General features: G+C 39.8%; 61 protein-coding genes, 1 tRNA gene and 1 riboswitch (2 of these 63 cut by a window edge). Of the genes, 43 read left to right on the top strand and 19 right to left on the bottom strand.

Annotation, left to right across the window (positions count from 1 at the left end; translation table 11 throughout):
* The 4 genes from F3D68_RS03615 to F3D68_RS03600 all read right to left on the bottom strand — a co-directional run.
* On the bottom strand, positions 1 to 1009 hold the 5' portion of the coding sequence (locus F3D68_RS03615) for an NAD-dependent malic enzyme (protein ID WP_151193104.1). Its footprint begins 704 nt before the window's first position; the window shows 1009 of its 1713 coding nt (coding positions 1-1009); it begins with the start codon at positions 1007 to 1009; its stop codon lies beyond the left edge, outside the window.
* Positions 1010 to 1124: 115 nt separating this feature from the next.
* The gene (locus F3D68_RS03610; RefSeq protein WP_157968224.1) at positions 1125 to 1574 is read right to left on the bottom strand and encodes a DUF494 family protein; all 450 of its coding nucleotides are present in this window, start codon (positions 1572 to 1574) and stop codon (positions 1125 to 1127) included.
* Positions 1575 to 1616: 42 nt separating this feature from the next.
* Positions 1617 to 2690 (bottom strand): DNA-processing protein DprA, encoded by a 1074-nt coding sequence (dprA, locus tag F3D68_RS03605; RefSeq protein ID WP_224728223.1) that lies wholly within the window; start codon positions 2688 to 2690, stop codon positions 1617 to 1619.
* A complete protein-coding gene (locus F3D68_RS03600) occupies positions 2680 to 3474 on the bottom strand; it encodes a hypothetical protein (RefSeq protein ID WP_151193102.1) in 795 nt (264 codons plus the stop codon). Before F3D68_RS03600 ends, dprA begins: the two co-directional genes overlap by 11 nt.
* A gap of 102 nt (positions 3475 to 3576) precedes the next feature.
* On the opposite strand from F3D68_RS03600, the gene fkpB reads away from it, so the two are divergent.
* Genes fkpB through pssA form a run of 3 tightly spaced genes read left to right on the top strand, consistent with a single transcriptional unit; the run spans position 3577 to position 5769 of the window.
* Complete coding sequence (gene fkpB, locus F3D68_RS03595; protein ID WP_151193101.1) at positions 3577 to 4020, top strand: FKBP-type peptidyl-prolyl cis-trans isomerase; 444 nt, start codon at positions 3577 to 3579, stop codon at positions 4018 to 4020.
* Entirely contained in the window at positions 4020 to 4994 is a 975-nt protein-coding gene (gene ispH / locus F3D68_RS03590; RefSeq protein WP_151193100.1) for a 4-hydroxy-3-methylbut-2-enyl diphosphate reductase, read from the top strand. The genes fkpB and ispH overlap by 1 nt, the downstream gene beginning before the upstream one ends.
* Before the next feature lie 10 nt (positions 4995 to 5004).
* Positions 5005 to 5769: a CDP-diacylglycerol--serine O-phosphatidyltransferase gene (gene pssA / locus F3D68_RS03585; protein WP_151193099.1), complete on the top strand. Its 765-nt coding sequence runs from the start codon at positions 5005 to 5007 to the stop codon at positions 5767 to 5769.
* 5 nt (positions 5770 to 5774) lie between these two features.
* Here pssA and F3D68_RS03580 read toward each other — a convergent pair whose 3' ends face one another.
* From F3D68_RS03580 to F3D68_RS03550, 7 genes are all read right to left on the bottom strand, one after another.
* Positions 5775 to 6518 (bottom strand): ThiF family adenylyltransferase, encoded by a 744-nt coding sequence (locus F3D68_RS03580; RefSeq protein WP_151193098.1) that lies wholly within the window; start codon positions 6516 to 6518, stop codon positions 5775 to 5777.
* Between the two features lie 56 nt (positions 6519 to 6574).
* On the bottom strand, positions 6575 to 7792 hold the full coding sequence (gene ftsY / locus F3D68_RS03575) for a signal recognition particle-docking protein FtsY (RefSeq protein ID WP_151193097.1): 1218 nt from the start codon (positions 7790 to 7792) through the stop codon (positions 6575 to 6577).
* A gap of 73 nt (positions 7793 to 7865) precedes the next feature.
* Positions 7866 to 8285, bottom strand: coding sequence for a GFA family protein (locus tag F3D68_RS03570; protein WP_151193096.1), 420 nt, complete (start codon positions 8283 to 8285; stop codon positions 7866 to 7868).
* Position 8286: 1 nt separating this feature from the next.
* The gene (locus F3D68_RS03565; RefSeq protein WP_151193095.1) at positions 8287 to 9252 is read right to left on the bottom strand and encodes a beta-ketoacyl-ACP synthase III; all 966 of its coding nucleotides are present in this window, start codon (positions 9250 to 9252) and stop codon (positions 8287 to 8289) included.
* 10 nt (positions 9253 to 9262) lie between these two features.
* Entirely contained in the window at positions 9263 to 10297 is a 1035-nt protein-coding gene (gene plsX, locus F3D68_RS03560; RefSeq protein ID WP_151193137.1) for a phosphate acyltransferase PlsX, read from the bottom strand.
* Between the two features lie 48 nt (positions 10298 to 10345).
* Positions 10346 to 10531 carry a 50S ribosomal protein L32 gene (rpmF, locus tag F3D68_RS03555; protein ID WP_117002212.1) on the bottom strand — a complete coding sequence of 62 codons (186 nt, stop codon included), beginning with the start codon at positions 10529 to 10531 and terminating at the stop codon, positions 10346 to 10348.
* A gap of 30 nt (positions 10532 to 10561) precedes the next feature.
* On the bottom strand, positions 10562 to 11095 hold the full coding sequence (locus F3D68_RS03550; RefSeq protein WP_151193094.1) for a YceD family protein: 534 nt from the start codon (positions 11093 to 11095) through the stop codon (positions 10562 to 10564).
* A 71-nt stretch (positions 11096 to 11166) separates the two neighbouring features.
* On the opposite strand from F3D68_RS03550, the gene F3D68_RS03545 reads away from it, so the two are divergent.
* Together F3D68_RS03545 and F3D68_RS03540 are read left to right on the top strand one after the other, a co-directional pair.
* Positions 11167 to 11634, top strand: coding sequence for a peroxiredoxin (locus tag F3D68_RS03545; protein ID WP_224728222.1), 468 nt, complete (start codon positions 11167 to 11169; stop codon positions 11632 to 11634).
* Between the two features lie 29 nt (positions 11635 to 11663).
* Complete coding sequence (locus F3D68_RS03540; RefSeq protein WP_151193093.1) at positions 11664 to 12146, top strand: WbuC family cupin fold metalloprotein; 483 nt, start codon at positions 11664 to 11666, stop codon at positions 12144 to 12146.
* On the opposite strand, the gene purD is transcribed toward F3D68_RS03540, so the two are convergent.
* Complete coding sequence (purD, locus tag F3D68_RS03535; RefSeq protein WP_151193092.1) at positions 12143 to 13432, bottom strand: phosphoribosylamine--glycine ligase; 1290 nt, start codon at positions 13430 to 13432, stop codon at positions 12143 to 12145. The two genes, F3D68_RS03540 and purD, sit on opposite strands and share 4 nt — an antisense overlap.
* Before the next feature lie 194 nt (positions 13433 to 13626).
* Between purD and murG the strand changes: the two genes are divergently transcribed.
* Complete coding sequence (gene murG, locus F3D68_RS03530; RefSeq protein WP_151193091.1) at positions 13627 to 14730, top strand: undecaprenyldiphospho-muramoylpentapeptide beta-N-acetylglucosaminyltransferase; 1104 nt, start codon at positions 13627 to 13629, stop codon at positions 14728 to 14730.
* 158 nt (positions 14731 to 14888) lie between these two features.
* Here the strand turns inward: murG and F3D68_RS03525 are convergent, their stop codons facing one another.
* Positions 14889 to 15389, bottom strand: a complete 501-nt coding sequence (locus tag F3D68_RS03525; protein WP_151193090.1) for a GNAT family N-acetyltransferase — start codon at positions 15387 to 15389, stop codon at positions 14889 to 14891.
* Between the two features lie 27 nt (positions 15390 to 15416).
* The gene (trpR, locus tag F3D68_RS03520; RefSeq protein WP_151193089.1) at positions 15417 to 15692 is read right to left on the bottom strand and encodes a trp operon repressor; all 276 of its coding nucleotides are present in this window, start codon (positions 15690 to 15692) and stop codon (positions 15417 to 15419) included.
* Between the two features lie 295 nt (positions 15693 to 15987).
* Here trpR and F3D68_RS03515 point away from each other — a divergent pair, with 295 nt between their 5' ends.
* The 15 genes from F3D68_RS03515 (at position 15988) to ybgF (ending at position 29007) form a co-directional block, all read left to right on the top strand.
* Complete coding sequence (locus tag F3D68_RS03515) at positions 15988 to 16656, top strand: protein-L-isoaspartate O-methyltransferase family protein (RefSeq protein ID WP_151193088.1); 669 nt, start codon at positions 15988 to 15990, stop codon at positions 16654 to 16656.
* 29 nt (positions 16657 to 16685) lie between these two features.
* A complete protein-coding gene (locus tag F3D68_RS03510) occupies positions 16686 to 18107 on the top strand; it encodes a TolC family outer membrane protein (RefSeq protein WP_151193087.1) in 1422 nt (473 codons plus the stop codon).
* 23 nt (positions 18108 to 18130) lie between these two features.
* Positions 18131 to 18664 carry a TIGR00645 family protein gene (locus tag F3D68_RS03505; protein WP_151193086.1) on the top strand — a complete coding sequence of 178 codons (534 nt, stop codon included), beginning with the start codon at positions 18131 to 18133 and terminating at the stop codon, positions 18662 to 18664.
* 58 nt (positions 18665 to 18722) lie between these two features.
* Positions 18723 to 19145 carry a SufE family protein gene (locus F3D68_RS03500; protein ID WP_151193135.1) on the top strand — a complete coding sequence of 141 codons (423 nt, stop codon included), beginning with the start codon at positions 18723 to 18725 and terminating at the stop codon, positions 19143 to 19145.
* Complete coding sequence (locus F3D68_RS03495; protein WP_151193085.1) at positions 19126 to 19866, top strand: uroporphyrinogen-III synthase; 741 nt, start codon at positions 19126 to 19128, stop codon at positions 19864 to 19866. The genes F3D68_RS03500 and F3D68_RS03495 overlap by 20 nt, the downstream gene beginning before the upstream one ends.
* A 14-nt stretch (positions 19867 to 19880) precedes the next feature.
* Positions 19881 to 21140 carry a hypothetical protein gene (locus F3D68_RS03490; RefSeq protein ID WP_151193084.1) on the top strand — a complete coding sequence of 420 codons (1260 nt, stop codon included), beginning with the start codon at positions 19881 to 19883 and terminating at the stop codon, positions 21138 to 21140.
* Positions 21137 to 22309, top strand: coding sequence for a hypothetical protein (locus F3D68_RS03485; RefSeq protein ID WP_151193083.1), 1173 nt, complete (start codon positions 21137 to 21139; stop codon positions 22307 to 22309). Before F3D68_RS03490 ends, F3D68_RS03485 begins: the two co-directional genes overlap by 4 nt.
* A complete protein-coding gene (gene gloB, locus F3D68_RS03480) occupies positions 22306 to 23082 on the top strand; it encodes a hydroxyacylglutathione hydrolase (protein WP_151193082.1) in 777 nt (258 codons plus the stop codon). The genes F3D68_RS03485 and gloB overlap by 4 nt, the downstream gene beginning before the upstream one ends.
* Complete coding sequence (mazG, locus tag F3D68_RS03475) at positions 23072 to 23860, top strand: nucleoside triphosphate pyrophosphohydrolase (RefSeq protein WP_151193081.1); 789 nt, start codon at positions 23072 to 23074, stop codon at positions 23858 to 23860. The genes gloB and mazG overlap by 11 nt, the downstream gene beginning before the upstream one ends.
* Positions 23861 to 23995: 135 nt before the next feature.
* Positions 23996 to 24691, top strand: coding sequence for a protein TolQ (gene tolQ, locus F3D68_RS03470; RefSeq protein WP_117002196.1), 696 nt, complete (start codon positions 23996 to 23998; stop codon positions 24689 to 24691).
* Positions 24691 to 25122: a protein TolR gene (gene tolR / locus F3D68_RS03465; protein ID WP_191092689.1), complete on the top strand. Its 432-nt coding sequence runs from the start codon at positions 24691 to 24693 to the stop codon at positions 25120 to 25122. The genes tolQ and tolR overlap by 1 nt, the downstream gene beginning before the upstream one ends.
* An 11-nt stretch (positions 25123 to 25133) precedes the next feature.
* The gene (tolA, locus tag F3D68_RS03460) at positions 25134 to 26237 is read left to right on the top strand and encodes a cell envelope integrity protein TolA (protein ID WP_151193080.1); all 1104 of its coding nucleotides are present in this window, start codon (positions 25134 to 25136) and stop codon (positions 26235 to 26237) included.
* A gap of 5 nt (positions 26238 to 26242) precedes the next feature.
* Positions 26243 to 27565, top strand: coding sequence for a Tol-Pal system beta propeller repeat protein TolB (tolB, locus tag F3D68_RS03455; protein WP_151193079.1), 1323 nt, complete (start codon positions 26243 to 26245; stop codon positions 27563 to 27565).
* 60 nt (positions 27566 to 27625) lie between these two features.
* Positions 27626 to 28282, top strand: a complete 657-nt coding sequence (locus F3D68_RS03450; RefSeq protein ID WP_151193078.1) for an OmpA family protein — start codon at positions 27626 to 27628, stop codon at positions 28280 to 28282.
* On the top strand, positions 28282 to 29007 hold the full coding sequence (gene ybgF, locus F3D68_RS03445) for a tol-pal system protein YbgF (protein ID WP_151193077.1): 726 nt from the start codon (positions 28282 to 28284) through the stop codon (positions 29005 to 29007). The genes F3D68_RS03450 and ybgF overlap by 1 nt, the downstream gene beginning before the upstream one ends.
* Before the next feature lie 32 nt (positions 29008 to 29039).
* Here the strand turns inward: ybgF and mnmA are convergent, their stop codons facing one another.
* From mnmA to grxD, 3 genes are all read right to left on the bottom strand, one after another.
* Positions 29040 to 30113 carry a tRNA 2-thiouridine(34) synthase MnmA gene (gene mnmA, locus F3D68_RS03440; RefSeq protein WP_151193076.1) on the bottom strand — a complete coding sequence of 358 codons (1074 nt, stop codon included), beginning with the start codon at positions 30111 to 30113 and terminating at the stop codon, positions 29040 to 29042.
* A gap of 156 nt (positions 30114 to 30269) precedes the next feature.
* The gene (gene metK / locus F3D68_RS03435; protein WP_151193075.1) at positions 30270 to 31427 is read right to left on the bottom strand and encodes a methionine adenosyltransferase; all 1158 of its coding nucleotides are present in this window, start codon (positions 31425 to 31427) and stop codon (positions 30270 to 30272) included.
* Between the two features lie 168 nt (positions 31428 to 31595).
* A complete protein-coding gene (grxD, locus tag F3D68_RS03430; RefSeq protein ID WP_151193074.1) occupies positions 31596 to 31934 on the bottom strand; it encodes a Grx4 family monothiol glutaredoxin in 339 nt (112 codons plus the stop codon).
* Positions 31935 to 32044: 110 nt separating this feature from the next.
* Here grxD and F3D68_RS03425 point away from each other — a divergent pair, with 110 nt between their 5' ends.
* The 18 genes from F3D68_RS03425 (at position 32045) to argH (ending at position 52453) form a co-directional block, all read left to right on the top strand.
* Positions 32045 to 32632, top strand: coding sequence for a superoxide dismutase (locus F3D68_RS03425; protein WP_151193073.1), 588 nt, complete (start codon positions 32045 to 32047; stop codon positions 32630 to 32632).
* A gap of 43 nt (positions 32633 to 32675) precedes the next feature.
* The gene (locus F3D68_RS03420; RefSeq protein ID WP_151193072.1) at positions 32676 to 33197 is read left to right on the top strand and encodes a hypothetical protein; all 522 of its coding nucleotides are present in this window, start codon (positions 32676 to 32678) and stop codon (positions 33195 to 33197) included.
* Positions 33198 to 33273: 76 nt separating this feature from the next.
* Positions 33274 to 33486, top strand: a complete 213-nt coding sequence (rpoZ, locus tag F3D68_RS03415; RefSeq protein ID WP_117002188.1) for a DNA-directed RNA polymerase subunit omega — start codon at positions 33274 to 33276, stop codon at positions 33484 to 33486.
* Between the two features lie 79 nt (positions 33487 to 33565).
* Positions 33566 to 33641, top strand: a tRNA-Val gene (locus tag F3D68_RS03410).
* A 171-nt stretch (positions 33642 to 33812) separates the two neighbouring features.
* Positions 33813 to 34172 (top strand): 30S ribosomal protein S6, encoded by a 360-nt coding sequence (gene rpsF / locus F3D68_RS03405; protein WP_117002187.1) that lies wholly within the window; start codon positions 33813 to 33815, stop codon positions 34170 to 34172.
* A gap of 11 nt (positions 34173 to 34183) precedes the next feature.
* Complete coding sequence (gene rpsR, locus F3D68_RS03400) at positions 34184 to 34411, top strand: 30S ribosomal protein S18 (RefSeq protein ID WP_117002186.1); 228 nt, start codon at positions 34184 to 34186, stop codon at positions 34409 to 34411.
* Positions 34412 to 34436: 25 nt separating this feature from the next.
* Positions 34437 to 34883, top strand: coding sequence for a 50S ribosomal protein L9 (gene rplI, locus F3D68_RS03395; RefSeq protein WP_151193071.1), 447 nt, complete (start codon positions 34437 to 34439; stop codon positions 34881 to 34883).
* Between the two features lie 228 nt (positions 34884 to 35111).
* Positions 35112 to 38330, top strand: a complete 3219-nt coding sequence (carB, locus tag F3D68_RS03390) for a carbamoyl-phosphate synthase (glutamine-hydrolyzing) large subunit (RefSeq protein ID WP_151193070.1) — start codon at positions 35112 to 35114, stop codon at positions 38328 to 38330.
* Positions 38327 to 40273, top strand: a complete 1947-nt coding sequence (gene abc-f / locus F3D68_RS03385) for a ribosomal protection-like ABC-F family protein (protein WP_151193069.1) — start codon at positions 38327 to 38329, stop codon at positions 40271 to 40273. The genes carB and abc-f overlap by 4 nt, the downstream gene beginning before the upstream one ends.
* Before the next feature lie 207 nt (positions 40274 to 40480).
* Positions 40481 to 41818: an OmpP1/FadL family transporter gene (locus F3D68_RS03380; RefSeq protein WP_151193068.1), complete on the top strand. Its 1338-nt coding sequence runs from the start codon at positions 40481 to 40483 to the stop codon at positions 41816 to 41818.
* Positions 41819 to 41831: 13 nt separating this feature from the next.
* On the top strand, positions 41832 to 43514 hold the full coding sequence (locus tag F3D68_RS03375) for an SGNH/GDSL hydrolase family protein (protein WP_151193067.1): 1683 nt from the start codon (positions 41832 to 41834) through the stop codon (positions 43512 to 43514).
* A gap of 124 nt (positions 43515 to 43638) precedes the next feature.
* Entirely contained in the window at positions 43639 to 45522 is a 1884-nt protein-coding gene (gene argG, locus F3D68_RS03370; protein WP_151193066.1) for an argininosuccinate synthase, read from the top strand.
* Between the two features lie 6 nt (positions 45523 to 45528).
* Positions 45529 to 46509, top strand: a complete 981-nt coding sequence (argC, locus tag F3D68_RS03365; RefSeq protein ID WP_151193065.1) for an N-acetyl-gamma-glutamyl-phosphate reductase — start codon at positions 45529 to 45531, stop codon at positions 46507 to 46509.
* 9 nt (positions 46510 to 46518) lie between these two features.
* The gene (locus F3D68_RS03360; RefSeq protein WP_151193064.1) at positions 46519 to 47694 is read left to right on the top strand and encodes an aspartate aminotransferase family protein; all 1176 of its coding nucleotides are present in this window, start codon (positions 46519 to 46521) and stop codon (positions 47692 to 47694) included.
* Positions 47695 to 47840: 146 nt separating this feature from the next.
* Positions 47841 to 48914, top strand: coding sequence for an acetylornithine carbamoyltransferase (locus F3D68_RS03355; RefSeq protein ID WP_224728220.1), 1074 nt, complete (start codon positions 47841 to 47843; stop codon positions 48912 to 48914).
* Complete coding sequence (argB, locus tag F3D68_RS03350; RefSeq protein WP_191092688.1) at positions 48901 to 49773, top strand: acetylglutamate kinase; 873 nt, start codon at positions 48901 to 48903, stop codon at positions 49771 to 49773. Before F3D68_RS03355 ends, argB begins: the two co-directional genes overlap by 14 nt.
* A gap of 155 nt (positions 49774 to 49928) precedes the next feature.
* Positions 49929 to 51047, top strand: coding sequence for a M20/M25/M40 family metallo-hydrolase (locus tag F3D68_RS03345; RefSeq protein WP_224728219.1), 1119 nt, complete (start codon positions 49929 to 49931; stop codon positions 51045 to 51047).
* Positions 51035 to 52453 carry an argininosuccinate lyase gene (argH, locus tag F3D68_RS03340; protein ID WP_151193062.1) on the top strand — a complete coding sequence of 473 codons (1419 nt, stop codon included), beginning with the start codon at positions 51035 to 51037 and terminating at the stop codon, positions 52451 to 52453. Before F3D68_RS03345 ends, argH begins: the two co-directional genes overlap by 13 nt.
* Positions 52454 to 52497: 44 nt before the next feature.
* On the opposite strand, the gene F3D68_RS03335 is transcribed toward argH, so the two are convergent.
* Both F3D68_RS03335 and F3D68_RS03330 read right to left on the bottom strand, forming a co-directional pair.
* The gene (locus tag F3D68_RS03335; RefSeq protein ID WP_117002174.1) at positions 52498 to 52815 is read right to left on the bottom strand and encodes an addiction module antidote protein; all 318 of its coding nucleotides are present in this window, start codon (positions 52813 to 52815) and stop codon (positions 52498 to 52500) included.
* A gap of 40 nt (positions 52816 to 52855) precedes the next feature.
* The gene (locus F3D68_RS03330) at positions 52856 to 53137 is read right to left on the bottom strand and encodes a type II toxin-antitoxin system RelE/ParE family toxin (RefSeq protein WP_224728218.1); all 282 of its coding nucleotides are present in this window, start codon (positions 53135 to 53137) and stop codon (positions 52856 to 52858) included.
* Between the two features lie 181 nt (positions 53138 to 53318).
* Here F3D68_RS03330 and F3D68_RS03325 point away from each other — a divergent pair, with 181 nt between their 5' ends.
* From F3D68_RS03325 to ribB, 4 genes are all read left to right on the top strand, one after another.
* Positions 53319 to 54959 carry a CTP synthase gene (locus F3D68_RS03325; RefSeq protein WP_151193061.1) on the top strand — a complete coding sequence of 547 codons (1641 nt, stop codon included), beginning with the start codon at positions 53319 to 53321 and terminating at the stop codon, positions 54957 to 54959.
* Positions 54960 to 55030: 71 nt separating this feature from the next.
* Positions 55031 to 55183, top strand: a riboswitch (FMN riboswitch).
* Positions 55184 to 55369: 186 nt separating this feature from the next.
* Positions 55370 to 56431, top strand: coding sequence for a bifunctional diaminohydroxyphosphoribosylaminopyrimidine deaminase/5-amino-6-(5-phosphoribosylamino)uracil reductase RibD (ribD, locus tag F3D68_RS03320; protein ID WP_151193060.1), 1062 nt, complete (start codon positions 55370 to 55372; stop codon positions 56429 to 56431).
* A 9-nt stretch (positions 56432 to 56440) separates the two neighbouring features.
* Positions 56441 to 57049 carry a riboflavin synthase gene (locus F3D68_RS03315; protein ID WP_151193059.1) on the top strand — a complete coding sequence of 203 codons (609 nt, stop codon included), beginning with the start codon at positions 56441 to 56443 and terminating at the stop codon, positions 57047 to 57049.
* Positions 57033 to 57671, top strand: the 5' portion of a protein-coding gene (ribB, locus tag F3D68_RS03310; RefSeq protein WP_151193058.1) for a 3,4-dihydroxy-2-butanone-4-phosphate synthase. Its footprint extends 570 nt past the window's final position; only the first 639 of its 1209 coding nucleotides appear in the window; it begins with the start codon at positions 57033 to 57035; the stop codon falls past the right edge of the window. The genes F3D68_RS03315 and ribB overlap by 17 nt, the downstream gene beginning before the upstream one ends.

Below are 57671 nucleotides of genomic sequence, written 5' to 3'. Positions count from 1 at the left end.
AGCGATCCAAAGCTTGCTTTTTTGTCATGCCACTGGCAATAAAGGCATCAAGAATCTGATCCATAATGCCGCAGCCTGCGGTGCCGGCACCAAACATTACAACTTTATGATCCGTAAATTTAGTTTGGGTGGCTCTGATGGCTGAAATCACATTAGCTGTAGCGACAATCCCTGTGCCTTGCATATCATCATTGAATGTACAAAGCTGGTCGCGATAAGTCTCTAAAATCGCGCGCGCATGACCTCGACCGAAGTCCTCCCAGTGCAAATAGACATTGGGGAAGTGCTTTTTTACACTTATGACAAATTTTTCGATAAATTGATCATATTTTTTGCCGGTGATACGTGGATGGCGCGCGCCAAGATACATCGGGTCATCTAGTAGCTTTTGGTTGTTGGTGCCAACGTCAAGTTGTACAGGAAGCACATTGGCAGGATTGATGCCCGCACAAATAATATAAACCATCAGTTTGCCAATGCTAATATCCATGCCGCCAATGCCCCAGTCGCCAATACCAAGGACAGCCTCGCCATCGGTAACAATAATAAAATCAATCTGTTGCTTTTTGGCGATATTGCTGAGGATCTTATCCATTTGTTTTTGTTCATCATAGGCAAGATAAACGCCAGCAGGGCGTCTGAATTCGCTAGAGTATTGCTCAACGGCATCACCAACCGTTGGTGTATAAACAATCGGCAATACCTCGTCGATATGTTGTGAGCAAAATTTATAAAAAAGCGTTGTATTGCTATCATGCAGGGTATTTAGAAAAATATTTTTCTGGATATTGTCATTTTTCTCTTGAAATTGACGATAGACACGCATCAATTGTGAAGATAGGCTTTCAACTTGAATTGGCAATTTACCGTGTAAATCAAACGCATCACGCTCTTCTTTGCTAAAGGCGGTGCCTTTATTTAACAGTGGATTGTCCATCAGTTCATGGGCAGAAAGGGAAGTTTGAATTTCTTGTGTTTGCCCGTCTTTATTGGTAATAACTTTAAACATATAAGCTCCTTGCTGTTTGGTGTAACAGTTATGAGTATAGGTTTATAAATGCTAAGCGCAACGTTAGACAGCTAAAATAAAGCAATAAAAAATGTTAAGGAAAACAGGGTAATGATTAGTGAATACGAAAAGATCTTGTTAATACTTCTTCAATAGGGATGAATCCACCAAAAAGCTCATCTTCTTGGTTGGCAATGGTCATTTCAAATATCCATAGGAATTGTTCTTCAGTAATGGTGTGCGTGCCAAGGGATATGATTTGTTCAATAATAAACTCAAGCTCATGCGATTGAATGTCACCTGCTAAGTAGGCTTCAAGCAAGAATCGCAGGCTTTCTGTTGGAATAATTGCCTTTTCTTGTGGTGTAAAGACACGCACGGTTTCAGGGTGATAGTCTGCTCTTGGCTCGTCATTGAATTTGCTGAAACGTTCAAGCCAAGCAATTGCCTGCTCAATCGCCTGTGGTGCAAGACCTGCTTTTTGCAATTCATGTAATATCTCTTGTGAGTTTGTCAATTTGACCATATCACCATCGAAGTAGGGCAAATCGCTAAACAGCGACATGAGAACTTGTAGTATAGGGGCTTTGTTGTTCATGTTACCTTATTAGATTCGTTTATATCCGCCAGGAACTGCGCTAACAAGCGCTTCCATCTCAAGCTCAAACAGTATGCCAGTTATTTTTGCGTATGTTAAGTTGGTCGTGTCGATAATTTTGTCAATCGTGGTACAACTTGAGCCAATGCTGTCAAAAACAAGCTGTTGCTCGTTGGTGAGTAATAATGATTGTTGAAAGGGTGTTTGCGAAGTATTGAGCGTTTGTGTGAGATTTAGCTCATCAATGATATCTTCTGCTGAACAAACAAGTTTTGCACCCATTTGAATGAGCTTATGGCAGCCATGACTTTGGCTGTGAAATATATTGCCTGGAATAGCGAAAACATCGCGGTTTTGCTCAAGAGCATGCATTGCCGTGATCAATGAGCCACTTTTGTGCGCTGCTTCTATGACAACAACACCAAGGCTTAAGCCACTAATCAATCGGTTTCTTTTAGGAAAGTGAAAGCGCTTAGGTGCTTGTCCTAATAAAAACTCAGAAATAACCAAACCCTGTGCTTGAATTTGAGCATAAAGGTGACGGTTCTGTGCCGGATAACAGATGTTGACGCCAGTGCCAAGTACGGCAATGGTCTTGCCATTTTGATTAAGTGTTTCTTGGTGTGCCAACGTATCAATGCCAAGCGCCATACCACTATTGATGGTAAGTTTGGCTTGTAACAGATTAGGGATCAGTGCCTTGATACATTCACTGCCGTAAAGACTGGCTTGGCGCGTGCCAACAATAGCAAGTTGCAGTGTGTTTAAAAGGGCAATATCGCCAATGGCATAGAGGCTTAATGGTGGATCGCTGATTTGTTTTAATTGTGGCGGGAATACTAGATCAGTAAGATGAATCAAATGATGTTTATCAGAAGATTGAAGCCAAGTTTCAAGTTTTTTGAGATAAGGCGTGAATTTCTGCTCTTGAATAAAAGTAATCGTTTCATGATTTAAATTTAAAGCGTGTTGATAATTATGTGGTTTGGCAAGAAAGTCATCAATGCTAACTTCAAGGCTCACAAGTTTTTGATAGTGCTTAAAAGAAAATCCAGGGATAGTGTGTAAAACACTAAAGCTCATGTTTTGCATGGTGTTTGGGGAGTTGAGTTAATACTGTGCTGCCAATCATAACTTCTTGTTGAGCGTCAGTTACGAGTGCTATAGCATGATGGTTAGCAAGTCGATAGACAAATCCTTGCCCTAAAAACTGTCCAGGGATGGCATAACCATCAACTTTTTTAGCAGGTGATTCAAAATAAACGCGCATACCCATTTTAAGTCCGGCGCTTTGTCCTGTATTGATTAAAACAGATTGATAGGTCCCGGCAAAATCAGCTTCACCCTCTAGTTGTGTGACTTCACCGCTGATATTGCTATCAGCGACAATTTCATCGTTAGGTAGTTTTGTTTGCACTAAATCAGAAGGTAGCGCATGATCACCGATATTAATCTCTTGGGTAATATTCATAATGCGCATGACTAGTGTGCCTTGGTAGTTGCTAATAAATTCAGCCTTGCCAAGGCGTTTGAAAATATAATCGTATTTATTCTCAGCATAAGGAATGCTATTGACATGTGAAAAAATGTAGTAAAAGGGTGTTTCATTGGTTTTGGAAACATAAACAGTGTCACCAGAGCTGACAAGAGTTTGCCCTTTTGATGAGGCAATGATTTTGGCTGCATCCCTCAAAGGAATGTCAGATAAATAAAAATTACTAAAAAAGGTATGATATCTTTCATATAAAGATTCAGCATTTACGGGTTTGCTTAACAGTGAGACTAATGAGAAAAAGACGATAGACAGTAGCAGTTTGTGTGAAATACTGCTAAGTGATGCTTGTCGTGCAAAGGAATATTTGTGCATTTTTTATAAATCTCGTAGAATGTGCGCGTTAGTAATCTGCTAAAACTCTAGCCTAGATGTTGGGGAAAAGCAAAAAAAGCACAACTAAAACGAAGGAATTCCATGAAAATACAAAGAGATAGCTTTGTAAAGATGCATTTTAAAATCCGTTTAAAAGATGGATCCATTGCTGAAGATACGAAAAACTATGATCACCCATATGTTTTTCAAATGGGCAAGGGCACGTTTTCAGAAAAAGTAGAAAATGAGTTACTTGGTTTAGAAATTGGTGCTAATCGTAAGATGATGTTGATGCCTGAAGATGCTTTTGGTCAAAAACATCCGGCGATGATTTATGAAGTGCCAAGAAAAAGATTCCCAGAAGATATGGAATTAGAGCAAGGTCTAATCGTTGCCTTCTCACAGAAAGATGGGACAGAATTACCTGGTGTGATCGTTGAGATTCATGAGCATGATGTGACGGTTGATTTCAATCATCCATTATCAGGGCAGGTGATTTTGTTTGATGTTGATATCTTAGAGGTTTCAGATAAGGAATTTGCCTAATGAAAATTATTTTAGCCAACCCACGGGGATTTTGCGCGGGTGTTTCACGCGCTGTTGATGTTGTTGAACGTGTGCTTGCATTGGAACCTCATCCTGTCTATGTGCGCCATGAAGTGGTGCATAATCGTGCGGTGGTTGAAAGCCTTAAAGAAAAAGGGGCAATTTTCGTTAAAGAATTACATGAAGTGCCAGATCATGCCGTGTGTATATTTAGTGCGCATGGTGTGTCGCAAGCGGTAGAGGAAGAAGCAAAGCGTAAAGCACTTAAAATTTATGATGCGACCTGCCCATTGGTGACAAAGGTGCATAAAGAGGTGCAAAAGGCCAGTAATATTGGTGTCGAATGTGTGCTTATAGGGCACAAAGGACACCCTGAGGTTGAGGGGACACTTGGACAATATAAAAATGACTACAGTCAGATCTATTTGGTTGAAAATGTTGATGATGTGGCAGACTTAGATGTTCAAGATCCAACAAGGCTTATTTTTGCAACCCAAACAACCTTATCGGTTGATGAAACAAAAGATATTATTGCTGCATTAAAGGCTAAATATCCTGAAGTCAGTTCACCAAAAAAAGAAGATATTTGCTACGCCACCCAGAATCGCCAGAATGCAGTAAGAGAATTGGCTAAAGAGGCTGATATTCTTTTGGTGGTAGGCTCTAAAAATAGCTCTAACTCAAACCGTCTGCGTGAGCTAGCTGAGAAAGAGGGGGTAGATGCATACCTGATTGATAATAAGGATGACATTAATCTTGAATGGTTTGCTCATAAGCATAATGCAGGTGTTACTGCTGGGGCTTCGGCGCCTGAGTATTTAGTGCAGCAAGTGGTAAGCTTCTTGCAAGCACACTTTGCCGATGCCTATGTTGTTGATTTTGAAGGCGTTAAGGAAGAGGTAACTTTTCCTTTACCAAAGTTATTAAAGCAAACTAAGCTTGGCGGTGTGAAAGCCAATAACAGTAACGTGTAAGGATAATGCGATGAAAGATGACCAATCGTTAGATAAACAAGTGACGCAGCGCATTAAAAGTATCTATATTCTGCCAAATTTATTCACTTCAGCGAGTTTGTTTGCAGGGTTTTATTCGATTATTGCTGCATTTAACAGTCATTTTGTGCTGGCGTCAGTGTGTATTTATATTGCCGCGATCATGGACTCATTAGATGGACGTGTTGCGCGTTTAACCAATACACAAAGCGCATTTGGTGCGGAATATGATTCACTGGCTGATATTGTGTCATTTGGTGTGGCGCCTGCTTTGATTATCTATTTCTGGGCAGTAAACCATTTAGGACAATTTGGCTGGGCAGTTGCATTTATTTATTTGGCGTGTGTTGGTTTACGCTTGGCGCGTTTTAACACACAGCTTGATGATAACAGCCCTGATAGTAAACGCTATTTTACAGGATTACCGTGTCCGGCATCCGCTGCAACGATTGCTGGATTTGTGTGGTTTTGCAATACCCTGGGACACACATCCGCTGAAGGATGGGTGACATTTTTCGCAACGATTATCACTCTTTATTTATCAGCGATGATGGTAAGCAATATTAAGTTTAGAAGCTTTAAAGATTATGACTTAAAGGGCAAGGTGGTCTTTACACAAACAGTATTTGTCGTCTTTATCATTGCGATTATCTTTATCGATCCATCGGTTACTTTGTTTGTGATATTTATGATTTACGCGCTATCAGGCAGTATTGCGCGAGTTTTTAAAGGTAAACAAACAGCACAGGTTAAATAGGGGTATTATTGCTTGGCGTGTAGATTGTCACCGACAAGGTGCTTTATGACCATGCCAGCAATCGTTAGCCCAAACAATGCCGGCATATAGCTAATCGTACCATTAACAGCACGGTCGCGACTATCGCCATCAACGGGCTCAGGTGGAAGCGGTGGTAATGAACTCTCTGTCGAGTATACGGCAAGAATGCCTTTTTTAACTTTGAGGCGACGCAAGCGAATACGCACGAATTTGGCGAGTTTACAAATGCTTGTTTGATAGATGTCAGCGACTTTAATTTGTGTCGGGTCAAGTTTACCACCAGCACCCATGCTTGAGATAACATTGTATCCATGCTCATGGGCATAAGCGACAAAGGCAACCTTGCACACAAGGCTATCAATCGCATCAATGACAAAGTCGTAGTGTTTATCAAATATAGGTGTCATATCATCTTTGCGAATAAAATCATCGATAATATTAACCTTGCAATTGGGGTTAATATCTAAAATGCGCTCGCGCATGATTTGGGCTTTTTTCATGCCGATATTTGAGTTTAATGCGACTAATTGGCGATTAAGATTAGATTTTGAGACAACATCATGATCAATTAATGTGATTTCACCAATGCCAGCACGCGCTAAGGCTTCAGCGGCGAAAGAGCCAACACCACCGACACCTGCAAGTAATACATGTGATGTTTCTAGTCGTTCAATACCATCATCATTGACAAGAATGGCTGTGCGTTCAAAAAGTCCCGTATGTTTCATTGAAAATTAAGTAGTTATTTTTTGCGGTAGTATGCCAGATAAACACTATAGATGCATTAATCTTGGCTAAATAGTGCGTCAATAAAGTCATCGGCATGAAATGGGCGAAGATCATCGATCTTCTCACCAATACCAATAAAGCGAATGGGTAATTGGAGCTTTTTAGCAATAGCGAAAATAACGCCACCTTTGGCTGTACCATCCATTTTAGTAAGCGTAATGCCGGTAACTGAAAGGATTTTATTAAATACCTCTGCTTGCATAATGGCATTTTGCCCAGTACCTGAATCCAGTACCAGCATGACTTCATGCGGAGCCGTATCATCAAGCTTTTTCATCACACGTGCGACTTTCTTAAGCTCTTCCATTAAATTATCTTTGTTATGCAGGCGTCCTGCGGTATCAGCAATGACAATATCAATATTTCTTGATTTGGCTGCTTGTACTGCATCATAGATAACTGAAGCGCTATCAGCCCCCGTGTGCTGAGCAATAACAGGGATATGATTGCGCTCGCCCCACACTTGAAGTTGCTCAACAGCAGCTGCGCGAAAGGTGTCACCTGCGGCTAAAATCACCGACTTACCTTCGGTTTGGAATTTCTTAGCAAGTTTACCAATTGTCGTCGTTTTACCAGCACCATTAATACCAATCATTAGAATAACATATGGCTTATGTGCGCTATCAATCACTAATGGCTTCTCAGAAGGCGTGATAATTTCCTTGAGCTTTTCTTTAATAAGATCGGTAAGTGCTTCAATGGTTTGTAGCTCATTGCGACTGACTTTGTTACGCACCGTCTCCATGATTTCCTGAGTTGCTTCAACACCAATATCTGCGGTAAGTAGCTGCATTTCAATATCATCGATTAGATCATCATCAATGACTTTTTTACCCAAGAGTAAATCACCAATGCCACCACCGAGTTTTGAACGTGTTTTTTTCAAACCATCTTTTAAACGCGCAAATAGTCCACGTTTATCCTTGTTAGCTGTTTCAACTGCAATGTTTTTTTCTTTATGGTCTTTTGTTGATGTCTCTGTGTTAGCGGGTGCTAATGACTCAGGTGTTTGAATATCAGTGTTTGTTTTAGGCTCGGCTTCTGCTTCAACTGGTGTTGAAACAGTTGAGGTTTCTACTTCATTTACAGTTTCTTGCTGAGGCTTTGCTTCTGTTGCAACATCTTGTTGTATTTGCTCTTCTTGAATAGTATGCGCATCAGGACGTTTGATTTTTTGTTCATTACTACGTTTAAAGCGGTTAAATAAACCCATGTCGATCAAAGTATAAATTTAAACTAGATGCATTCTGCATGATGCCTTAGGTCTTTTCAAGTATGCTTTATTGTTATTTGCGATCAATACCAAAGAAATCTGGGTATTGTTTAATGGAATCATTGATTTGATAATAATCTGCTTTAGTGTCAGTGCATATATGAGCTTTGATTTTGAATACAGCGTTTTTGTTATCAATTGCACTTAAGGCAACGCTGGCATAAGACTGTTTATCTTTACTTATATTGTAGAGTCGACTGCCACAATGACTGCAAAACATGCGTAGCAAGTCATGTGATGATGCATAGCTTTTTAAATATTCCTTGCCATGCTCAATCATAAGGCTTTGAGGTTTTATGGAGAGTTGTGCAGCAAAGGGCGTGCCGTGTGATTTCTGGCAAACGCTACAATGGCAGAAAGCTGCTATTTTGCTGGCTTCACAGTTAAAACGGATCCGTTGACAAAGGCAAATGCAGTTAATTTTTTGTGGCATGTTAAAACTTGGCGATAAATCCACCCCAAACAAGACCAGCACCAAAGGCTTCGGTAAGGATGGTTTGTCCTGGCTTTATTTGGTTGTTGCGTACGGCATGATCAAGTGCCAAAGGAATGGAGGCCGCTGAAGTGTTGCCATGGTTTTCAAGGGTAAGGATCACCTGTGACATCGGCATATTAAGCTTCTTGGCAGTGGCTTCAAGAATACGGTAGTTGGCTTGATGGGGTACTAGCCAGTCAATATCTGAATCTTGCATATTGGCTTTAGTTAATAAATCAGATACCAAATCACTAAGCTTAGAAACAGCCTTTTTAAAGACCTTATTGCCTTCCATGTGTAACATCGCATGATAATGAGCTTGGGTAAATGGTACTTTACTTAAAAGTCCTGGGATATTTAGCATATCTTTGCCTTCACCATCACAATAAAGCGTTGAGGCAATAATACCCGCTTCATTACTTTGGCTTAGGATAATCGCACCGGCACCATCACCAAATAGAACACAGGTTGAGCGATCTTGCCAATCCAATGTGCGTGACATGCGCTCAGAAGCAATGACTAAGGCATTTTTGGCGCTGCCGTTTTCAATATATTGTTTAGCAATATCAACAGCATAAACAAAACCACTGCATGCCGCACTAATATCAAATGAGGGGCAACAAGGTGCACCTATTTGTGTTTGCACAATGCTTGCAGTCGACGGCATGATGTAATCCGCTGTTCCTGTGGCAACAATGATAAGGTCAATATCTTGAGCTTGAATATTGCCCATACTCATGGCGTTTTTGGCAGCTTCAATTGCCATATGTGCTGTAGTTTCTGATTCATTGGCAATATGGCGCTGTTTGATACCAACGCGTTGCGTGATCCATTCATCAGAGGTATCAACCATTTTGGCAATATCGGTGTTATGTAATACTTTGGCGGGTAAGTAACTGCCTGTGCCCGTGATCTTTGCAAACATTATTCTGGCCTTAAGATTGCATAATGCGCTCAATTTGCGCCTGTGTTTTTTGCGGGATATTGTATTTGATTTCTTTGATTGCTTCGTAAATGGCAGTTTCAAAAGCTTCAGCTGAAGCGCCACCATGGCTTTTAATCACAATACCTCTTAAACCAAGCAAAGACGCACCATTATATTGGTTGGTATCGAGTTTGCGTTTAAGTCCTGTCAGCACTGGCGCGCTGATCAACATCGCAAGCTTAGAGAAAATGCTGTTGTTAAAGCTATCTTTTAACATGTCAGCAATAAGTTTAGCCGTACCTTCCATTGTTTTAAGGGCGATATTTCCGGCAAAGCCATCACAAACGATCACGTCAGCTTTGGCTGAAAAAATATCATTGCCTTCGACATAACCGATGTAGTTGATATGGTCACAATTTTGTAGCATCTTGGCAGCTTGTTTGATGCTGTCTAAGCCTTTCATTTCTTCTTCGCCGATATTAAGTAAGGCAACTCGTGGGCGTTCAGTGCCCTTAAGATTTGCTGCTAATACAGAGCCCATAATGCCAAACTGGAAAAGCTGCTCCGATGAGCAGTTGACATTGGCACCCAGATCAAGCATGTAGACAGGATTCATTTTCTTGGTTTTGCGATCTAGCGAGGGAATTGCATAAACGATTGCTGGGCGATCAATTTCGTTAAGTGTTTTTAATACAAATTTTGAAGTTGCCATCAAAGCACCCGTATTGCCTGCGCTCACACAAGCATCAACCTCGCCGCTTTTAACAAGATTAATGGCAACGCGCATTGATGAGTCTTTTTTATTGCGAAGCGCTAATGCAGGAGATTCGTCCATCTCAACAATTTCATTGGCGTTAACAATTGATAGACGTGTCGTATCATATGGCGTTTTATGTGCAGTTAGAAATTGCTCGATATCTTTGGCGATGCCAACGAGACAAATATGCAAATCAGGGAATTTTTTCAGCGCAGATAAGCAGGCTGGAATGGTGGTTTTTAATCCATGGTCACCACCCATGGCATCAATAGATATTTTATAAGATATTGAACTGGTCACAGTAATACAGAATAATTGCCTTATCGTGCAGCTATTCTATTCATCATCAGAAGCAACAGCAACTACTTTCTTACCTTTGTAGTAACCGTTTGCAGACACGTGGTGACGTAAGTGCATTTCGCCAGTTGTTTTGTCAGTTGAAAGTGCTGAAGCAGTTAACGCATCATGTGAACGACGCATATCTCTTCTTGAACGACTCTTTTTATTTTGCTGTACAGCCATTATTAATTCTCCTATTTCACTACTTTAATATTAATCTTTCTTTGTAAATTTTAGCTCTTTTAAAGCAGAAAACGGGTTCGGTTTGTCCTGCTTTTCGGTGTCGCTAGTTTCAAAAACGCCATAGTATGACGTATTTTGTTCAGCTTGACAATCATTAAGTGATTTTTTTGGGATCATTGGAATTGAGAGCAGGATTTCCTCTTCTAATAGTTCAACGAGATTGATTTGATTATCTTTATAAATATATGGATCATAAGTGGCTGGGAAGTTTTTAAAAAAACGATCATCTGTCACAAAGCCAAGTTTAACCGGATCATCAAAGCGAAACTCAAAAGGTTCAAGCGATCTTTGGCAAATAAGTGTTATCTTGCCAGCAAGCTGTCCATCAAGTAATGGTTTATTGTTTTCAAAGTGGAATTTAAGGTTAAGTTGAAAATCATAAGTGCCATCAACAATGCATTCGTGTAGTGAGGATAAGTGTGAAAAACTCAAGGTTTGATTAAGCACCATGCCTTCTTTAGCAGCTTTGATGGGATCTAAAATAAAAGGTTTTTGTTGTAACATGCTTTATCTCAAGATTATCTTTGTTAAAGTACACAGGTGTTTATGATAATGAAAGTTTAGGAGTATGCAAGATGACTTTGCAAGTGGGTGAAAAAATAAGCTTGCCGCAGGTGGCAATGACCTCAAACAAAATATTTACACTTGATGATTACCGTGGCAATTATTTGGTGATTTACTTTTATCCAAAGGATAGTACGCCAGGATGCACCACGGAAAGTATTGGATTTACCGATCATTATAACGATTTTGCTAAAGTTAATGCCATAATCTTCGGTGTATCAAAAGACACCTTAAATTCACATGAGAAGTTCAAGGCAAAATATCATATGCCGTTTGAGCTGATTGCTGATACTGAAAAAGTGCTTTGTGAGGCATTTGCTGTGCTGAAAGAAAAAAGCATGTTTGGTAAAAAATACATGGGCATTGAGCGCAGCACGTTTGTGATTGATATGGAAGGCAAACTTATCAAAGAATGGCGTAAAGTCAAAGTGCCAGGGCATGTTGAAGAAGTGTTAGCATTTATCAGAAGTTTAAAGTAAGACACTTTTGAAATAGGATCTGTATTTATATGAAAAAAATCGATCATGCGTTAATGACTGCTATGGCACAAAATGCCAAGGAATCACCGCGTTTACGTGCACACCATAATTTCCACGCTGAGTTATCAGACCCAGTCAATCGATTAGCTATTCATCTTAAAAAGGGCACTTATATTCGCCCGCATAGACACTCAGAATCACATAAGTGGGAGTTGATCATAGCGCTTAAAGGTCAAATGGGCGTGCTTATTTATGATGGTATGGGTGTTATTGTTGACAAGTTTGTGCTTGGTGCAGATGGGGATACTTTGGGGTTTGAGATGAAACCCAATACATGGCATGCATTGTATGCGATCAGTGAAGATGCTTTATTTTTTGAAGTAAAGCCTGGACCTTTTACGCCAACAGCCGAAGATGATTTTGCCAAGTGGGCGCCCAAAGAGGGCGACAAAGAAGTGGTTGATTTTATGCGGTGGCAGGAGCTTGCCAAAGTCGGTGAGTCTTATTGTTAATGTGTTGAGGTTTTGGAAAATGCTTTTTTACCAATGTCTGTGCGGTGATATTCATTCTGCCAAGTAATGCTATCAACCAATTTATAAGCATGAGCATAGGCTTCTTCAATATCATTGCCTAAAGCAGTAGCGCAAAGTACACGCCCGCCGTTGGTGACAATACTTACCCCATCGCGCTTGGTGCCAGCATGAAAGACTTTACTGTTAGTTTGATGTGCTTGATCAAGTCCAATAATAATATCCCCAGTATTATAGTTGTTAGGATAGCCGCCTGCTGCCATGACCACGCCTAGGGCTGTGCTTGGATTCCAGTGAGCTTCATATTCGTCAAGCTCTTCATTTAATGCAGCAAATGCAAGTTCAACTAAATCAGACTCTAAACGCATCATAATAGGTTGTGTTTCAGGGTCGCCAAAGCGGCAATTAAACTCCAATGTTTTGATCTCGCCATTTGGCATAATCATGAGCCCAGCATACAAGAAGCCCTTATAAGCTTCACCTTCATTTTTCATGCCATCAAGGACAGGTTGAATAATCTGTTGCATGACTTGTTGATGAACTTCATTGGTAACAATGGGTGCTGGCGAGTAAGCGCCCATGCCACCAGTGTTTGGTCCTTTATCACCATTATCACGTGCTTTGTGATCTTGGGAGCTTGCCATTGCTAGCGCATGTGTACCATCACACAGCACAATAAAGCTTGCTTCCTCGCCATTAAGGAACTCTTCGACAACAATCTCGCAACCGGCATCACCAAAGCGATTTCCTTCAAGCATGTCTTCGATCGTGCTTTGGGCTTCATCCATGGTTTGGGCAATAACAACGCCCTTGCCTGCAGCTAAGCCACTGGCTTTGATAACAACGGGTAAGCTCATTTCTTTGAGATATGTTTTGGCTTTGTCAACTTCGGTGAAGTTTTGATAGCGGGCTGTTGGTATATTGTATTTGGTCATAAAGTCTTTACTAAAGGCTTTAGAGGATTCCAGTTGTGCGCATTGCTTTTTCGGTCCCAAGCAGTTTAAACCGTGCGCTTCAAATTCATCGACAACCCCAAGACTAAGGGGTAATTCAGGTCCCACGATAGTTAACTCAATTTCGTTATCTTTGGCAAAGTTTATTAAGTGCGGAATATCAGTCACCGCAATGTCAACATTGCTGACCTTATCCTCGCGCTCAGTGCCGGCATTGCCAGGAGCGACATAGATATGTGTAGCATGCTCAGATTGAGCAAGTTTCCACGCCAGTGCGTGTTCACGACCACCATTACCAATAACTAATATTTTCATCCAGGATTCCTTCGGCATTAAGTTTATAAATTTTAGATGCTCGTCAGTATATCATTAGGAAATCATTTTGCAGGTGTTATTTGCTAAGCGTATATTATATGTGTATATATAAATTAGCGCATAATCATTTGCTGCAGATAAGATGTGCTGTACAATTTAGCAAAATTTGTGAGATGACATAGATAAGGGATGGCATGAAGCATAATCATAATTCAAAACACAGTGTGCTTATCATGGCAGGAGGAACTGGTGGGCATATATTCCCAGCGTTAGCGGTAGCAGATGAACTTAAACGTCAAAATGTTGAGGTATCATGGCTTGGTACTGAATACGGTCTTGAGACTAAACTAGTTGGTGAGCGTTATCCACTGTTTTATCTATCTGTTCGTGGCGTGCGTAAAAAAGGCATGCTCAAAAAATTAAGCTTACCCTTTAGTTTGAGTTATGCAGTCTTACAGGCAATGCGTGTTATTCGTAAGCAAAAAGTCAAAGTGGTTGTTGGTTTTGGTGGCTATGCAGCAGGACCTGGTGGTCTAGCAGCTCGCCTTATGCGTGTGCCTTTAATCATTCATGAGCAAAACGCGCGTCCAGGGATGACCAATAAAACACTCGCTAAATTTGCTCGTAAAGTGTTGTGTGCCTTTCCAACAAGTGCCTTTAAAGCAAAGTCAAGTATTGAGGTGATTGGTAATCCGATTCGTGATGAGATTAAGGTGTTGCATGAGCAAAAGCATGATTTTTATAAGCATGTGTTAAATGTTTTGGTGTTAGGGGGTAGTCAAGGGGCTAAGATATTAAATGACGCGATGCCAGAGTTCGTGCGTGACTTGCCGAAAGATGCTTGCGTTAATCTGTGGCACCAAACAGGTGAGAGGACTTATGAAGAGACAAAAGACGCCTATGATGAAGTATGCGCTGATTATAAGTGTGAGCTTAAAGTTGAACCTTTTATTAGTGATATGGCAGCAGCTTATCAATGGGCAGATATCGTTGTTTGTCGAGCAGGCGCTCTAACTGTTTCTGAAGTTGCTTGTGCGGGAGTGCCTGCTTTTTTTGTGCCTTTTTCCCAAGCGGTAGATGATCATCAATATCACAATGCGCAATTTCTAGTTCAGGCAGAGGCGGCGATTTGTATTCGTGAGCAGAATTTTAATGCGCAAAAGTTAATGGCTTTTGTGCGTGCAATGGACATGAATCGTGCCGAGCTTGAGAAAATGTCGAGTCATGCAAAAGGTGTTGCAAAGTTAGATGCTGTCGAAAAAGTTGTAGCAGAGATTAAAAAATATCTTGCTGGTTGAATGCAAGTGAGTGTCTAAACAATAGTTTCTTGGTAATGATGGATATTCGGGTCAAGCCCGAATATGACAATTCTCGGACTTGATACGAGGATCTCAAAAAATACCTGATAATATTTGCATAGGTAGTTAAATAGACGTATTTAAATCAAGAAATTAATTTATGCGACAAGATGACTCAATTGGGCTTGAGTTGTTAGCGATTCTTGCCGCATTAGATACTTTTTTGCGTTGGATAATACCTTTTTCATAATGATTGTGTCGCTTAAGTTGTGATTAGACATATAATCACGCATTTGTAGTGACAGTTTGGTCTTGATTGTTTGCTCAAAACCACTGCACTCAAGGTAGTTTGCACCAAATTGTGTAAATGCATATAACGCATCGCAATTAAGCTTATCAGCAAGCTGTTCAATATGGGCTAGTAATTTCGCTGCAATTTTTTGATTGCGGTGTGCTTTGTGTGTTGTCAATGTTTTGACAATCATGGCGTTGTGATAGATTTCAATGTGAGCAACGCCGGTCAGTTCGTTGCTCTTGGTAAAAAAGCCAAAAAAGAGCTGTCTTGGACTAAAAAACCATTCAGCATTAAAAAAGTTTACATCAGCAAAAAGTTGTTGAACTTGTGATTGATGTGCTTTTGTTAGTGCTTGAATCGTCATAAAGCGCTCCTTAAGTATTGGCTTTTTTTAGCTTTGTGGTTGTATGAACTTTTGTTTTATTTCGTCAGGTAACACTTTCAATGCGTTAGAACAACGCGTTACAGTGCTAATGCTGACCCCGAGATTCTTAGCAATTTCACGTTGCGGTTTCTCACCTAATATCATAAGCTCCGCTAAAGCATAGCGATTAGATATCTGATGTTTTTCCTCAAGTGTGAACAAAAAATCCAATAATTTTGTCATTTCAGTTTCATCATTTGTTTGTTGTAACAGTTTAACTAAACTTTTCCAGTTGGATTCCATGATCATCCGACCAAATTTTTGTATTAGTGTAACGATACATGCGTAACTGTGATCTGTCCAGCTAAAATTTAGGAAAATCTAAAAACTCTTTTATATTGAGCTGAATACGTCATTTAAAAGCGATGTAATAAGCGCTAACAGTATTTGAATATCTTAACTAATGCATTTAGAATAACCAGCACTAAATTATGATATAGTGCGCTTCACTTAAAAGTGGAAGTGACTAAGTTGCCACTGACCAAATTGGTTTAGACTTAAAATATAAAGAAAGCAAAAAAGAAAAAAGGTTTTGTGCATGAATATAGAGCTTGCAAAAGAGAATATGATCAAACAGCAGATACGCACATTAGGTGTGCCCTACGGTGATTTGCTCAGTGTGATCATTGATACCCCACGTGAGGTTTTTGTCCCTAGCAATTACAAAGAGGTGGCATATTCAGAGGTTGAGATTCCTCTTAATCATCATCAATATGAGTTGACACCGCAAACAGTGACTAAAATGCTGCAATTGCTGCAACCTAAAAAGCATGAAAGAGTACTTGAGATTGGCTGTGGCAGTGGTTACTTAACTGCACTTTTAGCAAAGCTTACTAAGCTCGTTGATGTCGTCGATCAGCATGAAGATATGTTAAATCACGTCAAAAATGCATTAAAAACGATTGGTGTTTACAATGCTAAATATCATGTGAATAAAGAAAATAAAATTGATGCTTTAAATCAATTACTCCAACAACATAATGTGTTTGATTTAGTGATTGTTAAAGAGATGCAAAAATCAGAGCCTACCGATTATCTAAAATATCTCGCTGCCAATGGTAGAATGTTGTACTTTCTAGAAAAAGATAGCTATGCTAAGGCTGTTTTGGTACAAAAGAATACAGATGGATCTTACCAGCAAATGTCAACTTTTGATGTTTATAAGCCAGTAGGGCAAAGGTTACAAGATAAGACATTTCAATTTTAGGTAATAATGATAAAAGGTTAGGTAAATAGATGAAAAAAATCACCTTAATAATGAGTGGACTGCTTGTCTTGGGATATGCATCAGCAGAGCCTTCAACTGCAGTGGTACCAGCACAAGTAGCAACTACAGCAAAGTCAAGTGCAGCGGATGCTCCGCAAACACAAGCACAAAACCTGTCAGGCATTTATCAGTTAGCGCAAAAGCAAAATGCGCAATACCTTGCAGCTGAGGCGACATTTAATTCAAGCCAAGAGGCAGTGCCTGCCGCATTAGGTAAGCTCTTGCCAAACATCACACTAGGCTATAATGCACAAGGCAATTACAGCTCGAGTGCAAATGCATCCGAGGGTCAAAAATCAAAATACTTTACACAATCACCAAGCTTAACGGCAACGCAAGCACTTTTTAACTGGGGTGCTTGGGGTGGTTATAATTACGCAAGCTATCAGGCAAAAGCTGATGCGATTACCTTTGCCATGGCGCAAGCAAGTTTAATTACCAATGTTGCCAGTGCTTATTTTGCGGTATTGCAAGCGCAAGATAACCTAGCGTATGCAGAAGCGAACCAATCATGGAACAAAGAGCTATTAAGTCAAACACAAGAGAAATACAAGGTTGGATTATCAGCCATTACCGATGTTCAGGCAATTAAAGCGCAATATGAGCAAGCTGTAGCGGCAACAGTTCAGGCAAAGAATGATCTAGCAACATCATATGCTGCATTAAGTCAAATTATTGGTCAGTCAGTGACTGCCGTTGAGAATCTAAGTGATAAGTTTCCATTTGATAAGCCGGATCCTGATAATATGGATAAATGGATGGACATTGCCTTGAAGCAAAACTATAACATCGTCCAGAATCAGTTTCTTTTAGAAGCAGCTAAAGCAGGTGTTAGTGGTTTATGGGGTAATTTCTTGCCTGCAGCGACACTAACAGCCAAAGCGTCAAGAGGATTAAGTTATCAAAACACTAATTACACATCAGGGAGTAACAGTGCATCTGTGGGTGTAGGTGTATCTTGGAATGTATTAAACGGTGGTAGTGATTACGCGTCATTAAAACAGCAGCAATATACTAAAGAAGCGTCAAAATACACTTTGTTAGAAGCTGAGCGTGCGACTGAAAGCCAGTTAAAGACAGCTTATTTGACGGTTTTATCTGACATTGCTCAAGTGGAAGCTTATAAACAGGCAGTTATTGCCGCGGAAGCTTCTGTTAAAGCAATGAAAGCCGGTTATGAAGTGGGAACACATACGATTGTTGATCTTTTACAACAACAGCAACAGCTTTTCCAAGCGCAGCAACAGTACGCGCAAGCTAAATATGATTATATCAATGATCTATTAACACTTAAGAATACAGCGGGTGTGATTAGCTATAAAGATATTGATGCGATTAATAAATGGCTCACTGCTGATAAAGTTTCCACTAAAAGCAGCAGTAAAATTTAGTGTTAACAGAAGGCATATTCTAAATGTCAAATAACAAAAAAGATGGCAGATTGAGCTATCTGGAAGTCTTTCTGGAGCGTATTGTTTTTGCTAGTCGTTGGATTCAAGCACCGATTTATCTTATTTTGATATTGGTGCTTTTAGCATTTGTGTATCAAATGGCGAATGAGGTGTTGCACCTTTTTACTAGTCTCAATGTACTTAAGCCGCATGAGCTTATCGTTCTGGGGTTGACACTCTGTGATACTGTTTTGGTGGCAAACCTGATTGTTATTGTCATTATCAGTGGTTATGAGAATTTTGTCTCAAAAATTGATGTTGAGCATAAATCTGGTGAGCCTATTTGGATTAAGCGTTTATCACATACCGGTGTGAAACTTAAAATTGCAGGCTCAATTGTAGCAATTTCATCGATTTCATTGTTAAAACAATTCCTAGATATCCCACAATTATCAAATCGTGAGTTACTGTGGTATGTTGTACTACATTTGACGTTTTTAGTTTCGGCACTTATTTTGGTGTTTGTTGGCTTGCTAGAGAAAAAAATTAAAGAATAGACATGTGTGATGAAGCGCTTGAGTGCAAGGCTTGTCACGAAAAAATACTGGATAGATGATGACAATTAAAAAACGCCAACAGGCAATCGTTGATGATTTTGATTTCTTTGATGACTGGAGTGATAAATACGCCTATCTTATTGGTTTAGGCAAAAGTCTTGAGCCATTCCCAGAGGACAAAAAAGATGAAGCGCATATGGTTAAAGGCTGTCAATCACAAGTATGGTTTGATGCCATATTGGATGATGGTAAGCTTACGTTCTATGCAGTTAGTGATGCGGCAATTGTTTCAGGCTTAATTGGATTGTTGCTTAAAGTCTATAGCGGATCAACGCCAAAAGAAATTGTATCTTCAGATACTGACTTTATGAGTGAAATTGGCTTAGCAAAACATCTAAGTCCAACGCGCAACAATGGACTGCACGCAATGATTAATTATATCTACGGTACGGCACAGAAATATGTCGATGTTAGCGCCTGAGATTATTGTTTTTAGACCTGAACCAAAGGCTTCTTTGCTGGTTGATACACTTTGTTTTCATGAAGTTTATGCGTTGGTAGTTGAGCCGTTTACAATTGAATATATTCCTTTTGAAATACCAACTGCTGCATATACGGATATTATTTTTACCAGTACCTATGCAGTAGAGTCATTTTTCAGTGCTGATCCTGATCATGCAGTAATGGCTCATGCGACTATCTGGGCAGTTGGTAGCGCGACAGCTTTAGCCTTACATAAGCATGGTGTCAAGGCGCATTATCCTGATAAAGCCGATTCAGAACATCTATTAGCAATGTTTTCGGATACTAATCAATCGATAAGTGATCGCCATTTCCTATTGATTAAAGGTGCTGATGGTCGTGAGTTATTAGCTAATGTCCTGCAACAGCAAGCGGCAAGTTTGTCGCTGATCAATTGCTATGAGCGCAAACCTTGTGATAAAAGGGATTTGCTAAGGAAGCTGCAGCAGATTGATTGGTATAATAGACATCCTAGAGTTTTACTTTATACAAGCTTTGATGCACTCAAAGCGTCAATGCCTGTTTTTGATATTTTTAGTGATTGGCAGCAAAAATGTACGGTTACCGTGACAAATAGGCGAATGTTGGACTGGGCTAAACGCCAAGGTTTTGTTAAATTATATCTGTTAGAGAATTTAACCCATGATCAGCTTGTAGCACAGATCATTAAGCTACGATAAGAGGATGTGACAGTATGTCAGAAAAAAGAAGCCAAGAGGATAACGATGCTGATTTAGCCAAAACGACAGTTGCGGCAAAAAAGAACGATGAGAATGTGATCGTCAATAATCCTAAAGAAGAGCTCAAAACTGCAAAAAAAGGCAATAAGGAAAATAAAATAAGTTGCTGGCGAGGCTATATTGCTATTGTTGTTGTGGTATTTGTTTTTGCGGTTTTAGGTTTGGCAGCAAGCATGTTCGCACTGTATAAGCAGCAAAATTACAACCAGACTTTACAAAAACTTGAATCAGTGGTGATAACACCTGTTAAGACCGATGACACAGCAGCGAAGCTTCTACAAAGTAAGTTAGATGCTCAGACGGTAAAGCTTGATAATCAAGCCAAGATGATTGATGATCTTAAGGCAAAGCAAACAAGTCAGCAAAATGTGGTGTCTGAAGCACTAAAAGCCAATCAGCTTAATCAAGTGCAGCTATCACAAAATGTCGCGCAACTAAAACAAAGCTATTTGCTTCCTAGTTCAGAATTAAGTCAACAAATTCAGCAAATGCATAAGCAAGCCGTTGTTATTAATCTGCAATTTGCCAAACAGGCATGGCAGGTTTTAGGCAGTAAAGCGCAAAGTTTATTTTTCTTAAATCAAGCAAAAACACTATTGATGAATGTTGATGGTGCAGCGAAATGGATGCCGGCTTTAGATGCATTGATGACGCAAATTAATAATGAACCAAGTATTGATGAAAGCTTGATTAAAATTAACAATCTACAACAATTACTATCAAGCTTGCACATTCAATCACCATTGACTTTGGCTAAAAATAATTACTCAGGCAATAATGATTTGAATGAAATGAATCAACAGAATCAAAAAAATAATTGGCAGGATGCATTATCGCACTCATGGCAACAAATGAAGTCACTTATCCAAGTTGAGAAAATCAAGCCGCAAGACCAATTATTATTAAGCCAACATGCGCAAATGAAAGTTTTAGCTGGACTTTATCAGTTGATTTGGCAGTTAAAACTTGCGGTGATTAATAACAACTCGCAGATGCTTGCTGAAGTGAAAGCACAGTTTAAGCAAACACTTGAGCAGTATTTTAAAGCGGATGATTCAAGCAAGAAAATGGTGACTGCTTTAGCAGCAATCAATGCGGTTAATGTCGATGTGATTAATAGCGATATTGATGCATTAACTAATGCAATATTAAAAGGGGGTAACCTTTCAAACAAAGATATTCTTGCAACTCAAACCAAAGGTAATCAGCCATGAAAAAAATCATCTGGTTGGTATTGATTTGTGCGCTAGCTGTATTGATTAGCTTATGGGTAATTGCTAACCCTGGTGTTGTCGCATTTTTTGTCAAAGATACCTTAATCAAATTACCATTATGGCTTTTTGTGGTATTGATCGTGGCACTTTTTTGTATGCTTAGACTGTTATATCATCTATTAAGGCTTGTATTGTTGAGTCCTAAGCAGTGGTGGCAAGGTCTGCGTGTACGTAGGCGTGATAGATTGACGTATAAGTTGGTTGAAATGCAAAGGGCATATTTATTAAGAGACCATCATTTATTGGAAAAAAAATACACCTTAGCAAAGCTCAATATGCCTATAGTTGGCGATGGCTTGGTGATGTTGTATTGGCAGGGCTTGTTAGCGCAAGGTAAATATCAGGAGCTGCAAAGTATTTTGCAAACTTCAAATAAAGCCAACAAAAAGACATTTGTTTGGCGCTATTATCAGGCAATGGTTTTTTATAAGGTGGCAGCGTTTGATGAGGCGATGCCGTTGCTATTGACATTAATCAAAGACTCACCAAATAGCATTGAAATTATTGAGGCGTTAATCAATAGTCAGTTGGCTGAAAAAAGAATTATTGACGCGAAAAACACACTATTAAAACATCAGCGCGTTTTATCGTCATCAACGATTGATAACGCATTTCAGCAGTTGTTTAGTCATGCTATTTCCTTACGTGATTTAAATGAAATCTGGCAGAGTGTGCCACGGACACATAGTCTAACACTTGATGCAGAATATGCATACTTTAATCGTTTATATAGCCTGGTGCCGCAGACTGAATTTAAAGAGCGTATGCAAAAGCGCTTACTTATGTCATTTGATAAGCCACTTATTAGCTTATATTTAGAGCTGGCAAAGGATAATGCTGCCTATGAATTTGTACGATCATGCTGGCTTAAACAGATAAAGCAAGATGATCAAAGCTTGAATATCTTGATCATCAGTTTTGCCTTGATTTATCAAGATGATGAGTTTGTCGCTGCAAACTTATCCAAGGTGCATGAAAGTGCTTTAACGACACCTGAGCAGCTGAAATATTTATTAGCAAAAGAGCGATTAGCCTATAAGCAATCGATGCCAAATCAGGCGCAAAAGTATCGTGCGCTACATGATCAATTATTACTGGAGCATTTATGATATATGTTAAACGTTGGTATTTGAACAATCCACTTAGAAACTATAATTATCTTGTTATTAATGATACTAATCATAAGGCTTTGATTGTTGATCCGACGATGGCGGAGCATTATGAACAGTTTTTAAATGAACAAAATATCGAGGCAGAAGCGATTTTGCTTACGCATGATCATGGTGATCATATTGCAGCAGTGGCTGCACTAAAAGCAAAGTACAATATCCTAGCGTATGCGCATTTTGAGCATTATCGTGGACATCAGGTTGACCATTATGTCAAAGATGGTGAGCAATTGAGTTTCAACACAGCGAGTTGTCAGGTGATTACATGTCCTGGGCATATCGCCTCGCATGTTAGTTTTTATTTGCCACAACAAGAGCTTCTTTTTTGCGGTGATACGATATTTACAGCAGGTGTTGGCAATGTCAAAGATAGTACGGCAGATGTGGTGCGTTTATATCACAGTATTGAGAAATTGCGATCACTGCCTGAAACAACAAAGCTATATCCGGCGCATGATTACTTTGAAAATAATTTGTCTTTTGCGCAATCCATTCAGCCACAAGATGATTATTATCGTCAATGGTTTAACAAAGTGACAGACATAGCAGCTGAGGATAAACCGATTACAACGCTTGCTGATGAGAATCAAATGAATATTTTCTTTAGAGCGAATGAAAGTGAACTCCAAGCAATATTGCGCCAAGCCAATGCCAATATCATCGATGCGCAAACAGCATTTTGTGAATTAAGAGCGCGTAAAGATGTCTTCTAAAACCTTGGAGAAATATCAACTAACTGATCTTTTGGAAGTCATGTCAGCATTGCGTGATAAAGATAAGGGGTGCGCATGGAGTATAGAGCAAACCTGGCAAAGCTTAACAGAACATACGATTGAAGAAGCCTATGAGTTAGTGGATGCAATAGAAAATCAGGCAACAGATATGGTGAAATATGAGCTAGCAGATCTATTAAACCAAGTGGTTTTTTATGCACAAATTGCTAAAGAGCAAGCGCTATTTGATTTTGAAGATATTGTTGATGCCTTGACACAAAAGTTAATTGTGCGTCACCCAGATGTTTTTGCTAAAGGTAATATTAAAGATGTTGAAGCTTTAGAGCGACAATGGCTAGATATAAAACGGCGTGAGCGCGGCAAATTAAACAGTGAGCTTGATGGTATTGCCTTGAATCTTCCAGCATTAACCATTGCCAAGAAAATGCAAACAAGAGCCTCAGGTGTTGGTTTTGATTGGCAGAACATAGAAGACGTTTTTACCAAGCTTGAAAGTGAGGTGAGTGAGCTTAAAGAGGTGCTATTGCATGATCAAGAGAAAGCACAAGAGGAGTTGGGTGATCTACTTTTTAGTTGTGTAAATCTTGCAAGGCATTTAAAAGCAGATCCTGAAGCTTTAATGCGTCAAGCAAATCAGAAATTTGCCCGACGTTTTCGCGGAGTGGAGGCAGCATTAAAAGTGCAAGATCGTAGTATGCTTGATACGGATGCTGATGAGCTAAACAGGTTATGGGAGTTGCAAAAACAATCTGAGTGACTTTCAGTAACGCCAATCAGTGAATTCAAACTTGATTCCAATCGTTAAAAGAAATCCGCCGTAATTTCCTTTGGTAATTTATGTAATCATAATACAATAAAGTACCTGTTTTACTTAAGTTTGAAAGGATCTTGTGTGTCCAATAATTTGTCTTTCTGGCATTTGGTGTTAAATGCTGACATCGTTGTGCAGTTAATTATTTTAATTTTAATCGTTGGCTCTATCTGGTCGTGGGCGATTATGATTCAGCGTTATCAGGTATTGAAGTCTGCCAAAACGGAAGCAAGAGCTTTTGCAAAGCGCTTTTGGTCAAGTGGCAATATCAATAAAGTCTATCAAGAGTTACAACATAATAAACACAAAAACCAAGGATTATCTTATCTCTTTAGCTGTGGTTTTCGTGAGTTTATGCGTTTACGTAAACAAGGAGAGTTGCATGGCGATGTTGTTTTAGAAGGTGTTGAGCGCTCGATGCGTGTGGCAATGATGCAAGAAAGTGAGAAGCTTGAGCATCAGATTTCATTGTTAGGCACGATTGGTTCGATTGCGCCTTATGTAGGTTTGTTAGGAACCGTATGGGGCATTATGGCATCGTTTACCGCCTTAGGTGGTGTTGAACAAGCGACTTTATCGATGGTAGCTCCTCATATTGCCGAGGCACTTATTGCAACTGCTTTGGGGCTATTTGTGGCAATTCCTGCAGTGGTTGGTTATAACCGTTATTCGCGCTTGGTCGATGGTGTATTGCTTGAGTATGAAAACTTTCAAGATGAGTTATGTACTTTGCTTTATCGCGAAGCGTATAAATCTGAGATAAGCGAGGAAGCATAATGCGTCGAAGAAACTCGCGTCGCACCAAACGTAAGGCTATGGTTGAGATTAACGTCGTTCCATATATCGACGTAATGTTAGTATTGTTAATCATTTTTATGATTACGGCACCGATGTTAACTCAAGGTGTCAAAGTTGATTTACCACAAGCACAAGCCAAGAAAATCCCACCTTCGGATCAAAAACCGTTGATTGTGACAGTCAATCAACAGGGGCAATATTTTATAAATCGTAATGATGAGAAAAATGCATTAACGGCAAGTCAGTTAAGTGAGCTAGTTGCTACGACTTTAGCGCAAGATAAAGATAAACAGATCTATGTGCGTGGTGATAAAAATGCCAACTATGGTCAAGTGGTTGAAGCGATGGTATTGCTACAAAAAGCAGGTGTAGCAAGTGTTGGGTTAGTTACTGATGACCCCAAAGAGTAAGCGACGTATTTATGACCAATAAGTCGAAGCAATCGAGTAAGTTTAATCAGCTAAAGGTATATGTTAAGCGGCTTTATATGGCTGCAACGGCAACGCCCGAGCGCTTAAGTTTTTGTTACTCTATTTTGCTGCATGTGGCATTAGTGATTGGCTTAATTATTATTGCCAGTGTTTTGCAGACAAAAAAGAACACGCTTAATCTTGCAGGAGGTCGTACTGTTGTGACCTTAAATAGTAAAGAGATTGTTCAAGCAACAGCAATATCCAGTGAAAGTGTCGATCAGCAAGTGGCTCAATTTGATCAAAAGCAACAGCAACTAAAACAAGAAAAGCTTGCTAAAGAACAACAGCGTCAGCAAAAGATCAAAGCGATTGAAGAGAAGATTGCAAAAGCACATGCTGCTGAGATCAAGCGTCAGGAGGAATTAAAAGCTGCAGATGCTGCCAAACAAAAAGCATTAGCAGAAGCTAAGTTAAAAGCAGAGGCAGAAGCGCGTGCTCAAGAAATGCAAAAGCAAAAAGCTTTAGCACAAGCAGAAAAAGAAAAAGTAGCAAAAGCAGAGAAAGCGGAAAAAGAAAAACAGGAAAAGGCGTTAAAAGCGCAACAAGAGGCTCAAAAACTAGCCGAAGCTAAGAAAGCTCAGGCAGCAAAAGAGGCGAGAGAGGCAAAAGAAGCGAAAGAAGCCGCATTGAAAGCGCAAGCTGAGGAAAAGGAAAAAGTAGCAAGAGAAGCAAAAGCAGCTGCAGCGCGAAAAGCCGCGTTAGATGCCTTAAGGCAATCTGCTTTAAATGATTTAAATGCGCAAAGTGCGGAGGCTCATGCGCAAAGTGCAACAGAGAAAGCATTGCAAGCCTATGCTAGCGCCTATAAGGCGCGAATTGAAGCGGTGTGGATAATGGATGATTGTCGCAAAATAAGTGCGGATCATTTGCCAACGGTGATGGTTACCCCAGGGAGTAACCCCACGATTTCAGTTTCTAGCGGTAGTGCGCAATGTGATCGCTCATTACTCTTGGCATTTAAGAATGCACAAGCGCCAAGCTTGCCGCAAGATGCGCGCGCAAGAGAGCTTATTGCACAAGGTATTGATTTTAAATTTGGACAACAAGGGTGATAAATATGCGCAACATAATACGAATATATTGGCTGCTTTTTTTAACATTGATAGTAACCTGCTCAGCGCAGGCGCGTTTGACCATTAATATTACTCAGGGTGTGTCTTCGCAAATTCCTGTGGCAGTGATGCCATTTAATGGGCAAATGATTAAAAGTAGTCAGCTGCCAGATGGCATTGCAGCGGTTATTGCTGATGATCTTCGCAATTCTGGGCGTATTGAATCACAAACATCGGGCTTCCCACAACAGATTGATAATGTACAGCAGATCAACTGGTCGAAATGGTCGGCAGATTATGTGCTTATAGGGCAGATTGATAAAAACAATGGGCATTATAATATCACGTATGAGTTAGCCAGTAAGCTTAGTGGCAAGGTGTTAAGTGCGCGTAAATTTACGAATCTTCAAGAAAGTCAATTGCGACTATTAGCGCATACCATTAGTAATTATATTTATGAGGCGATTACCGGCAGCAAAGGTTACTTTACCTCAAAATTGGCTTATGTTGACGTTGAGAATCCTTATAATGTGAAAAAGGCAGTTTATCAGCTTGTGGTATCTGACTATGATGGTTTTAATCCGCATGTGTTGTTGCGTCAAACCAAAGAACCGATTATGTCACCGACATGGTCGAAAGACGGTAAATATCTTGCTTATGTGAGTTATCACAAGGGTGGCATGGCAATTTATACGATTGGTGTGTATAGCGGTGAACGTAAGAAGGTTGCTAATTATGAAGGGATCAATAGCTCGCCCGCATTCTCACCAAATGGCACAACTTTGGCAATGGCGCTTTCACAAGGCTATTCTGAGAATACCAATATTTACTTGATGAACTTAAATAATGATAAGTTATATAAGAAATTGACGTTAAACGGTATTAATACCGCGCCAACTTTCTCGCCAACAGGCAAAGAGGTTGCTTTTGTCTCAAATCGTGGCGGTAATCCACAGATTTATACAACGGCTATTGATAGCAAATATCCATCGTCAGAGCGCTTAACATATGGTACAAAACAGGCATTTGATCCGCAATATACGCCAAATGGCCAAAGTATTGTGTTTATGTATCAAAAAGACAGTGGCTCAGGTACACAGATTGCTAAAGTCGATTTAAGAGACAAGAAGATTACGGTGTTAACGCATGGTTCAATGGATTCATCTCCGAGTGTATCACCAGATGGCAATATGGTTATCTATGCACAAGGTCAGCCTTCAGGAGGTGCGAATCTGGCGATGGTGTCGATTGACGGCAAGGTTCAAATTAGCTTACCATCTAACACACAAGGCGCCATTCAGTCACCTGCATGGTCACCGGCTATTTAAAGGTGTGATTTATACAAGACCAATCAAATAAAGAAATAACGAAAAGCTTAAGGAAATACAATGAAATTAAAAATTAAAAAATCCACTTCACTGGCAGCAGCAGGCATTTTGTCAGTATTATTGATCGCCGGATGTGCTTCACAACGCCAAGCACCGATTGAAGGTATTGGTCCTGAGGGAAGTGCGGGCATGGCAGCGCATGGTAGTGGTGTGGAGACGAATGCTTTAGGACAAGCAGGTAGTTTAGATAGTCAAAGTATTGCTGATTTACAAAGCCAAATTGCCAATATCGGACAATATACGCCAGCACAACAACAAGCAATGATTGCTGCGTTAAATAGTATGAGCTCATGCAAAACAGTTTACTTTGCCTTTGATAGCACGACCTTGACCAATGATGCTAAAACATGTCTAAATCAAGTAGCGAGTTATTTGTTGAAATATAATCAACCACTGCGTTTGGCAGGACATACTGACCCAAGAGGGAGCGAGAAATATAACCTAAACCTTGGTCAGCGTCGTGCTGATAGCGTGCGTCAATATTTATTGCAACAAGGAGTTAATAGCAATCAGCTATGTACGGTAAGCTATGGCAAATCGCAACCTGTGGCAGCGCCTTCACAGTTCTATGGTGAGATGACGAAAGCCAAGGCGCAGCAGCATGCCTATTATTTGGATCGACGTGCTGAGCTTGATTTTGGACAAAAGTGTGGTTAATGCATATGTTTCTTTCGTTTAAGAAAACCAAAACTATTGGTATGAGCATATTGGCAATTATTCTCTTGCCTAGTGTCAATTTTGCGAGTGTTGAGTCAGACGTGCAAGCACTGCAATTGCAAACAACTAAGTTGAATAACCAGGTGCAATATTTAATTAATCAACAAGCCAATGCAACGAATCAAAATTTCAATCAGACCTTAGATGACTTGCGCGGCAAGATTGAAGTAAATAGTTATAAAATAAGCCAACTAAATGATGTGGTTTCAACGAAGCTTGCAGCGTTTGAAAAAGAGCTTGAAAGCTTAAAGGCTGAAGTGAATAAACCATCACCCAAAGAGCTTAAATTGCAGCAGGATAATGCAGCCTTTGATAAGGCAAACAAGGCATTATTAGCCAAAAATTACAAAGATGCGGAAGGTTTGTTTAAACAGTATCTTAAAGACTATTATAATGGTGAGCATTACTCAGAGTCGTTGTATCTACTTGGTCAAATATATCTGATTAATGGTGATATTAATGATGCTTATACACAATTTAAAACGATTGTAACTCGTTATCCGAAAAGCATCAAAATTGCTGATGCCACTTATGCCTTGGCATTATTGGAATTAAGCAAAGGTAACGTTAAGACTGCTAAAACCTATTTACAACATGTTGTTGACAAATATCCACATGTGGATGTGGCAGACAAAGCAAAAGTACAGCTTACAAAATTGAAATAAGCGTAAGACATCAGAAAAAAGATCGTTTGTCATTACTCAATAATGCCACCACCTAAGCAAACTTCACCATCATAAAATACCACTGATTGCCCTGGTGTGATCGCACGTTGTGGTTGGTCAAATGTGACTTCAACCTTGTCTTTTGTTAGCGTGACTTGACAAGCTTGATCGGCTTGACGATAGCGTGCCTTGGCAGTACATCTAAAGCTATCAGCTGGCGCTTGTCCTTTGACCCAATGCAATTTAATAGCCGTTAAGCTTTGTCTTAATAGTAGTGGGTGATGATGACCTTGAACGGCAATTAATACATTGTTTTCAAGATCTTTCTGTGCGGCAAACCATGGAATTTCAGGGCGGTTTTTAACCCCGCCAATGCCCAAGCCTTGACGCTGTCCAATGGTGTAATACATCAAGCCATCATGTCTGCCGATAACAATACCGTTTTCATCATGAATTTCACCGGGTTGTGCAGGTAAATATTGATTTAAAAAAGCTTTGAATTTACGCTCGCCAATAAAGCAAATGCCTGTGCTGTCTTTTTTATTATGTGTGACAAGGTTATGTGCTTCAGCTAGTGCGCGAACCTTTGGTTTTTCAAGCTCACCAATTGGAAATAAGGCGTAGTGTAATTGTTGCTGTCCCAAAGTATAGAGAAAATAGGATTGATCCTTGTTGTGGTCTAAGCCTTTTAATAATTGATGTTCGCCATTTGGTAAGGTTCTTTTTCTGGCGTAGTGCCCTGTAGCAATGTGTGTGCCACCTAGATGCTTGGCGTAGTCTAAGAAGGCTTTAAATTTAATTTCTTTGTTGCATAGAATATCAGGGTTTGGCGTGCGCCCAGCTTTGTACTCCTCTAAGAAATATTCAAAGACATGATCCCAGTATTCTGCTGCAAAGTTGATTTTGTTAAATTCAATACCAATACTTTGACAAATACTTTGGGCATCTTTGATGTCTTCTTCGGCTGAGCAAAACTCGTCATTGTCGTCTTCCTCCCAGTTTTTCATAAAAACGCCTGCAACATCAAAGCCTTGCTCTTTGAGTAATAAGGCGGTAACGGATGAATCAACACCACCGGAGACACCGACAATAATTTTCTGTGACATAAGCTCTAAAATGATCAAAAAATAATGCGGCTATTGTGCCGTGATTTATAAAAATTTGCAAAAAATAACTTTTCTCTTGGTAACTGTTTGCTTTGATGCAATTCAATGCAGAGAGAAATTCACTAACGGTGATTGAAACTCATGCATGAGTTGGATTTAATTCAAAGCTTGCGCCAAAACAGCTGCTTTATCAGTTTTCTCCCAAGTGAAATCTGCATCTTCGCGACCAAAATGACCATAGGCAGCCGTTTTTTGATAAATAGGACGTAATAAATCAAGTTGGTGCGTGATGGCATAAGGACGTAAATCAAAATGCTCAAGAACAAGCTTCTCAATGATATGATCATCTAATTTGCCTGTGCCAAAGGTATTAACCATAATCGATGTAGGGTTAGCAACACCAATGGCGTAAGACACTTGAATTTCACATTTGTCCGCTAAGCCACTAGCAACGATATTTTTAGCAATATAACGACCCATATAGGCAGCTGAGCGATCAACCTTGGATGGATCCTTACCAGAGAATGCGCCACCGCCGTGATGTGCTGCTCCGCCATAGGTGTCAACGATAATCTTACGTCCCGTTAAACCGCAATCGCCAACGGGACCACCAATAACGAATTTACCTGTCGGGTTAACAAAATATTTGGTTTTGTCTGTTATCCATTCTTTAGGCAATACCGGTAAAATAATCTCTTCAATGACTGCCTCTTTGATTACATCTTGTCGAATCTCAGGAGCATGCTGTGTTGAGATAACAACGGTATCAACGGCAACAGGCTTGCCATTGACATAGCGCAGTGTTACTTGAGATTTAGCGTCAGGGCGTAACCATGAAAGCGTTTTATTCTTGCGCAAGAATGCTTGGCGCTGCATGAGTTTATGTGAGTAATAAATGGCAGCGGGCATCAGTGTTGGGGTTTCATTGGTGGCAAAGCCAAACATTAAGCCCTGATCTCCAGCGCCTTGATCTAATGGATTAGAGCGATCAACACCTTGCGCAATCTCGGGTGATTGTTTACCAATAGCATTAATCACTGCGCAACAGTTACCATCAAAGCCCAAATCATCTTTATCATAACCAATATCAATAACAACGTTTCTAACGATTTCTTCGATGTCAACCCATGCAGAGGTTGTAATCTCACCAGCAACAAGTGCCATGCCCGTTTTAACCAGTGTCTCGCAAGCAACACGTGCGTTTTTATCTTGAATTAAAATAGCATCTAAAACTGCGTCAGAGATTTGATCAGCAATTTTATCCGGGTGTCCTTCAGAGACGGATTCAGAGGTAAATAGAAAATCATTTGCCATGAGAGGTTTCCTTTTATGTTTGTTTTGTACAAGCTAAAAGGCTTCTAGAGGGAAAATCTATAGAAACGCTTTAGCGGTGTTGTTTTATGTCGCCCGCAAGTTGTTTTTAAATCAGCGACAGTGTAATGACAGTTAGTTATGCTAACGCTAACAAAATGTGCTGTCAAACTATTTAGCTTGATCAATAATTTCTTGAAGCTCACCGTTTTCATGTAACTCAAGAACAATATCGCATCCGCCAATGAGTTCACCATTAACATAAAGTTGTGGGAAAGTCGGCCAGTTAGCATATTTTGGTAATGTGGCACGAATCTCAGGGTTCTCTAAGATGTTAACAAACGCAAAAGGCTTGCCACAGGCTTGAATTGCAGCAACCGTGTGTGCTGAGAATCCGCATTGTGGCATTTTAGGCGTGCCTTTCATGTAAAGCAGAATGCTGTTTTCAGCAATTTGTGATTTTATCGTTTCGATTACTTTTTCTTCATCAAAGTTATGATTTGTATGCATTATTGTTTCCTTATTATTGTCTAAACTTGAAAAGATACAGGATTAGTATTATATTGCGCGTACATCATATATCAGTTTCTAAATTTTGGTCAACCAACAAGGAGCAAGAAATGTTTGAATTACCATCGTTACCATACCCTAAAAATGCTTTGGCACCCGTGATCTCTGAGGAGACAATCGAGTATCATTATGGCAAGCATCATCAGGCGTATGTCACTAACTTAAATAACCTATTAAAAACAGATGAGTTTAAATCTTTTGCCGGTAAATCATTAGAAGATGTGATTTTAACCTCAAAAGCTGGTGTATTTAATAATGCCGCACAAATCTGGAATCACACGTTTTATTGGAATTGCTTAACTCCAAATGCTAAAGCAAAACCAGAAGGCGCTTTATTGCAAGCGATTGAGAAAAAGTTTGGTAGCTTTGATGCCTTTAAAGAAGCGTTTAGCAAAACAGCGGTAACTACTTTTGGTTCTGGTTGGGCGTGGCTTGTGAAAACCAAGCAAGGTGAGCTTGAGCTAGTAAGTACCAGTAATGCAGCGTGCCCATTAACTGAAGGTCACACACCACTTTTAACTTGCGATGTATGGGAGCATGCGTACTATATTGATTATCGTAATGCGCGTCCAAAATATGTCGAAGAGTTCTGGAGTATTATTAATTGGGATTTTGTTGCTAAGCAGTTTGAAAAGTAAAACATTGCTTCAAAACAAGTATTCTCTAACTTAAGGATTAGACATGAAATTAGTGTGTTTCAATAGATCCATTTTTTTATCTCTTTTGGTATGTGTTTCTGTTGCAAACGCTGATGTCGTTAGGGATGAAGCGGATAGCAAGGTAACGGTTGCATCTTCAAAAACTAAGCTTGAGCTACAATTTGGTCTTCCAACTTATGAGCAGACACTACACTATCGAAAGATGTATAGCAAAAAGCCTTTTCCAGATGCCAAAATATTTTATTATGATAATGGTATTTACAAGTTAATCTCAGAGGGAGAAAACCATTATGGGGTATATGTACTAGAAGGAGACTTTAAAAATCAGACATACACAATTAGGTACGTCTCTCTGCCATCGTCAGACTGGGGTAATAAAACTGCATTCCATCAGTTAACTTTTATTAATATTGGTAAAAAGGACAATGGTGTTTTTATTCAAAATGCGATTACTGACACAGGAGATATGATTGCTCAACAAAATGGGACTTTCACGATTCAAAAGAATACTGTGACTAACCCAGTGACTGAAAAGTGGCAGTAGTTTAAACTCTGTAATACTTGGCAAAATCATAAAACTTCTATAGAATTGACCGGCTTTTGAACTTTGGAGAATATGTATGGCACGTGTAACAGTTGAAGATTGTTTAGAGAAAATCGATAGTCGCTTTGAATTAATTGTTTTAGCATCAAAAAGAGCACGCTTTCTAAGTCTAAGTGGTCAAGAACCACGTGTCGACTGGGATAATGATAAGACAACTGTTGTTGCTTTGCGTGAGATTGCTGATGGCAAAATAAACAAAGTGGAAATCCGTGCTGAACAGGAATATTAAAAAGATTAATAAAAACAAAAAATATTGATTTTAGGCGTTGACTTTGATTTTTTTAACCCTATAATCTCATCTCGTTCTCGGGTGCTTAGCTCAGCTGGGAGAGCATCGCCCTTACAAGGCGAGGGTCGGGGGTTCGAACCCCTCAGCACCCACCAGAGATTTAAAAGGCTTCCAATTGGGAGCCTTTTTTGTTTGTGTCACATAATAGTGCTTGAGTTTTAAGCTGCTATCTGTGACAATAGCGCGGCTCTTTGCTGTTGCCCTTATATTCAAGGTGTGCAATAGCTTATCGAGAGTAGATACGATAAACCGAAAGGAGTAAAATTATGAAACATTATGAAATCGTGTTCATGGTTCACCCTGATCAAAGCGATCAGTTACCAAACATGTTGCAAAAATACCGTGAAATCGTTGAGTCTAGAGGCGGTAAAATTCACCGTTTAGAAGACTGGGGACGTCGTCAACTTGCTTATCCAATCGCTAAGCTTCACAAGGCTCATTACATTTTGATGAATATCGAGTGTGATACCGAAGCGTTGAACGAGTTAAATGAATCATTCAGATACAATGATGCGATTCTACGTCGTTTAGTGCTTAACCAAAATGAAGCGATCACTGAGCCATCAATTATGATGGCAAAAGATGAGAAAAAAGAAGTTAAAGAAACAAGCGAAGCTGCTGAGTAAGGAGAGAAAAGATGCGTCCAAATCGTCGTCGTAAAGTATGTCGTTTTACCGTTGAAGGCGTTAAAGAGATCGACTACAAAGATTTAAATACATTGAAAGGTTATGTCACTGAAACTGGCAAAATCGTTCCAAGTCGAATCACAGGTACATCAACTAAGTATCAACGTCAACTTGCTAATGCAATCAAAAGAGCAAGATTTTTAGCGTTGATCCCTTACTGTGATCGTCACTTTAACTAATCTTTAAGTTTAGAGGTCTTTGACAATGCAAGTTATTTTAAAAGAAAAAGTAGAAAACCTAGGCACGCTAGGTAGTGTTGTAAATGTGAAGCCAGGTTATGCGCGTAACTACTTAGTGCCTTATGGCAAAGCAGTTCAAGCAACTGAAGCGAACATTGCTGCTTTTGAAAAGCAAAAAGCAGAATTACAAAAATTAGAAGCTGAGCGTTTAACAACGGCTAAAGCGAAAGCTGAGAAAATCTCAGGTCAAGTATTCACAATCAAAGCAGCTGCTGGTGATGGTGGTAAGCTATTTGGTTCTGTTGGGACTAAAGAAGTTGCTGATGTTATCGCGGCTGTAGGCGTTGAAGTTGAAAAACGTCACGTACGCATGCCAGAAGGTATCATCCGTTCATTGGGTGAGTACGAGCTATCAGTTCACTTACACTCAGATGTTGATGCTGATATCAAATTGGTTGTTATTGCTGAATAATTCCTAATTATTCACTAACCACTATTACACTTAAGCCGCAGATTTTGCGGCTTTTTTGTGTTTAAAGTAACTAAAATGTCACGGATAGATTGCCATAGCAAATTTTAGTTTTTAAAGCGGTATGTGCTTGTAAAAGTAATTTATGATGAGCATTAAAATAAAAATCGCCAATTGCCTTTCACAAAAATTTCTTTAGAATAAGGTAACCTCGGACAACGTGAAATTTCAATGATTAATCATCGCGAGCAATTCAAGCATATTCAAAAAGTTTTACTATTAGGTTCTGGCGGAATCCGCATCTCACAAGCAGGTGAGTTTGATTATTCCGGATCGCAAGCCATCAAGGCATTAAAAGAAGAAGGTATCAAAGTCATCTTGGTTAATCCCAATATTGCAACCATTCAAACCGATCCTGGTATGGCGGATGAGGTCTATTTTGAACCTCTAGACTTAGCACACGTAACCAAAATTATTGAGAAAGAAAAGCCTGATGCGATCATGCTAAGCTTCGGTGGGCAAACGGCATTAAACTTGGGTCTTAAACTCGAAGAAAAGGGTATTTTAGCACTGCATAATGTCAAAGTGCTAGGCAGTTCAGTGCAAACGATCAAAGAAGCTGAAGATCGTGGGCTTTTTAAAGATAAGTTAGATGAGATTAATGTTAAAACTGCCAAGAGCTTTGTCGCGACAACATTAAAAGATGCCATTATTGCGGCTAAGGAAATAGGCTTTCCATTAATGATGCGCTCAGGTTTCTCATTAGGTGGCTTGGGCTCGGGGATTGTTAGAACGGAAAGCGAGCTTAAGCATCGAGTTACTGAAGTATTAAATGCTACCTCACAAGTACTGATCGAAGAGTGTTTGTTAGGCTGGAATGAGTTTGAATATGAAATTGTGCGCGATATGGCAGGCAATGTGCTCACCGTGTGCAATATGGAAAACTTTGATCCGATGGGGATTCATACCGGTGAAAGTATTGTTGTTTCACCTTCGCAGTCCCTTAACAATGAAGAGTATCATCGCTTACGTAAGATCGCGATTGATGTGGCTAATCACTTTGAGATTATCGGTGAGTGTAATATTCAATATGCATTTAATCTCGAGACGTCAGATTATCGGGTAATTGAGATTAATCCGCGTCTTTCTCGTTCATCAGCTCTAGCGTCAAAAGCGACAGGTTATCCACTAGCCTTTATCGCGGCGAAATTGATTTTGGGTTATAACCTCCATGAATTACAAAATGCGGTAACCAAGAAAACCTGTGCCTATTTTGAGCCAGCCCTTGATTATATTGTTGTCAAGATCCCGCGTTGGGATACGCATAAGCTTAAAAAAGCCGAGCGCTTTATCGGGACTGAGATGAAGTCAGTCGGTGAGGTGATGGCAATTGGCCGGTCGTTCCCTGAAGGCTTACAAAAAGCCGTTGGCATGCTCAATATTGGTGCGGCAGATTTATCGGACTATCCTTTTGAGATTCCTGATCTTGAGCTTGAGATTGAACGCGCGACTGATCGCCGGATCTTTGCGTTACATCGCTTTTTTGTGCAAGGTGGCGATATTGAAAAAGCCTATCAGTTATCAAAGATTGATAAGTGGTTCTTAAATCATATGCATACCATTGCTGAGATGGAAAACCGCTTAAAGAATTTAAATAATCCACTGACGAAAGAGTTGTTAAAAGAAGCTAAAAAGCTTGGCTTTTCTGATAAATCGATTGCGCGTTTTCGTGACATGGATGTACAGGCTTTACGCGCTTGGCGTATTTCACAAGGCATTGTGCCTTATGTTAAACAAATCGATACCCTAGCAGGAGAGTTTGAAGCAGAAACGAATTACTTATACATGACGTATCACGGGATTGAGCATGATGTTAAACCGTCTGAAATTGAGGCAAGCTTAATTATTGGCTCAGGTCCTTATAGTATCGGTTCATCCGTTGAGTTTGACTGGTGTGGCGTGACGACTGCTCATACGTTGAAGAAACTCGGTGAATCGCCAATTATTATTAATTCAAACCCTGAAACTGTCTCGACTGATTATGATGAGTCTGATCGCTTATACTTTGAGCAATTAACATTTGAACGTGTGCAGGATATTGCCGATTTTGAAAACCTAAAAGGCATCGTTGTTTCTGTAGGTGGGCAAATTGCCAATAACTTGGTCGTGCCATTGGCAAGAGCAGGTTACCCAATTTTAGGCACCTCTCCTCAGAATATTAATAAGGCAGAGAATCGTGCGATTTTCTCAACGATGTTGAATGATTTGGGTATTGACCAACCCGAATGGCAATCGGTGACAACGCTTGAAAAAGCCAAAGAGTTCTCAGATAAAGTTGGTTATCCAATTTTGGTGCGTCCATCGTATGTATTATCAGGGGCGGCGATGAATGTAATCTACTCAGAAGATGCACTTGAGCAATACCTAGCAGAAGCCACCTCTGTCTCACCTGAGCATCCTGTGGTTATTTCAGATTTTATCAACAATGCTAAAGAGCTTGAAATGGATGGCGTGGCTGAGAATGGTGAAATTGTCATTTATGCGATTTCTGAGCATGTTGAGAACGCAGGTGTTCACTCAGGTGATGCCACGATTGTATTGCCTCCGCAAAATCTCTATTTAGAGACGATTCGTCGTGCTAAGCGTATTACCAAGAAAATTGTCAAAGCATTAAATATCTCAGGACCTTTTAATATTCAATTTATCGCTAAAGATAATAACCTTAAGGTGATTGAGTGTAATCTACGCGCTTCAAGATCTTTCCCGTTTGTCTCAAAAGTTACAGGACACAATTTTATTGAAATCGCGACGGAAGTGATTATCGGTAAATATAAGAAAAAGCGTTATAACACGCTCGATCTTGACTATGTTGGCGTTAAAACATCGCAGTTTTCGTACAACCGCTTAAAGGGTGCGAACCCTGTTGCTCACGTTGAGATGTCATCGACTGGTGAAGTGGGATGCATTGGTTATGATTTACTAGATGCATTTTATAAGTCATGGCAGGCGACTGAGATGTTTGTTAAACGCAAGAAGATTCTCTTATCCATTGGCGGTGATAAGAAGGTTAAACTCATGCCTGAGATCAAGCGTTTGCATGAACAAGGTTGGGAGATTTATACCACAACCGGTACGCATCAATATTTAAGTGATTTAGGTATTGAAACCAAATTAACCCACAAAATCAGTGAATCAGAAGCGCCAAACGTTGAAACAGTAATTGCGGATCATTGTGTTGATTTGATTATCAATATTCCACGTCGTCAGCAACATGTTAGTGATGATAATGTATCTGATGGCTTTAAGATTCGTCGTCTTGCGGTTGATCACCATATTCCACTGATTACTAATTTGCAGATTGCTGAGTTAACCTTGCGTTCATTGGCTGAATTGCATGACGCGCCCATTCACGTTAAATCGTGGCGAGAGTTTATGGAGACTCGTGCTTGATTACATTACAAAATATCTCATTACAGCGCGGCTTAAAGACATTGTTTGATGATGTCAGCTTCGCCATCTATGATAAGCAAAAAATCGGTCTTGTCGGTGCGAATGGTGCTGGCAAGACCTCGTTATTTATGCTTTTAGCTCAGGGCTTACAGGCAGATCAAGGTGAACTTGAAATTGCCAAGGGCACGCGTATTGTGACGGTCAAACAAGAAGTCGATGATTTAGAGGCTTCGGTTGTGCGCTATGTTATGCAAGGCAATGCTGAATTGCATCGATTAACGGTGGCAATGGAGCAAGCGCTCACTGAGGAGGCTTATGAAGAGCATGCGCAACTTCATGCTGATTTTGAAGCCTTAGGTGGCTATCAACTAGAGTCGCAAGCCGCGCAATTGTTAGATGGTTTAGGCTTTGAACCAAAGCAGCTACATGAACCTGTTAAATCCTTATCAGGCGGTTGGCGTATTCGCTTGAATTTAGCGCAAGCTTTATTACAACAAGCCGAAATTCTGCTACTGGATGAGCCGACAAACCATTTGGATTTAGATGCGGTGATGTGGCTTGAGCGTTATTTACAGAATTACCAAGGCGCGATCGTCCTTATTTCTCATGATCGAATATTTCTCGATAATGTCGTTGAGCGTGTGTTATATATTGAAAATAAAGGCATTGATAGTTACACAGGTAATTATTCATCTTTTGAAAAGCAATATCATGAAAAACGCTTGTTACAACAAAAAGCGCATGTCAAACAACAGCAGAAAATTGCTCATTTAGAAAGCTTTGTTAATCGCTTTAAAGCCAAGGCATCCAAAGCAAAACAAGCGCAATCGCGCGTTAAAATGCTCGAAAAAATGCAGCGTATCGAGGCGGTACATGATAAGCAAAGTTTTAGTTTTAGCTTTGCTGAGAATTCTAAGATGCCAACAGGTAGTTTGTTAACTCTTGAAAACGGCATGTTGGGCTATGGCGATAAGGTTATTTTAAGTGATCTTAACACCATGATTTTGCCAGAGATGCGCATAGGGCTTTTGGGTAAAAATGGAGCTGGGAAATCAACCTTTGTTAAAGGTTTAGTTGGAGATCTGGCATTATCTCAAGGGGAGAGCAAAAAACACCCTGATCTAAAGATTGGCTACTTTGCCCAGCATTCATTGGATGCACTTGATTTTAATGCCTCTGCTTTGACGCATATGAAGCGTTTGGATACAAAAATTACCGATGAGCAGGCACGCAAGTTTTTGGGGCGATTTAACTTTAGTAATGATATGGCGTTATCGGCAGTCGGTGGTTTCTCAGGTGGTGAGAAGGCGCGTTTAGCGCTTGCATTAATCGTTTATCAAAAGCCTAACTTTTTACTTCTAGATGAACCGACCAACCATTTAGATATTGAAGTGCGCGAAGCCTTGGCATTTGCTTTGCAATCTTTTGATGGTGCTTTGGTATTGATATCGCATGATCGTTATTTACTAGAAAGCACGGTTGACGAGTATTGGTTAGTTGATCAAGGGCAGGTGTCTACTTTTGATGGTGATTTAACCGATTATTATCAATATGTGCTTGAGCAAAAGAAGAAAGATAAGCAAAAAGTAGCTTCTAATGCTGTCGATAATAAGAGTTCAGAAATAGCAGGGATATCAGAGACGCAAGAAATAAAAGAAACACAAGAAGCGCCAAAAAATAAGAAAGAATCCCGCCAACAACGCGCGCAATTACAAGCAAAATTAAAGCCACTTATCGACAAAATTAAAAAAATTGAAAAGGAAATGGCTAAGCTGCAAGCGCAAAAAGAAGCGTTTGATCTTAAACTTCAGGATGAAGCGATTTATCAGGATAAGGCGCAACTCAATGAGTTACTCAAAGCACATCAGCAAGTGCAAGTCGAGCTTGAGGAAAAAGAGCTTATCTGGCTTGAATTGCATGAGCAATTAGAATGTGAAAGTTGATGTGCATGTGCAGCATGTGTTGTATTATCCCTAATCTATTGTGTAGATAAGTTACCCAACAATGAGGGCGCATTGTATTCCTGAGACCTTTTCATTCTGATTATGCCTGTGTCAATTTGACTGATCAGCTAGATTCAGTACAATCGCTCTGTTTTACGTGTAGATTAAATACATGTGTGAGCGTATTTTGTTGAAAGAGGGGAAAACATGAAAAAATTACATAAGTTGTCATTTGTGGCAGTGGCTTTTGCTATGGCATGTCATGCCGAAGCAGCGAGCTTTCAAGTCAATGAAAATAGTGTTTATTTACAAGGGATGGCAATGGCAGGAAGTGCTGCAAGTCCAGATGATGTTAGTAGTATCTTTAACAACCCGGCTAACTTGGGCTTTGTTAAAGATAGCAGCGTTTACCTTGGCGGCAGCTATATCTTACCTAGTGTGAAAATGACTAATGCACAAGCCAGTCATGGTGTGCATTACAGCACCATCCCTTTCGCGGATAACCCTGTGTCAGGCGCATCATCACAAAATAGTGTGGTTGAGGGCGCGCTAGTGCCTAATCTATATGGTGCATGGCGTATTAATGATCGATTAGCTGCAGGTGTGGCGTTAACCGCACCATGGGGAATGACAACAAATTATGATGATAATTCAGTTGTGCGCTATGCCGCACAGAAAACATCGATTGAAGTGATTAATCTAACGCCTGAGATTGCCTTTAATATTATTCCAGAGATCTCGATTGCCGCGGGCTTGCAAATCCAGTATGCCAGTGCTGAGTTTTCAAACTATGATGGTGAGTTGGCAACGCCTACAAATCAAGCGACTAATATTAATGGTAATGGCTGGGGTGTTGGTGGAATTTTTGGGGTGATGTTTCACCCAGTGAAAGCGACTTATTTTGGTTTGAGTTATCGCACACCAGTTAAGATGAACATTGAAGGCACAGGCAATCAATGGTTATTGCCAACAGGTAGTACACCAATAACACCAGGAGCACCGTATAATAGCTATATTTCTGATGCATCGACTTCATTTAGAACACCAGGTGTGATTAACTTTGGTATTACTCAAGATATTACGTCAAAATGGCAAGTCAGAGGCACTGTGCAGTATACAATGTGGGGCACATTAGATAAGCTTACCATTGATACACCAGGAGGCTATTCAACCTCATCAACGATGCAATTAGGTTGGAAAAACAGCTGGTTATTTTCATTAGGTACCAATTATAAGATCACTCCACATTGGTCGGTAAGAACCGGTGTAGCATATGATCAAACGCCAACCGTGTCAGAAACAAGAGATGCAAGAATGCCAGATACTAATCGCATTTGGGTAACATTGGGTGGCACGTACCATGTTAATGATCATTTTTCAATTGATGTGGTTTATGAGCATATTTTTATGCTCAATCAAAGTATCAATGTCACTGAGTATACTGGTTCAAATGCAAATATTCCAAATATTGAGCAAAACAAGGTATCTGCTAATTATCGCGGATTCGCTGATATATTCGGTTTGGCGCTGAGATATAAATTCTAATTATGGGGTAAAGATGATGAACATAAAGTTTTCGCAATACAAAAAAGAATGGAAAAAAATCAGTCTATTGAGCGCTGCAATGCTTTTATCTGCCTGTGGTGGCGGAGGTGGGGGTGACAGCGCTGGTGTCGCTGTTAATGTCAGCTCACCAACAGATAATGTAATCCATGCGGATATCAATCAAAATAACCAAAAAGAGTTCACTGTAAGCGTTGGTGATCAAAGCATTGGTGCAGTCGGTCAGTCAAATGCATATCAGGTGAGTGTCACACAATCCAATCCAAATGCTGGTTTTACTGTTAATCTTGGGTCATGTGCGCAAGCTATTAGTAATGGTCAAAGTTGTCAATTTAGTTTGAGCTATGCGCCAACTTCAGATGCGCAATATAATCAACAGGACACTTTAACCATAAGTGTTGGCGGCACAACACAAACGATTACGGTTAAAGGTGATAAAGGGCAAGACTTCGTTGTATTTGGCGATAGTTTGTCAGATGCAGGTGTTCAGGATCAGCTAGCTGCTTTGGTTAAAGGGTTGCATGCATTTTTACCCAATGTATTACCTGAATGGCCAACAGTGCCAGGAACCTCAATTGATAAATCAGCAACTTATACCACCCCAGGTGGCAATGTTTGGGTTACTGATTTAGCTAAGTTGGTCGGGGCATCAAGCGCAATGACTTTACCTAACAATAGTCACTATATGCAGCCAATAAAGGTAGCATATACGCAGTGGTATAACCTGGTTAACACGATATTGCAAGCTGCTAATATCTCACTTGATACGGAAAGTAAAGGTTTAGCAGGTAATAATTATGCCCAAGGTGGTGCAACAACCACTTGTGCAGGAATTGGACTTGTTTTGCCGCAAGCGATGTTTACAGTATTAGGAGAGTTTAATCCTCAATTACTTCCACCTGGAAATGTACCATTATATATGCCATCACCGATTGGTCCTATTCCACAAGTGAATGGTCAACCTGCTTATAGCTGCCCTAAAGCGCAAAGCCCAAATGAAAGCTTGCAGCCTGTTTATGATCAGCTTGAAAGCTATAATCAAATTGATAGCTATTTATCACAACAATCATTAAAGTATGCGGACCCAGATAAAGTGTATATCTTATGGGGCGGTGCCAACAACTTATTCCTTGAGGTTGCAAAACAGCCAACACCATCCGCGGCAGAGGTTGCTCAGGTCATGACGCAAGCTGCAGGCGATATTGCCTATGATGTTCAGTATCTTGCAGCGCATGGTGCTAAGAAGTTTGTTGTGCTATTTTTACCAAATATTGGTTTAACACCATTGGCGATTGCGGCTAACCAGCAATCCGCACTTGAAAAAGCATCTGTTGCTTATAACACCGCATTGAGTAATATGTTAGGGGCATTACAAAAGCAGGATTCAAGCATTAAAATTGTGCCGGTAGATGTTTTCAATTTAATGAATGATATGGTGGCAAATTATGAGATGTCTGCATTGGGTAAAACCTATCAGTTTGATGATGTGACAACACCTGCTTGTATACAGGCGTCAGAAACAGGTAACCCATTAGCAGCTTTGACTAATTCTGCACTATTGTGTACACCGCAAGCTGATAATAAAAAACATCTATTTGAAGACACAGTACATCCAACAGCAGAGACGCATCAAGTGATTGCTGCAAAAATCGCTAAAGCAATGGAAGCTTTTAATTAATTCACTAATGGAAAACCATGTTTTGATGAATTTAATTCATTAAAACATATAAAAAATGAATTTTATCTATCATTAAGGCTTTGCTATCGTTGAGCTTCGTTTGGATTAACAAAAAAGCACCTAGATGAAGCTAAGTCATGTCGACATCGTTATTGCTAATAGTACACATTGCCATTTTGCCAGTGCCATTGCCGTACAGATTGAGGAAAGTGCTAAGCAAAGAAAGACCGGTATTGCCAAGCGCAGTGTGAATTATTTGCAAGAGAAAATGCGCTCAAAACATGCAGTTATTGCGATTGATCGCCTGCTTAATCAAATCGTAGGCTTCTGTTATATTGAGTCATGGCAAGACAAAGCTTATGTGTCTAATTCAGGCTTAATTGTTTTCCCAGAATATCGCAATTTAGGTTTGTCCAAAGCCCTAAAGTCAAAAGCATTTATATTAGCGCGTGAATATTATCCTAATGCCAAGATCTTTGGGTTAACAACCAACCCGCAGGTGATGCGTATTAATTATGAGTTGGGTTATGAGCCGGCTGCCTTTACTGGCTTAACAACGGATAAAACGTTTTGGCAAGGATGTATGAGTTGCGTGAACTTCGCTATTTTACAAGCCAAAGAATATCAAAACTGTTTATGCACGGGGATGCTGTACGATCCGCAAAGAAAACAAAAGCAAAAAGAACAGAAAGAGCAAATAGAGCAGCAAGAGCAAGGTGTATTACAAAAGAATCAAGGTAATAAAAATAATAAAAGGGAGCAACCAATGAAGGTTATTGTCGCATTTAGTGGAGGTTTAGATACGAGTTTTTGTGTTAAGTATTTACAGCAGGAGCATGATCTAGAAGTGCATACCGTGACTGTCAATACGGGTGGTTTCACTCAAATTGAGTTAGCTCAGATTGAGCGCAGGGCTTATCAGTTGGGTGCGAAAACGCATCAAAGTATTGATGTCACCAAAGACTTTTATCAGGAATGTGTTAAGTTTCTGATCTTTGCTAATGCACTAAAAAACAATTGTTATCCATTATCTGTCAGTGCTGAGCGTGCTTTTCAAGCAATGACGATTGCCAAGGTAGCAAATACGATGGGGATCACTAAGATTGCACATGGCTGCACGGGAGCAGGTAATGATCAAGTGCGCTTTGATCTTATGTTTCATATATTATCTCCAGAAGCTCAAATTATAACGCCCATTCGCGATTTGAAATTATCGCGTGCTGCTACTCAGGAATATCTGATCAAGCATGGTGCAAGTTGCAGCGAAAGTAGCAAAAACTATTCGATTAATAAAGGCTTATGGGGCACCTCTGTTGGTGGTGTTGAGACCTTAAGTTCACATTTATATCTCAAAGATGAGGCTTGGCCAACTAAGATAGATAAAGCGAAAGATAGAGAAGAAACGCTAAAGATTACCTTTATTAATGGTGAGCCAATTGCCTTAAATGACGAGTTATCAAATTCAATTCAGGTGATTCAAAAACTAAATGATCTTGCCAGTCAATATGGTATTGGGCGCGACATTCATGTCGGTGACACCATTATCAACATCAAAGGGCGTGTTGGCTTTGAAGCGCCTGCGCCTTTAATACTGATCAAGGCACATCACTTATTAGAAAAGCATGTGCTGACTAAAGCACAACTTAAGATTAAAACAAGCTTAAGTGACACCTATGCGGAGATGGTGCATGAAGGACAATTTCTTGATCCGGCAGCACGTGATATTGAAGCCTTGCTATTATCGACTCAGGCAAAGGTCACAGGGGATGTATTTGTGAAGCTTTATCCACTTCATTTCGTACTGTTGGGTATACAGTCTGAGCATGATTTAATGCAGGCGCAACATGCCAAATATGGCGAGGAAAATGCAAGTTTCACTGGTGATGATGTCAAAGGATTCACTAAAGTGATGAGCACACAACTTGCTGCTTATTATCAATTGCAGAATAAAGATAAATCAGTTAAGACAACGCCATTAAGCTCAATCAAAGCAGCGGTGACAGGGTGAGGTTTTATGAATGAGCATAACAAAAAAATAAAAAAAATAAAGGTTGGTATTTTAGGCGGTGCGGGTTATACCGCTGGTGAGTTATTGCGACTACTGACTCATCACCCACAGGTGGATATTCAATTCATACATAGTGCCTCACAAGGCGGTGAGTTAATTGCCAAAACCCATCATGATTTCTATCTGATCGATAATAAACGCGTATTCGATAAAGAGATAAATTATAATGTCGATGTCGTGTTTTTATGTGTGGGGCACGGGCAAGCCAAAGAAGCACTTAAATCTCATCAATTCAAGCAGGGTACTAAGATAATTGACTTAAGTCAGGATCATCGAGATACTCAGGCAAATCCAGATTTTGTCTATGGTTTGGCGGATATTAAGCAAAGTGCGGTTGCAATTGGATCTAATATTGCCAATCCTGGTTGCTTTGCGACTGCAATACTTCTAGCTTTAATGCCTTTTCGTCATTATGTTGATGGCGATGTTCATATCAATGCCATTACCGGCTCAACAGGTGCCGGTGTGATGCACAGTGGAACTTCACATTTTAGCTGGCGCACTAATAATATGTCTGTCTATAAAGCATTCTCACATCAGCATCTGACTGAAATTAAACAGGAACTTAAGTTATCAGCAAACAATCAAATATTATTTGTGCCAATGCGAGGGAATTTTAGTCGTGGTATTTTTGCCTCGATTTATTTTAAGTCAGATCTCACTGAAATAAAGGCACAACGAATTTTGCAAGCATTTTACGAGCAAAGTACCTTTGTCAAAGTGCTTGATCATGAGCCAGATTTAAAAATGGTTGTTAATACCAATGCTTGTTTATTATCCGTGAAAAAACATGGTGAGTATCTGCATGTTGTCAGTGTCATTGATAACTTGATTAAAGGGGCTTCAGGGCACGCTCTACAAAATATGAATCTGATGTTTGGTTTGCCTTGTGAGTTAGGCCTATCCCTCAAAGCCAGTGTTTTTTAAGGTGATTTTATGAATTTATATGAAGTATATGATCGTTATCCCATTGCATTAAATAAAGCCAAAGATTTATATGTTTGGGATAGCAATGATCAACAATATCTTGATTTATACGGTGGACATGCAGTGATCTCGATTGGGCATAGCCATCCGCATTATATTGAAAGAATCACTCAACAGTTGCAACATATCGGTTTTTATTCCAATAGTATTGAGATGCCGATGCAACAACATCTGGCAGATAAACTAGCACAATTAAGTGGCTGTCATAATTACCAGTTATTTCTAGTCAACTCAGGAGCGGAAGCGGTAGAAAATGCGCTTAAACTTGCTGGTGTTGTCACCAAGCGCAATAAGATCATTAGCATTAATAATAGCTTTCATGGGCGCACAAATCTCGCCTTAGCAGTTACTGATAATCTTGCCATTCAATCACCGTTTTCAAACGGTTTTCAAGTCATTAGTGTGCCGTTAAATGATATAGGTGCGTTGAAAAAAGCGATGGATAATGACGTGGCTGCAGTGATTGTTGAAGGTGTACAGGGCATTGCCGGTATCTATGAGCCGGATATACATTTTCTACAGACGGCAAGTGAGTTATGTCAAAAGTACGGTGCAAAGTTAATTGTTGATGAGATTCAATCTGGCTTTGGGCGCACAGGGGAGTTTTTTAGTTTTCAGCAATCCGGTATTGAACCGGATTTGATTACCTTTGCTAAGGGGGCGGGTAATGGCTTTCCTGTTGGTGGCGTATTAATCAAAGATGATGTTCCGGTATTGAAAAACATGTTAGGCACAACCTTTGGTGGTAGTTATCTTGCCTGTGCTGCGATGTTAGCTGTGCTTGAAGTCATTGACGATGAAGCACTTGTTAATCATGCCAAGCACCAAGGGGCATATTTAAAAGAACAATTACTACAAATCCCTGAAGTGACAACCGTAAGAGGGCGAGGGCTTATGCTAGGTGTTGAATTTAGCTTAGATTGTAAGGCAATTCGTGATGCGCTTTTAAAGCAAAAGCATATATTTACTGGTGTGGCTCAAGCCGGACAAGTGATGCGTATACTGCCCGCACTGACGATTCAGCAATCGCATATAGATGCATTTATTTTGGCATTAAAAGAAGTGATTGAAGCTAAGCATTTATCCAAAAGCACACATCGCACCCTGAGCGAAGTCGAAGGGTAGCATGATAATCATATGACATAAGTTTCATCAACTGGCACCTCTCCCCTTGCGGGATTGCTCGTGCAGCTTGGGCTGCGTGGGTGAGGGATAACATTTATAATGGCTTCGACTAACGCTCAGCCAACGCAAATGTGAGGGCTTCGACTATGCTTAGCCAACAGAGAATTTATAAGATAAAAGAAACACAGTTTCTAGGAGTGAAAAACATGCAGCAGTATTTAAGTATTAACGATATAGATAATATCCAAGAAGCGATTCAATCATGTATTGAGATTAAGCAAAATCCACATGCTAATGATAAATTAGGTGCACATAAAACTTTAGGCATTATTTTTTTAAATCCAAGTTTACGCACTAAAATTTCAACGATAAAAGCGGCACAAAATATTGGTTTAAATGTATTACCAATTGATGTGAATAATGGCTGGGCACTGGAGTTTAGCGAAGGTGTGGTGATGAATGCTGATAAACCTGAGCATATCAAAGAGGCCGCTCAAGTCATTGCAAGCTATTGTGACATTGTCGCAATTCGCTCCTTTGCCAAGCTCAATGACAAAGAGCAAGACTATCAAGAACAAATCTTTAGTGCATTTAAAAAATATACGGATTGCCCAATAGTGAATTTAGAATCAGCTTTGCGTCATCCTTTACAGAGTCTGGCTGATATTCTAACGATTGAAGAGTATAAAAAACCAAAAAAACTAAAAAAACCAAAAGTTGTGTTAAGTTGGGCGCCACATGTTAATCCCTTGCCACATGCAGTAGCAAATTCGTTTGCTGAGGGTATGCAGTTGATGGATTATGAGTTTGTAATAACACATCCTGAAGGTTATGAACTGGATTCAGAGTTTATCGGTGATGCTCAAGTGGTCTATGACCAAGATGAAGCATTTAAAGATGCTGATTTTATCTATGTCAAAAATTGGTCAAGCACTAAAGAATACGGCAAGGTGATCAATACTGATGACAAATGGATGATTACTCAAGAGAAACTAAAAAATGCTCCCAATGCCAAGGTGATGCACTGTTTGCCCGTGAGACGTAATTTAGTGATTGCTGATGATGTGCTTGATTCTGAATGCTCAATTGTTATCGAGCAAGCCGAGAATCGACTCTATACCGCGCAATATGTGCTATCCGAACTTGTCAAAACGTTGAAGTTACAAACGTCAAAAACACCATTATTGAATGAAAAGGTCTATGCCGATGAAGTTGAATAAAGCGCTAAATATCATCAAGTTAGGTGGGCGTGTAATCGATGATGAAAACAAGCTTAATACGCTATTACATGCTATTTCAAAGCCAAGTGATCCATGTGTTATCGTGCATGGCGGTGGCGATCAAGTTACCGAGTTAGCCGAGCGTCTAGGTGTTGAATCTACCTTTGTTAATGGTCGGCGTATGACTGATAAAGTGTCATTAGATCTGGTAACGATGGTGTTAGCCGGGATCATCAATAAACAGATAGTTGCTAAGCTGCAAGCCATGGGTATAAATGCTTGGGGGCTAAGCGGTGTCGATGCTAATTTGCTACTGAGCAACAAACGCGGAATTCAAACGCATGATTTTGGTTTTGTGGGTGATGTTAAAGCAGTTAATCGTAATGTATTAATTGATTTGATCAATAATGGCTTTTTACCTGTCATTGCACCGATTACGCATGATGGCAACGGGCAGCTTTTAAATACCAATGCCGACACAGTAGCATATGAAATTGCAAAAGCTTTGGCGCATCAATATCAGGTCAATCTATATTATTGTATGGATTTGGCAGGGGTTTATGAGGATATTGCTAATCCACACTCATTGATTGAAACCTTAGATTTAAATGTCTATCAACATTTAAAAGCAAAAGGCAAGATCCAACAAGGCATGTTGGTGAAACTTGAGAATTGCTTTGATGCATTAGCCTCTAACGTTTATCAAGTGGTAATTAGTAATGCGGATAATATTGCTCGTAGCTTGCAAGGTGAGAAAGCTAAAGTCACGACAATACAGTTAGAGGAGGTAAAGAATGTGTCTGAGAAGTGTAATCACTTTATAAACACCCCGTCAGTCTACGACTGCCACCCCTCTTGAAAAGAGGGGAATGTAGAAAAGCCCTTGTTTAAACGAAGGGATGTATCGAAAAGGTTGAATATTAATTCCCCTCTTTTCAAGAGGGGTGCCGAGCTTGCGAGGCGGGGTGTTGAAGAAATATAGTAACAATCGATCTGATTTAAGGGTATTAATTAATGACAAATAGTATAAGTATGCATTCTGATGTGTTGATTGAAGAGATAATACATAAACAAGCAGAAGCCTTAGCATTGCTCAAGTGTTTAATTGAAATCCCATCGATTTCAAAAGATGAGGCACAAAGTGCGACATTTATTCAACAATGGCTGTTTGAACGTGGTATTGCTAGTACCTTAGTTGGCAATAATGTGTGTGCTAAGAATAAATATTATGATGATAATAAACCATCTGTTTTACTGATTTCACATCATGACACGGTGCCACCGAGCAAAAGCTATACCCGTGATCCGTATTATGCTGAAATTATTGATGGTAAGTTATATGGCTTGGGATCCAATGATGCCGGAGGCGCATTGGTGAGCATGATAATTACCTTCAGTTATTTTTATCAAAAGAAAGATTTACCTTTTAATTTGTTGTTATGCGCGGCTGCGGAAGAGGAGATCTCAGGGCAAAATGGTGCTGAGTTGGCGCTAACCTTTTTTGATGCTATTGATTTTGCGATTGTTGGTGAACCAACGAGTATGGAGCTTGCGATTAGCGAAAAGGGTTTAATGGTTTGTGATTGTGTCGCCCATGGCAAGACAGGACACGCTGCACGCGATGAGGGAGATAATGCAATATTAAAAGCTGTTGATGATATTAATTGGATTAACAATTATCAATTTGCTCAAACTTCAGAGACATTGGGTGATGTGAAAATGAGTGTGACGATGATTGATGCTGGTGTGAAGCATAATGTTGTCCCTGAAAAATGTCATTTTGTTGTTGATGTTAGATCGACTGATGCCTATGGCAATGACGATGTACTGCATATTATGCGCCAGTATATGTCATCAGAGATTACACCTAGATCACTACGCATTAAGCCTAGTAAAACGCCACTTGAGCATCCATTAATGCACGCATTATTAGCAAAAGGTATCAATAGTTATGGCTCGCCAACGACGTCAGATCAAGCGATTGTGAATTGCCCGAGTGTTAAGCTCTCACCAGGAGATTCAAAGCGCTCCCACAGTGCCGATGAATTTATTTATGTAGAGCAAATCAACGAGGGAGTTCTATTTTTTATCACATTTTTTAATGAATTAAAGGATAAGCCATGGCAGAAGTAATTAAAAAAGGAAAAAAAGAAAAACAAAAACTCTGGGGTGGGCGTTTTAGTGAGGATAATAATCCCTTATTTGTACGCTTTAATGAGTCATTAAGTTTTGATTATCGGCTTTTCTCCTATGATATCAAAGCGACAGAAGCATTTACTGAAGCGTTATGTGAGATCAATGTTTTATCTGATAACGAATTGAAGGCGTTGCATCAAGCCTTAGCAGAGATCGAACATGAGGTTAATAATAATCCATACCTTATTCAGCAGGCAATCAATGATGGCGTTGAAGATATCCATACCTTTGTAGAGCAATCGCTAGTTGATAAAATAGGTGACCTTGCCTATAAAGCCAATACGGGGAGATCGCGTAATGAACAAGTCTCTTGTGCCACAAGGTTGTGGGTGCTTGATCATATTGAGCATTTATGCGATTTGATCAAGGCCTTGCAAGCGGCTTTTGTTACGCAAACCAAAGCCAATGTTGATGTGTTTGTCATGGGTTATACGCATTTGCAACAAGCGCAACCAATCACTTGGGGGCATTATTTCTTATCTTTTTATGAGATGCTTAAACGCGATTATGAGAGACTTATTGATATTAAAAAACGCGTTAATGTCTCGCCTTTAGGTATGGGGGCGATTGCTGGCAATGCTTGGGCATTAGATCGCCAGAAAATGGCAGATGCGTTGGGGTTTGATGAGATTGCCAAAAATAGCTTGGATGCAGTCAGTGATCGCGATTACATTATTGAACTATTAGCTGCGATTAGCCTTATTGGGACGCATTTAAGTCGCTTTGCTGAGGATATGATTATCTATTCAACGACCGAGTTTGGTTTGGTTGAAATGAGTGATTTAGTCACGACGGGTTCATCACTTATGCCGCAGAAGAAAAACCCTGATGCGATGGAGTTGGTTCGTGGCAAAGCAGGACGTTTAAATGGCTATTTAGTTGCATTACTAACAACCGTTAAAGCCTTACCATCGGGGTATAACAAAGATCTGCAAGAGGATAAAGAAGCACTTTTTGCTGCGGTTGACACCGTGAGTGACTTGTTGAAAGTAACGACGATAACTGTTGAAAGCTTGGCGGTAAATAAAGATAAAAACTATGATGGTAGTTTTTGTGTGGCAACGGAGCTTGCTGATTATCTTTCTAAAAAAGGTATTGCCTTTAGAAAAGCACATCATATTGTCGGAGAAATTACCGCGTATGCTTTAAGTAAAAATAAGTCATTAACTGATTTAACACTTTCTGAATTTCAGCATTTTTCAGTGATGATTGATGACGATGTTTATCAAGTGTTGAGCATTGAGTCAGCGGTTAATAGTAAGACAGCAATGGGTGGTACGGCAGTTGCTAATGTTGCAAAAGCGATTTCTGCGATTGAGGAAATAATACAAGATGCTATATAATCTGACTCAAAATACGTGCTTTTTGTTTTTAAGTTTATGTGGGTTTAGACGGAATTTACTGATAATTTAAAACCCAAAGCTTTCAATATATTGCCAAGTGTTATAAATCTTGGATTTCCTTTGCTGGATAACACTCTATATAAGTGTGCTCGATCTAACCCAGTCTTTTTTGATAAAGAGCCTACTCCGCCTTGCGCTTCAACGATATTTTTAAGTGCAAGCATAAAAGCTTGACTATCACCGTCATTTTCATATTCCTCAAGCGCAACTTCTAGATAGGCTACGGCTTCTTCTTTATCATGTAAACTTTGAATTAAGTGTGCATGATAATCTGTTGTATTTTGCTCAATATTTTTGTTCATAAATGGTCTCCTAACTTTAGCTCAAGCCAATATTTTTGAGCTAGATTAATATCGTTAGGCTGTGTTTTTTATCACCGCCAAGCAATAAAATATATGTGATTTCAGCTTCTTTAGCATAGTAAACACGATATCCAGAGCCAAACGCTAGTCGTAGTTCAAACACACCATTGCCAACATGTTTATGATCACCTTCATTGCCAAAATATAAGCGATCAATTCGCCTACGTATCCTAGCTTTGGTAATTTTGTCTTTGATGTTATCAAGCCATATATTAAATGGTTCTTTACCATCTGGTGTTTTGTATATGCGTATCTGTTTCATGTCCTGATTGTAGTTTATAAGCAACATTATGTAAAACAATAATTATCCCAATAGCTTAAATTTGGCAATAAATTAGGAGTGTGGATAACTCATCGATGCTTTATCATAAATTTAACTAGCTTCACAAAGGGCTTTTTGCTATTCTTTGCCAACATTAACAGCGCTTAATGTATTATCTTTTATGTCAACTCGTATTGAAAATCAACGTACCAAGTTTGTCTTTGTTACTGGAGGTGTTGTGTCATCTCTTGGCAAAGGGATCACAGCAGCTTCCTTGGCAACTTTATTAGAGTGTCGCGGTTTAAATGTTACTTTAATGAAGCTTGATCCATATATTAATATTGATCCTGGTACGATGAGTCCATTGCAGCATGGTGAGGTATTTGTCACTGAAGACGGTGCTGAGACTGATCTTGATTTGGGGCATTATGAGCGCTTTATACGTACTAAAATGACTAAGCGTAATAACTTCACCACGGGACGCGTTTATCAAGATGTGATAAAAAAAGAACGCCGAGGTGATTATCTAGGTGGTACGATTCAGGTGATTCCACATATTACCGATGAGATTAAACTTAAAATCTTACAAGGTGTTGATGATAAGATCGATGTCGCGATTGTTGAAGTTGGTGGTACGGTTGGTGATATTGAATCATTACCTTTTCTTGAGGCGATTCGCCAACTAGCGCAAGAGCTAGGTAAGTCACGCAGTTTGTTTTTGCACTTGACATTATTGCCTTACATCAAAGCTGCAGGCGAGTTAAAAACCAAACCAACGCAACACTCAGTCAAGGAGCTGCGTTCTATTGGTATTCAACCTGATATCTTGGTTTGTCGTTGTGAGAAAAGCTTTAGTGATGATGAAAAGCGTAAAATTGCCTTGTTTACTAATGTTGCCGAATCGGCAGTTTTTAGTGCGGAAGACGTATCAAGTATTTATGAGATTCCGCGCAAATATCATGATCAAGGGTTAGATATTTGTGTGGTGAGTCAACTTGGGCTTCATGTACGCTCAGCGGATTTATCCGAATGGGATAAGGTGGTCTATGAGATTAACAATCCACAAAAAGAAATCACCATTGCCATGGTTGGTAAGTACGTTAGTTTAACAGAAGCCTATAAGTCATTAAATGAAGCGTTGTTTCATGCTGGCATTCACAATCATGCCAAGGTTAATATTAAATTTATTGACTCAGAGGATATTGAGAAAGGTGATGTTAAAAAAGTTATCGGTAAAGTCGATGGTATTTTAGTGCCTGGTGGTTTTGGATCACGAGGGGTTGAAGGTAAGATCAAAGCAGTGCAATACGCGCGTGAGCATAAAATTCCATTTTTAGGGATTTGCTTAGGAATGCAGGTTGCCGTAATTGAATATGCGCGTAATGTATTGGGTTTAAAGGGTGCAAATAGTACTGAATTTGACCCAAGAGCCCAAGATATTTTAATTGGCTTAATCACCGAGTGGCAAACGGCAACAGGTGATAAAGAACAACGCACATCTCAATCTGATATGGGTGGTACGATGCGCTTAGGTGCGCAATTATGCCACTTGAAAAAAGATAGCTTAGCGCACAAGGTCTATGCTGCTGATAGCATCAAAGAGCGTCATCGGCATCGTTATGAAGTTAATAATAATTATGTTGAAGCATTGGAAAATGCAGGGCTTGTTATCAGTGGTAAATCACAGGATCAAAAACTGGTTGAGATGGTTGAGATTCCAACACATCCATGGTTTATGGCTTGCCAGTTTCATCCAGAGTTTACATCAACCCCGCGTGATGGGCATCGCTTATTCGAAGGCTTTGTTAAGGCGTGTTTGTAGTTCCTATCAGTTATCATCTGAAGTGCTTATCACTTCTGGATTTTTCATTTAAAACAACGTAGAATTCAACTCTAGTTCTTCAGGGCGGGGTGAAACTCCCCACCGGTGGTAATTCTATAAATATTTAGAAAAGCCCACGAGCGCTTTGGCTTAAAGGTCAAAGGTCAGCAGATCTGGTGAGATTCCAGAGCCGACGGTTATAGTCCGGATGAAAGAAGAAGTAATATGACATATATGTAAAGTGCAAGTGCATTATATTTTAAAATGTTGAATGTTGAATGTTGAACTCATTATCAATGTGTTGTACTTTCATCTATTTTGCATATGTTTATTTCTTTTGCTTGTCCCTGAAGTTAAGTAAATTAATGAAAGGGTGATTATTGCAAGTGTTTCAAGCGGATTATTTTTATATGTCTCAAGCTCTGATGTTGGCAAGGCGTGGGGCTTTAAGCGTGTCACCTAACCCAATGGTTGGCTGTGTGATTGTTAAAAATGGTCAAATTATTGGTGAAGGTTGGCATCGCTTTGCTGGAGATAAACATGCTGAGATTCATGCCTTAGATCAAGCAGGGGATAGCGCGCAAGGTGCGACTGTTTATGTCACTCTTGAGCCATGTTGCCATGTTGGTAGAACAGGTGCATGTACCAAGCACTTGATCAAGGCACAGGTTGCTAAAGTTGTTGTCGCGAGTATTGACCCTAACCCGCAAGTGGCAGGGAGAGGTATTAAGCGTTTACAACAAGCAGGTATTGTTGTTAAGACAGGGCTTATGTGTCATGAAGCGACTGTAATGAATAAAATATTTTTTCATTATCACGCCCATAAACGCCCATATGTCATTGCCAAATGGGGTATGTCACTCGATGGTCAGATGGTGACGCATCCACAAGATAATAAACAAATTACTAATAAAACATCACAACATCAAGTGCATAATCTACGTAATAGCGTTGATGCGATTATGATTGGGCGTGAGACGTTGATTGAAGATAATCCAAGTCTTACCGTGAGAGTTTCAGATGCAGAGTTTATTAAGCATCCATTACGTATTGTTTTATCAAAAACGTGCCAGTTACCATGTGATGCAACGCTTTTTAATGATGGTATTGAGAGTGTTGTGATTACCAGTGATTTGGCGGATCAAGATACGCTTGATGCATTGGCGTATAAAGGTATTGAGTGCATTAAGGTATCATTAAATCAGGGCGAGATTGGTCTTGCAAAAGTATTAGAAGTATTGGCGCAAAGAGGTATTACCAGTGTCTTAGTTGAGGGTGGCAGAACATTACTGAATGCTTTTTTTGAGGCTCAGTTAGTCGATGAAGTGCAAAGTTATGTAGCACCGATGATCATTGCCGATTTTAAGCACAAGAAGCGTATTAATATCAAAGACAATGGGTTTTTGAATGATGACTATTATTGTATGGGTAGCATAGAAAAAGCAGGAACAATAGGAAATAAGAGGTCGTAAGGGGTAATTATGTTTAGTGGTATTGTACAGGAGGTGGCAACGGTTGAGTCTGTGTTAGGATCTGATCTAATGAGATTGGTGATTCGCTCAGAGCAGTTAGCCAGTTGTAAAATAGGCGATAGCATTGCCATTAATGGTGTGTGCTTAACGGTCGTTACTTTGGATAAAGTCAAGGGTTTGGTCAGTTTTGAGGCTGTGCCTGAAACGTTACGTAAAACAACCTTGGGACAGCTCATTGCTGGATCGCATGTTAATCTTGAGCTGTCATTACGCGTAAGTGATTTTATTGGTGGGCACATGGTGCAAGGTCATGTTGATGGTGTCGGTGAAGTGAAATCGATTACCCATGAGGCAGAAGCGTGGCTTGTGGCTATTTCTGCCCCTTCAGAGATATTAAGATATTTAGTTAATAAAGGATTTATCACCATTGATGGTATGAGCATTACTGTGATTGAAGTAAGTGACGGCTATTTTACGGTCACTTTTATTCCGCATACGATTGATGCCACTATTGTTAAGAATTATCAAGTGGGCACCAAGGTCAACCTTGAAGCGGATCCTATTGGTAAACACATTCATCATTATATGGAGAAAATACAATATGTTTCAAAGAATTAAAACACGCGTTGAAGCGGCAGTTAATGCCCTAAAACAAGGTAAAAGTATTATCGTAACCGATGATGAAGATCGTGAGAATGAGGGTGATTTAATCTTCCCAGGGCAGCTTGCAAATGTTGAGAATGTCAACTTAATGCTACAACATGCCAGTGGTATTGTCTGTTTGGCAATGTCAAAAGCGCATGCCAAACGCTTGCAATTAAACCCAATGGTGCCGGCAGATTTAAACACCAGTCAATTTACAACGCCTTTTACTATTACCATTGAGGCGAAAGAAGGGGTGACAACAGGTGTATCGGCTAAAGATCGCGCGCATACGATTCAAGTGGCATCAAACCCTGAGGTTGATCCTAGTGATATTAGCCGTCCGGGTCATATTTTCCCATTAGTTGCAAATGATTATGGGGTATTAGGACGTCAAGGACACACAGAGGCAAGTGTTGACTTAGTAAAAATGGCAGGCTTTCATCCGGCAGCAGTCTTGTGTGAGCTGATGAATAAAGATGGCAGCATGATGAAAGGTGAAGAAATTGAGCGCTTTGCTTTGGCGCATGATTTGCCGATATTAAGTATTGAGGAGCTGCGTTTATATCGTCTAGCAACTGAAAAGCTCATTACAAAA

It is taken from the genome of Cysteiniphilum sp. JM-1 (assembly GCF_008711525.1).
GTDB lineage: Bacteria > Pseudomonadota > Gammaproteobacteria > Francisellales > Francisellaceae > Caedibacter.
The sequence above is the reverse complement of the archived record's forward strand: the minus strand, read 5'-3'. Positions and strand labels throughout refer to the sequence as shown.

Coding starts and splice junctions, on each gene's coding strand:
- F3D68_RS03525 (WP_151193090.1), bottom strand. CDS start 15,389: ATGACGATTCAAGCACTAACAAAAGCACATCAATCACAAGTTCAACAA.
- pssA (WP_151193099.1), top strand. CDS start 5,005: ATGAAAGATGACCAATCGTTAGATAAACAAGTGACGCAGCGCATTAAA.
- F3D68_RS03360 (WP_151193064.1), top strand. CDS start 46,519: ATGAATTTATATGAAGTATATGATCGTTATCCCATTGCATTAAATAAA.
- F3D68_RS03515 (WP_151193088.1), top strand. CDS start 15,988: ATGAATATAGAGCTTGCAAAAGAGAATATGATCAAACAGCAGATACGC.
- argH (WP_151193062.1), top strand. CDS start 51,035: ATGGCAGAAGTAATTAAAAAAGGAAAAAAAGAAAAACAAAAACTCTGG.
- rplI (WP_151193071.1), top strand. CDS start 34,437: ATGCAAGTTATTTTAAAAGAAAAAGTAGAAAACCTAGGCACGCTAGGT.
- F3D68_RS03355 (WP_224728220.1), top strand. CDS start 47,841: ATGCTTAGCCAACAGAGAATTTATAAGATAAAAGAAACACAGTTTCTA.
- F3D68_RS03610 (WP_157968224.1), bottom strand. CDS start 1,574: ATGTCGCTGTTTAGCGATTTGCCCTACTTCGATGGTGATATGGTCAAA.
- F3D68_RS03495 (WP_151193085.1), top strand. CDS start 19,126: ATGTCGATGTTAGCGCCTGAGATTATTGTTTTTAGACCTGAACCAAAG.
- murG (WP_151193091.1), top strand. CDS start 13,627: ATGAAGCATAATCATAATTCAAAACACAGTGTGCTTATCATGGCAGGA.
- trpR (WP_151193089.1), bottom strand. CDS start 15,692: ATGGAATCCAACTGGAAAAGTTTAGTTAAACTGTTACAACAAACAAAT.
- F3D68_RS03565 (WP_151193095.1), bottom strand. CDS start 9,252: ATGTTTGCAAAGATCACGGGCACAGGCAGTTACTTACCCGCCAAAGTA.
- ispH (WP_151193100.1), top strand. CDS start 4,020: ATGAAAATTATTTTAGCCAACCCACGGGGATTTTGCGCGGGTGTTTCA.
- tolA (WP_151193080.1), top strand. CDS start 25,134: ATGACCAATAAGTCGAAGCAATCGAGTAAGTTTAATCAGCTAAAGGTA.
- ftsY (WP_151193097.1), bottom strand. CDS start 7,792: ATGGGTTTATTTAACCGCTTTAAACGTAGTAATGAACAAAAAATCAAA.
- F3D68_RS03540 (WP_151193093.1), top strand. CDS start 11,664: ATGAAAAAAATCGATCATGCGTTAATGACTGCTATGGCACAAAATGCC.
- fkpB (WP_151193101.1), top strand. CDS start 3,577: ATGAAAATACAAAGAGATAGCTTTGTAAAGATGCATTTTAAAATCCGT.
- F3D68_RS03375 (WP_151193067.1), top strand. CDS start 41,832: ATGATGAACATAAAGTTTTCGCAATACAAAAAAGAATGGAAAAAAATC.
- carB (WP_151193070.1), top strand. CDS start 35,112: ATGATTAATCATCGCGAGCAATTCAAGCATATTCAAAAAGTTTTACTA.
- mazG (WP_151193081.1), top strand. CDS start 23,072: ATGTCTTCTAAAACCTTGGAGAAATATCAACTAACTGATCTTTTGGAA.
- F3D68_RS03420 (WP_151193072.1), top strand. CDS start 32,676: ATGAAATTAGTGTGTTTCAATAGATCCATTTTTTTATCTCTTTTGGTA.
- F3D68_RS03505 (WP_151193086.1), top strand. CDS start 18,131: ATGTCAAATAACAAAAAAGATGGCAGATTGAGCTATCTGGAAGTCTTT.
- F3D68_RS03500 (WP_151193135.1), top strand. CDS start 18,723: ATGACAATTAAAAAACGCCAACAGGCAATCGTTGATGATTTTGATTTC.
- argB (WP_191092688.1), top strand. CDS start 48,901: ATGAAGTTGAATAAAGCGCTAAATATCATCAAGTTAGGTGGGCGTGTA.
- F3D68_RS03425 (WP_151193073.1), top strand. CDS start 32,045: ATGTTTGAATTACCATCGTTACCATACCCTAAAAATGCTTTGGCACCC.
- ybgF (WP_151193077.1), top strand. CDS start 28,282: ATGCATATGTTTCTTTCGTTTAAGAAAACCAAAACTATTGGTATGAGC.
- F3D68_RS03330 (WP_224728218.1), bottom strand. CDS start 53,137: ATGAAACAGATACGCATATACAAAACACCAGATGGTAAAGAACCATTT.
- F3D68_RS03510 (WP_151193087.1), top strand. CDS start 16,686: ATGAAAAAAATCACCTTAATAATGAGTGGACTGCTTGTCTTGGGATAT.
- F3D68_RS03380 (WP_151193068.1), top strand. CDS start 40,481: ATGAAAAAATTACATAAGTTGTCATTTGTGGCAGTGGCTTTTGCTATG.
- metK (WP_151193075.1), bottom strand. CDS start 31,427: ATGGCAAATGATTTTCTATTTACCTCTGAATCCGTCTCTGAAGGACAC.
- mnmA (WP_151193076.1), bottom strand. CDS start 30,113: ATGTCACAGAAAATTATTGTCGGTGTCTCCGGTGGTGTTGATTCATCC.
- F3D68_RS03490 (WP_151193084.1), top strand. CDS start 19,881: ATGTCAGAAAAAAGAAGCCAAGAGGATAACGATGCTGATTTAGCCAAA.
- rpsR (WP_117002186.1), top strand. CDS start 34,184: ATGCGTCCAAATCGTCGTCGTAAAGTATGTCGTTTTACCGTTGAAGGC.
- F3D68_RS03345 (WP_224728219.1), top strand. CDS start 49,929: ATGACAAATAGTATAAGTATGCATTCTGATGTGTTGATTGAAGAGATA.
- F3D68_RS03335 (WP_117002174.1), bottom strand. CDS start 52,815: ATGAACAAAAATATTGAGCAAAATACAACAGATTATCATGCACACTTA.
- gloB (WP_151193082.1), top strand. CDS start 22,306: ATGATATATGTTAAACGTTGGTATTTGAACAATCCACTTAGAAACTAT.
- F3D68_RS03580 (WP_151193098.1), bottom strand. CDS start 6,518: ATGAAACATACGGGACTTTTTGAACGCACAGCCATTCTTGTCAATGAT.
- F3D68_RS03485 (WP_151193083.1), top strand. CDS start 21,137: ATGAAAAAAATCATCTGGTTGGTATTGATTTGTGCGCTAGCTGTATTG.
- F3D68_RS03315 (WP_151193059.1), top strand. CDS start 56,441: ATGTTTAGTGGTATTGTACAGGAGGTGGCAACGGTTGAGTCTGTGTTA.
- dprA (WP_224728223.1), bottom strand. CDS start 2,690: ATGAGCTTTAGTGTTTTACACACTATCCCTGGATTTTCTTTTAAGCAC.
- F3D68_RS03545 (WP_224728222.1), top strand. CDS start 11,167: ATGACTTTGCAAGTGGGTGAAAAAATAAGCTTGCCGCAGGTGGCAATG.
- purD (WP_151193092.1), bottom strand. CDS start 13,432: ATGAAAATATTAGTTATTGGTAATGGTGGTCGTGAACACGCACTGGCG.
- F3D68_RS03325 (WP_151193061.1), top strand. CDS start 53,319: ATGTCAACTCGTATTGAAAATCAACGTACCAAGTTTGTCTTTGTTACT.
- rpsF (WP_117002187.1), top strand. CDS start 33,813: ATGAAACATTATGAAATCGTGTTCATGGTTCACCCTGATCAAAGCGAT.
- ribD (WP_151193060.1), top strand. CDS start 55,370: ATGTCTCAAGCTCTGATGTTGGCAAGGCGTGGGGCTTTAAGCGTGTCA.
- argC (WP_151193065.1), top strand. CDS start 45,529: ATGAATGAGCATAACAAAAAAATAAAAAAAATAAAGGTTGGTATTTTA.
- rpoZ (WP_117002188.1), top strand. CDS start 33,274: ATGGCACGTGTAACAGTTGAAGATTGTTTAGAGAAAATCGATAGTCGC.
- grxD (WP_151193074.1), bottom strand. CDS start 31,934: ATGCATACAAATCATAACTTTGATGAAGAAAAAGTAATCGAAACGATA.
- F3D68_RS03600 (WP_151193102.1), bottom strand. CDS start 3,474: ATGCACAAATATTCCTTTGCACGACAAGCATCACTTAGCAGTATTTCA.
- F3D68_RS03570 (WP_151193096.1), bottom strand. CDS start 8,285: ATGCCACAAAAAATTAACTGCATTTGCCTTTGTCAACGGATCCGTTTT.
- argG (WP_151193066.1), top strand. CDS start 43,639: ATGAAGCTAAGTCATGTCGACATCGTTATTGCTAATAGTACACATTGC.
- tolR (WP_191092689.1), top strand. CDS start 24,691: ATGCGTCGAAGAAACTCGCGTCGCACCAAACGTAAGGCTATGGTTGAG.
- F3D68_RS03550 (WP_151193094.1), bottom strand. CDS start 11,095: ATGTTACAACAAAAACCTTTTATTTTAGATCCCATCAAAGCTGCTAAA.
- rpmF (WP_117002212.1), bottom strand. CDS start 10,531: ATGGCTGTACAGCAAAATAAAAAGAGTCGTTCAAGAAGAGATATGCGT.
- tolB (WP_151193079.1), top strand. CDS start 26,243: ATGCGCAACATAATACGAATATATTGGCTGCTTTTTTTAACATTGATA.
- F3D68_RS03450 (WP_151193078.1), top strand. CDS start 27,626: ATGAAATTAAAAATTAAAAAATCCACTTCACTGGCAGCAGCAGGCATT.